We start from the raw sequence: 57,671 nt of genomic DNA on the forward strand, positions 1-57,671 counted from the left end.
GCTATCGTTGATACTAACTCAACTCCAGCTGGCGTAGATTTCGTTATCCCAGGTAACGATGATGCGACTCGTGCTATCCAACTTTACGTTTCTGCAGCTGCAGCAGCGGTTAAAGAAGGTCGTAGTAACGAAGCTCAAGTTGCTGAAGAATTAGCAGCTGACGCAGAATAATTTAAGTTATTGCAATAAGGCGAAGCCCTTAATAATCAAACGATTAATTGGCATAGGGGCTAAAATTTAGCCCCTATATTTTTATTTAAAAGTGCGGTCAAGATAAACCGCATTTTCGACAGAGGATTTTAAAAATGGCTGAAATCACAGCATCATTAGTAAAAGAACTTCGTGAACGTACCGGTGCCGGTATGATGGAATGTAAAAAAGCATTAGTTGAAGCAAACGGTGATATCGAGTTAGCAATCGACAACATGCGTAAATCTGGTCAAGCTAAAGCAGCTAAAAAAGCAGGCCGTGTTGCAGCTGAAGGTGTTATCCTTGCTCGTGTAGAAAATGGTTTCGGTGTATTAGTTGAAATGAACTGTGAAACTGACTTTGTAGCAAAAGATGCTGGTTTCTTAGGTTTAGCAAACGAAGTAGCTGATTTCGCAGCAGCAAACAAAGGTACAACTATCGAAGCATTACAAGCACAATTCGAAGAAAAACGTGCTGCATTAGTAGCTAAAATCGGTGAGAACATGAACATCCGTCGTGTTGCTTACTTAGATGGTCAAGTAATTGCTCAATACTTACACGGCGCGAAAATCGGTGTATTAGTTTCAGGTCAAGGTTCAGCTGACGAACTTAAAAAAGTAGCAATGCACGTAGCTGCATCTAAACCAGAATTCGTAAATCCAGAAGATGTACCAGCAGAAGTAGTTGAACACGAACGCCAAATCCAAATCGACATCGCTGTTAACTCTGGCAAACCAAAAGAAATTGCAGAGAAAATGGTTGAAGGTCGTATGAAGAAATTCACTGGTGAAGTTTCATTAACAGGACAACCATTTGTAATGGATCCTTCTGTATCTGTAGGCGACTTCTTAAAATCAGTAAACACTTCTGTTTCTAACTTCATTCGTTTAGAAGTTGGTGAAGGTATCGAGAAAAAAGAAGAAGATTTTGCTGCTGAAGTAGCGAAAATCACTGGCGGTAACGCATAATTCTTCAAAGATAACTATATATCAATAAGCCCAACTTAAGTTGGGCTTATTTGTTTTATAGGATAATTTAATTAATGGACTTAATCTTTTTAATTTACGTTTAGTAAAATAAAAAATCCACACTTTAATAGTAAGCTTTTAAAGTGTGGATTTTGTAATAAAACTTCAGAAGAAATTAAGAAATTTTCTTTTCTAACGCTTTTAAACGTTTATTTATTCCATCAATACCTAACGTCAGTGCTGCTGTTTTACGCCATTCTTTATTCGTTTGCAATGGAATACCTGAAGAATATACACCAGGCTCTGTAATTGGGCGCATAACCATTCCCATTCCAGTAATCGTAACTTTATCACAAATTTCCATATGGCCATTAATCACACTTGCACCGCCAATTAAGCAATAACGTCCAACAGTCAAACTACCCGCCATGATAACGCCACCAGCAACCGCTGTACCTGTGCCGATATGAACATTATGTGCAATTTGACAAAGGTTATCGATAATCACGTTATCTTCAATAATTGTTGCGTCTAATGCGCCTCTATCGATACAGGTATTCGCACCAATCTCAACGTTATTACCAATTATTACTTGGCCTACTTGTGGAATTTTAACCCAACGACCACGATCATTTGCGTAACCAAAACCATCACCACCGATGACTGTTCCTGATTGAATTAAGCAATTAGTGCCAATCTCAACGTTATGGTAAACAGTTACATTAGCCCAAAGTTGAGTGCCTGAACCTATCTTGGTATTTTTACCAACAAAGCAGTTTGCACCAATGATCACGTTATCACCAAGTACAACACCTTCTTCAATAACAGCATTAGCGCCAATTGAAACATTCTTTCCTAAAAATGCGCCATCAAAAATTACCGCACTTTTTGCAATGCCTTGCGCAGCCTTTGGTGTGCTATCCATATATTGAGCCAAAATTGCGTAAGCTACATAAGGATCTTTAACAATAAGCAAATTGCTTTCTGGAGAACAGTGTTCGACATCTTCTTCAGAAACAACTAAAATTCCTGCTTTAGAATCTTTCAATAATGCACGAAATTTTGCGTTAGAAATAAAAGTAAGTTGATTTGATTGGGCTTTATCGAGTGGGGCAATATTCTCAACAACAACATCGGCGTTACCGCGAACGGTAGCGCCGATTTGAGTTGCCAATTCTTGTAAAGAATAGGATTTTTGCATTATGAGAACCTATTATTTTTTCTCTTCTGCTTTAGCAGGTTCTGCTTTTTCACTAGCAGGAATAGATTTTAATACTTCTTCTGTGATGTCTTTACCTTCTACCGCAAATACAACTGAATTTGCATCAAGCACATAGGTATAACCTTTCGCTTTTGCTAAATTATTTGTAGCAGTTTGAATGCTATCTAATAATTTACCACGCTCTTCTGCTTGACGTTTTTCATTTTGCGCTTGGAATTCTTGAACTTTTTTATCTTGTTCTTGCATCAATTTTTGTAATTCAGCATCTTCAGCCGCGCCTAATTTATTAATTTCCTCTTGGCGCTTTTGAATATCTGCTTGACGTAAACGAGGTGCATCTTTTTCTAAAGCTGTAACTTTTGCTTCTACTTTTTTACGAGCAGCTGCAATTTTATCATCCACTTCTTTTTTGCTTGCCGCTAATTTCTCAGCTACAGGTTTAAATTCAGCATCAAGTTTATCCGCTACCGCTTGGCGATCCGGGTGATTTTGGAAAATATAACCTGCATTAATGAAAGCAATTTTTTCTTCCGCTGCAGCATAGCCTGAAGCAAGTGCGATACCTAAAGCAAGTGCGGTTACTTTTGCGATGTTTTTCATTTGATAAAGATCCTTAATTAAATTGTGGTTAGTTTAGTATTTTCTCTGCCTAACAAAATTAGGCAGAGAATGTTATCTTTGACATTCGAATGATGAAAAAAGTTCAATCTAATTAGAAAGAACCACCGATACTAAATTGGAATTGTTCTACATCATCATTTTCATATTTTTTAATCGGTTTGGCATAAGAGAATACCAATGGTCCAATAGGTGATTGCCATTGGAAACCTACCCCCGCAGATGCACGGATACGACTTGGTGAACTATAATCAGGTAACTTATTAAAAATAGCCTTATCTTTTGCTGACCATTTTGTATTCCATACACTTGCGGCATCAACAAATAATGATGTTCTTACAGAGTTTTGGCCTTTATCCCCGACAAATGGAGTTGGCACAATTAACTCTGCACTAGCTGTTGCTATAGCATTACCACCAACAACATCTGTGCTTGGTACCCATTTATTTTGGGTTGGATTTAAATAAATAGCATTAGGTCCAACAGCACCATACGCAAAACCACGTAAAGAGCCAATACCGCCCGCAGTATAATACTGATAGAATGGCAAGCGTTTGTTACCAAATCCATTTGCATAGCCAACAGATGCTTTTGCCGACATTACCCAGCGATGATCTCGATCTAATGGATAGAATCCTTGAACATCTGCACTTAATTTATAATATTTATTGTCTGAGCCAGGAATAGTAACTCGTCCACCAAGACTTGCTTTGACCCCTTTAGTTGGGAAATATCCTCTATTGAGACTGTTATAGTTCCAACCGAATGAGAAATCAAAGTCATTTGTTTTAATGGCATTTCCATTAAAATTCATCGATTGCATATATAAATCACGACTATATTCTCTCGCAAAGTTACTAATTTTATTATAGGTGTAACCTAATCCTACATAGTAGGAGTTATTTTCATTTACAGGGAAACCTAAAGTAACGTTACCACCATAAGTCGTACGTTTATAATTAGAAGAGGTATCATTTCTAGAGTTGTCATAGTTTTCAAAGAAAACATTACCACCTAAGCTGACTCCATCTTTCGTAAAATACGGCTCAACATAACCTAAATTTACGCTAGTACCGTAGTCATTACGTGTTCCACCAAGGCTAACTGAAGCACCAGTTCCCAAGAAATTATCTTGTTTAACACTAGCTTGATAACTAATACCGCTCTCTGTACCGTAACCAATACCAAAGTTGATACTACCTGTATTACGCTCTTTAACTTTATACACGACATCTACTTCGTCATCCGTACCTTTTACAGGATCAATTCGGTTTTCTACGGTTTCGAAGAATCCTGTACGATCTAAACGGATTTTACCTAACTCAACTAATTGCGAGTTATACCACGCCCCTTCTTGTTGACGCATTTCTTGACGTAAAGTACTATCTGCTGAAACAGTATTTCCTTCAAAGCGTAGTTGACGAACAGTTAAACGTCGACCAGCATCAACAACAAAAGTAATTGCTAAAGTTTTATTCGCATCATCAAAATCAGGTACAGAATTCACCGTTGCACTACCGTAACCACGTTCACCTAATTTTGCTTTAATCGCATTTTCAACATCGGCAATGTCACTGCGACGGAAAGTGTCATTTAAATGTAATGAAGAAAGCAACGGTTCAAGTTCAGAAGCCATACCACCCACATTACCAACAATACGAGCACTTCGAAGGTCATACTGTAAACCTTCATTCACATCAATAGTTACATTTACTTTCGTTTTCTCATCATTTAACTGAACATCAGTTTTAGTGATTTGTGCTTTGGCATAACCATTATTTAAATAATAATCACGAATTGACTGTAAATCTTTCTCGAACTGAGCGCCTTCAAATTTATTACCCCATAATTTCCACCAAGAATCAGGTTGTAATTCCATTTGCTCTTGCAACGTACTACTACTAATAGATTCATTACCATTGAAAGTTAATGATGCTAATTTTGCAGTATCATCTTCATTGATCTGAATTAAAATTTCAGCACGATTATTTGGTAACGTATTTACAATCGGTTCAACTGTTGCGTTATAGCGACCTACACTTGCATAGTGCTCTTTTACACTTTTTGCAAATTCATTTAATTTTTCTCGAATTAAAACATCACCAACTTTAAAACCGTTAGCATCTAAGTTTTGTTTAAGTGCTTCAGTTGGAATAACAGAGTTACCTTTAATTTTAACATCTGAAATGATCGATTTAGCCACAACGCTAACAACAAGTACATCGCCTTCTTGATGTGCATTCACATCATCGAATCGACCACTTACGAATAAAGAGCGAACAATATTCGCCACATCATTGTCAGTCACACGCTGACCAGCACGAACAGGTAGACTTGCTCGGATTTGTTGTTCTAAGTCACCTTGAACACCATCCACACGAATATCTTTTGCCACAAAAGGTGCGGCAAACGCAGTCGTTGTCGTACCGAATAATAAACTTGCGATTAGAAGTTTTTTCATCGATTGTATCCTATATAAATTATAGACGTAAAAAATCATTAAATAATGCAAACACCGTTAAACTTAATAACAGTGCTGCGCCAATTCGATAACAGATGCTTTGCACCCGCTCAGAAATAGGTTTTCCTTTAATAGCTTCCATGGCTAAAAAAACTAAATGGCCGCCATCTAATACAGGCAATGGGAATAAATTCATAATGCCTAAATTCACACTAATCAATGCCATAAAACTTAAAAAATACACCAATCCAATATTAGCAGATGCACCAGCACCTTTAGCAATAGAAATCGGGCCACTTAAATTGTTTAATGACAAATCACCCGTGATTAATTTTCCTAACACTTTCAAGGTTAACACAGAAAGTTGGCCAGTTTTTTCAATGCCTTTTTGCAAAGCGTCAAGAATATCATATTTTAATTCTGTACGATATTCATCAGATAATTTTACGAAAGTTGGGCTTAAACCCACAAACCATTTTCCACTCTGATTACGCACTGGAGTGATAATTTTGTCAAGCGTTTCCCCATTACGTTCAACTTTAATAGAAAAAGATTCGCCTTGTTCGACCTGTTTTATAAAATCTTGCCAAGGAAGTGCGGTTAAATTTTCTTTTAAAATTTTATCACCGATTTGTAAACCTGCTTTCTCAGCCGGAGAACCTTGAACAACTTTAGAAAGCACCATTTCAACTTTAGGACGCATAGGCATAATCCCTAATGCCTCAAACGCACTTTCTTTTTCAGGATCAAAAGTCCAATTTGCAAGATTTAAAGTCCGTTGTTGTTCAATATTGGAACCAAAAGAAGAAAGGGTAATCTCAACATTAGGCTCTCCCATTTTTGTGGCAAGTAGCATATTGATGGTTTCCCAATCTTGAGTTTCTTCGCCATCAACCGCTAGAATTTGTGTATTGGGTTCAATGTGCGCTTGTGCCGCGATTGAACTTGGCGTTATCGATTCAATCACAGGTTTAACACTTGGCATTCCATAAAGGTAGATGACCCAATAGGCAAAAATCGCAAAAATAAAATTTGCCAAAGGACCGGCGATAATCACAAATGCGCGTTGTAATACGCTTTTACTGTCAAATGCTTGTGACTTTTGTTCAACTGGAACCGCTTCATTACGTCCATCAAGCATTTTTACATAGCCACCTAAAGGAATCATTGAAACCGCAAATTCTGTACCATGCTTATCGACACATTTCCAAATTACCTTACCAAAGCCAATTGAAAAACGATGGACTTTTATACCGCACTTTCTAGCAGCCCAAAAGTGACCATATTCGTGAACGGATACTAATACTGCAATAGCAATGATAAAAGAACCTAGCGACCACAAAAATGACATTCAAAATCCTTATAACACAAAGAAATAGAAGTAGCTGAAAAAAGGTACCGCGGCAGTCAAGCTATCAATGCGATCTAATACACCACCATGCCCCGGAATTAATTGGCTACTGTCTTTCACACCAGACTCACGTTTAAACATACTTTCAGTTAAATCACCCAATACCGAAATTGCAACTGTTGCAACGGAAAGAATAACGAATCCAGTGATATTTCGCTCACCAACTAAAGCATCTCCAGAGAAATGAATAAACACAAAAGCAAGCACTAACGCAGTAATTAAGCCACCAACAACGCCTTCCCAGCTTTTACCAGGTGAAACTTTTGGCGCAAGTTTACGTTTACCAAATGCGCGTCCGCTAAAATAAGCACCAGAATCAGCCGCCCAAACAAGCACAAATACATAAAGTAATAAAAATAAGCCGTGATAAGGATCATGGGTATAGTGTTCTAAACGTAAACGTAATACCCCCGCGATAAATGGGATTAAAGTAGAAAAGGCAAATAAAAGCTGTAAAAGAGGATTTTTAGACCAAAATTTAGCTGATTTAGGATAACTCACCACAAGTAATAAAGCTAAAATCCACCAACCAACAGCGTTCATCAATAAGAGCTGAAGGTGCTGTTCAAACACACGACCGGCATCTAAATAGTTTCCCTCAGTATAGAGCCATAAAAAGATAAATGCGCCTAAAAAAGCGGCAACACAAAAACGCGCTAAAGGCTGTTTAAGGCGAGCAAACTGGGTCCATTCCCAAACGCCTAAAGTCGCCACAGCCCCTAGAGCGAGGGCAAAATAAAAAGGCGTGAATAAAAATAGCGCACATAACACCGCTGCGATTAACACAATGGCAGATAAAACTCGTTGTTTAAGCATAATTTTAATCCATTTGTTGAATTATTCTGTCCCACCAAAACGGCGATGACGTTGTTGATAACAGACGATGGCGCGGTTAAATTCCGCCTCATCAAAATCTGGCCACAGCACATCAGAAAAATAAAGTTCCGCATATGCAATTTGCCATAATAAAAAATTACTAATTCGTTGTTCACCACTGGTACGAATCAATAGATCTACTGGTGGTTCATCTTGTGTCACCAAATGACGCTGAAAAGCAATTTCATCAATCTCTTCAACGCTCATTTCATTATTTTTTACTTTTTCTGCAAGTTGTTTTGCTGCTTGGACAATATCCCAACAACCGCCGTAATTTGCAGCAATATTAAGGGTAAGTGCGGTATTTTTTTCTGTTAAATTTTCCGCTTTTGCAATTTTTTCTTGCAAAGATTCACTAAAACGAGATACATCGCCAATAATTTTCAAGCGAATATTATTTTTATGTAATTTTTTCACTTCACGATCTAAAGCTTGCATAAAAAGCGTCATTAACGCGCTGACTTCTTGCTCTGGTCGATTCCAGTTTTCGCTACTAAAGGCATAAAGTGTAAGAAAATTTACCCCAGTTTGGTGGGCATAACTTACTGCACGGCGAACGGCAGATACGCCATTAGTATGGCCAAAAATACGCATTTTATTTTTCTGTTTTGCCCACCGCCCGTTACCATCCATAATAATGGCAACGTGTTTTGGAATATTGTTTTGATCGAGTTCTATCATTATTTTTATTATAAAAAGATCCCTATAAATTCGGCTGTGAACTATATCATAAGTTGTATTTGCTTGCTATGGATTAGCGCTCCCTAATCCACACTTTATTTTTTACATAATTCATTTTTATAATAAAGAAAAATAAACAAAACGAAGAATTTATGTCTGCGATTGAACAAAATAAAGACGGCATTAGATTAAAAATATTCTTACAGCCAAAAGCCAGTAAAGATCATATTGCGGGTATTCACGATGATGAATTAAAAATTACCATTACTGCGCCACCTGTTGATGGTCAAGCAAATGCGCATTTATTGAAATTTTTAAGTAAATCCTTCAAAGTGCCCAAAAGCAGTATTATTTTAGAAAAAGGAGAATTGAGCCGACACAAACAAGTTTGGATTCCTTACCCCAAATTAATTCCAAAAGAAATTCAAAATCTATTGTAAAAACAAAGAAAAAAATCACCGCACTTTAGCCTCCTACCCTATTAATTTATGCCGTTTTACGGTATTCTATGCCACATTTTCTATTGTCAAAATGCTGCAAAAGTGCGGTTAAAATTTAAGGTGATTTTATGCAAGAACAATATCGCCCCGATATGATCGAACCAAAGGTTCAACAATATTGGGCAGAAAATAAAGTTTTCAAAGCAATCAAAGACGAATCTAAAGAAAAATATTACTGTCTTTCTATGTTCCCATATCCATCGGGTCGCCTGCATATGGGGCATGTGCGTAACTACACTATTGGTGATGTAATTTCTCGTTATCAACGTATGCTAGGTAAAAACGTATTGCAACCATTTGGTTGGGATGCTTTCGGCTTACCGGCAGAAGGTGCGGCGATCAAAAATAAAACTGCGCCTGCTAAATGGACGTACGAAAACATTGCCTACATGAAAAAACAACTTCAACTTTTAGGCTTTAGTTTCGACTGGGATCGTGAAATCGCAACCTGTAAACCAGAATACTACAAATGGGAACAATGGTTCTTCACAGAGCTTTACAAAAAAGGCTTGGTGTACAAAAAAACCTCAACAGTAAACTGGTGCCCAAATGATGAAACCGTACTCGCAAACGAGCAAGTACACGAAGGTTGTTGCTGGCGTTGTGATACACCTGTGGAACAAAAAGAAATCCCACAATGGTTTATCAAAATTACTGATTATGCAGAGCAATTATTAGGTGGTTTAGATACCCTTCCACAATGGCCTGACATGGTAAAAACCATGCAGCGTAACTGGATTGGCCGTTCTGAAGGGGTAGAAATTACCTTTGATGTTGCAAATACCAACGAAAAAGTAGCAGTTTACACCACGCGTCCAGATACCTTTTATGGCGTAAGTTATTTAGGCATTGCGGCAGCACATCCATTAGCAAGTTTAGCGGCTCAAAATAATCCTGAATTAGCAGCCTTTATCCAAGAAGCAAAAAATGCCAAAGTAGCAGAGGCTGATTTAGCGACAATGGAGAAAAAAGGAATGGCAACGGGCTTATTTGCCATTCATCCATTGACGGGTGAAAAATTACCAATTTGGGTCGCTAATTTCGTGTTAATACACTACGGTACTGGCGCGGTAATGGCTGTTCCAGCTCACGACCAACGTGACTTTGAATTTGCTCAAAAATACAGTTTGCCAATTAAACAAGTGATCGCACCGCTTGCAGATGAAGAAATTGATTTAACCAAACAAGCTTTCGTTGAGCACGGTAAATTAGTGAACTCTGCTGAGTTTGATGGTTTAGATTTTGATGGCGCTTTCAATGGCATTGCAGATAAATTAGAAAAATTAGGTGTAGGCAAACGCCAAGTTAACTATCGTTTACGTGACTGGGGCGTTTCTCGCCAACGTTATTGGGGAGCGCCAATTCCGATGCTAACCCTTGAAAATGGCGATGTAGTACCTGTACCAATGGAAGATTTACCAATTATTCTTCCTGAAGATGTGGTAATGGATGGCGTAAAAAGTCCAATTAAAGCAGATCCTAACTGGGCAAAAACAACCTTTAATGGCGCACCAGCGTTAAAAGAAACGGATACCTTTGATACCTTTATGGAATCCTCTTGGTATTACGCGCGCTACACTTGTCCACAATATCAAAATGGCATGCTTGATACGGAAGAAGCAAACTATTGGTTACCTGTGGATCAATATATCGGTGGTATTGAACATGCTACGATGCATTTACTCTACTTCCGTTTCTTCCACAAATTATTGCGCGATGCAGGATTTGTAACTAGTGACGAACCAGCCGATAAATTATTGTGTCAAGGTATGGTGCTTGCAGATGCCTTCTACTACACCAGTCCAACCAATGAGCGTATTTGGGTGAGTCCAACTCAGGTGACTCTTGAACGTGATGAAAAAGGCAGAATTATTAAAGCCACCGATCCTGAAGGGCGTGAACTAGTCCACAGTGGCATGACCAAAATGTCGAAATCCAAAAATAACGGTATTGACCCACAAGAAATGGTAGAAAAATATGGTGCCGATACTGTTCGTCTATTTATGATGTTTGCCTCTCCAGCAGAAATGACCTTGGAATGGCAAGAATCTGGCGTAGAAGGTGCGAAACGTTTCTTAGGACGTGTTTGGAATTTGGTATATCAATATCAACAAAATCCAGCAAAAACTAGCCTAGATCTCACCGCTCTTTCAGCAGCGCAAAAAACACTTCGTCGTGAAGTACATAAAACGATTGCGAAAGTGAGCGATGATATTGGTCGCCGTCAAACATTTAATACTGCAATTGCAGCAGTAATGGAGTTAATGAATAAACTGACTAAGGCTTCCTTAGAAAGCGATCAAGATCGTGCTGTCATGGCGGAAGCATTAAGTGCAGTTGTTCGTATGCTTTATCCAATTACGCCACATATCTGCTTTGAATTATGGCAAGCGCTAGGAAATGAAAGCAACATCGATACCGCTGAATGGGTGAAAGCTGATGAAGCCGCAATGGTAGAAGATGAAAAACTCATTGTTGTGCAAGTAAATGGCAAAGTTCGTGGAAAAGTAACTGTTCCTGCAACATCTTCAGAAGAAGAAATTAAAACGGCAGCCAAAGCAGATCCTAATGTTGCAAAATTCCTTGATGGAAACGAAATTCTTAAAGAAATCTATATTCCATTAAAAATGTTGAATTTTGTGGTTAAACCATAATCCGTAGAATCTGTGGAATATTGATATTTCACAGATTCTATCTTTATTCGTGTATGGATTTTAAATTCATACACTCCACAATAAAGGTAATTTTTATGATTAAATCAATCAAAGCGTTCTTTATTGTAGCAAGCATTACCGCGCTTTCTGCTTGCGGCTGGCATTTTCAAAACGGTACATTAATTCCACAAGAATTACGTACTCTTACATTTGAAACCACCGATCCATACAGCGAAATGTCTGTAGCGATGCGTAATCAGTTACAAGCGAACAATGTTCAACTCGTCAATTCGACTCAAGGCATTCCTGTTTTACGCATCAATAAATTCCGCACAAATGATGAAGTCGCCTCTGTCTTTAAACGCGGACGTGAAGCTGAAAAAGTATTGATGTTAGAAGTGGAAGCAAGCATTCGTTTAGTAAATGGTGAAAGCCATCCAATCACGGCAAAAGTCAACCGCACTTTCTTTGATAACTCTCGCGCAGCATTAGCTAAATCCGCCGAACGAGAAGTAATTTGGAATGATATGCGGGAACAAGCTGCCCGTCAGCTCATTACTAAAATGCTTGCATTAGAAAAACAAGTGAAAAACAAATAATGAATCGCATCTTCCCTGAGCAACTTAATCAACATCTTTCCCAACGTTTAGCCAAACTTTACTTTTTGGTAGGACAAGATCCCTTGTTACTGAGTGAAAGTGAAGATGCCATTTATAAAACAGCCAGCCAACAAGGATTCGATGAGAAAAATAACATCCAGATTGATAGCCAAACTGATTGGGCACAACTCATAGAATCCTGTCAGGACATGGGATTGTTTTTTAATAAACAAGTCATGGTATTAAATTTACCTGAAAATTTCACCGCACTTTTACAAAAAAATCTGCAAGAATTTATTTCGGTTCTACATGAAGATATCTTGCTAATTTTACAAATTGCAAAACTAACAAAAGCAAATGAAAACCAAGCATGGTTTGTTGAACTAAACCAATATGAAACCAGTGCGATTCTTGTAAATTGCCAAACACCTACGGCTGAAAATCTCCCTCGTTGGGTAAAAAATCGTACCAAAGCGATGGGATTAGACGCTGATGATGAAGCAATTCAACAACTTTGTTACAGTTATGAGAATAACCTGCTTGCGCTCAAACAATCTCTGCAGCTTTTAGATTTGCTCTATCCTGACCATAAACTTAACTATAATCGTGTCATTAGCGTCGTCGAACAATCCTCAATTTTTACACCATTTCAATGGATTGATGCTTTGCTAATGGGAAAAGCAAATCGCGCTAAACGTATTTTAAAAGGGTTACAAGCTGAAGATGTGCAACCTGTTATTTTATTACGCACACTACAGCGAGAATTATTTACGTTGCTTGATCTCACAAAACCACAGCAACGAATTATGATAACGGAAAAACTTCCAACTCAACAAATTAAGACTGAATTTGACCATCTAAAAATCTGGCAAAATCGCCGACCGCTCTTTTTAAGTGCGATTCAACGTTTAACCTACCAAAAACTCTACGAAATTATCCAAGAGTTTGCCAATATTGAACGTCTTGCTAAACAAGAATTTAGTGATGAAGTTTGGATTAAACTCGCTGATTTATCTGTAAAAATTTGTTTGTAATTGCTATTGTTTTTTTTTTACACTAAAGCGGTATAATAAAACGCCACATCGGCAATGACTTATTAATTAACTTTCGTGAGGATATCATGATGAAAAAAACACTAGCTACACTTATTTTAATGGGATTTGGTTTTTCAGCTTCTGCAGCTGATTTGTCTGCAAGTTGTAAAACTTATTTCGCTGAAATTGATTCTTTCTTAGCATCAATGCCAGCTGCGCAAGCAAATACAATGAAAGCGCAATATGAATCAAGCAAACAACAATTTGCATCAATGCCCGTAGCGGCACAGGATCAGGCTTGTAATCAAGCGGCAGAGCAACTTAAACAAATGAAAGCCGCAATGCCAAAATAATTTGAAAAAATCAATAGATGTTATATAAACCCTAGTCTGACTAGGGTTTTATTTTATGGGATGGAGAGCTTCATTCAATAAGCGATGAATTAATTTAGCATTAGCTGGCGGGAACTGTCCTGCATCTAATGCGCGTTGCTCAACCCAAAAACCTTCTTGCCCTTCTCGCCCAAAAGGCTCACCAATCCATTCATCTACGACATAAAAGAAAAAAGAAATAATCTTTGTTGGATATTCAAATTGGAAGCGTTCGTAAAGTTCAGCGTTTAATACAACAATGCCAATTTCCTCTTCCAGTTCACGTTTTAAAGCCTGTTCTGGAGTTTCTCCCGCATCCACTTTTCCACCGGGAAATTCCAACGATTGCGCAAAATCCTGTCCTTCTAAACGCTGCGTTAAATAGATCTGACCAAACTCATTACGAATAATACCCGCAGCAACTTGTATAATTTTTTTATCCATTTCTTCTATCCAATAGCAGCCATGAAAAAAGTGCGGTAAAAAATCACCGCACTTTGGCTAATCATTAATGGCGAGCAGCACGACTGCCATGACAATGCTTGTATTTTTTACCCGAACCACAAGGACAAGGCTCATTGCGTCCAATACGACGATCTGAATAATCTTCAGAATCTGAATTTTGGATTGCCTGACCATTTTCATCCACAGGTAAATTATTTTGATTAATACGAGCAGCCATCTCCTGACGAGCACGTTCAGCTTCTTCCATTTCTTCTTGAGTACGCACGCGTACACGCGTTAAAGTCGTAATAACATGGTGTTTTAAAGAATCCAACATTTCCGTAAACATACGGAAAGATTCTTTTTTATACTCTTGTTTTGGATCTTTTTGCGCATAGCCGCGTAAATGAATACCTTGGCGTAAATAATCCATCGCAGCTAAGTGTTCTTTCCAAAGCTCATCTAAGGTTTGTAACATGACACCTTTTTCAAAGTTGCGCATGGTTTCTTCACCAGCTAGCGCTTCTTTTTCTTTATATTCTTTTTCGGCAACTTCTACGATGCGTTCACGCAAGTTTTCTTCGTGAAGATTATTGTCTTCTTCCAGCCAATGAGAAATTGGTAATTCCATACCAAACTCTTGAGCTAAACGCTCTTCAAGCCCTTTAATATCCCATTGTTCTTCCAAAGATTGCGGTGGAATATATTGATCAATCACGCTATTAAATACATCGTGGCGAATAGCGTTGATAGTTTCAGAAATATCATCATTATCAAGCAAATAATTACGTTGCTCATAAATGGCATGACGTTGGTCATTTGCCACATCATCATATTCAAGTAGGTTTTTACGACCATCGAAATGGAAAGCCTCAACTTTTGCTTGAGCAGATGCAATCACTTTCGCCAACATTTTCGATTCCATAGCCTCACCAGGCACGGTGAACGCTTTACGCATTAAATTAAGTTTACCTTCATTTAAATAAATGCGCATTAAGCCATCTTCCAAAGAAAGATAGAAACGAGAAGATCCAGGGTCACCTTGACGACCAGAACGACCACGCAACTGGTTATCGATACGGCGAGATTCATGACGCTCTGTACCAATAATATGCAAACCACCCGCCTTCATTACAATCTCATGATTCTTTTCCCACTCAGCTTTAAGCGCTTCAATTTGTTCTTGAGTTGGATTTTCTAATTTGGCAGCCTGCGCTTTCCAGTTACCACCAAGAATAATATCCGTACCGCGACCCGCCATATTCGTTGCGATAGTCACCGCACCAGGATAACCAGCTTCTGCCACGATTTCCGCTTCTTGTTGGTGGAATTTCGCATTCAACACATTGTGTTTGATGCCCGCTTTATCTAAAGCCTTAGATAACTCTTCCGATTTTTCTACTGAAATCGTTCCCACTAATACTGGTTGTTGGCGTTCTACACAATCTTTGATGTCTTCAATAATCGCATTAAATTTATATTGTTCATTTTCAAACATCACATCGGTACGATCATCACGAATCATTGGACGATTTGTTGGAATCACAACAGTTTCCAAGCCATAAATTTGTTGGAACTCAAACGCTTCGGTATCCGCAGTCCCCGTCATACCCGCAAGACGCTCATATAAACGGAAGTAGTTTTGGTAAGAGATTGACGCAACAGTTTGGTTTTCACTCTTAATTTCAACCCCTTCTTTTGCTTCAATGGCTTGATGTAAGCCATCTGACCAACGACGCCCTGCCATCGTACGACCAGTGTGTTCATCAACAATCACGATTTCACCATCTTTCACAATGTAATCGACATCTTTTTCAAATAATGTGTGCGCACGCAAGGCAGCCATAACATGGTGAAGTAATACAATTCGGCCAGGAGAATACAAAGAGTCGCCTTCTGGCATTAAACCTTGCGCAATCAACCAATCTTCCACTTTTTCTTGGCCACGTTCCGTTAAATGTGCCTGTTTAGATTTAAGATCTAAAGTAAAGTCCCCTTCACCTTGGTATTCTTCTGTATCTTCTTTTTCCTGTTTAATTAAGTTTGGAATCAGTTTATTAACCGCAATATAAAGCGCAGAACTGTCTTCCGCTTGACCAGAAATAATCAATGGTGTACGAGCTTCATCGATTAAGATGGAGTCCACTTCATCCACCAGCGCATAGCCTAAAGTTCGTTGGAAACGCTCTTCTTTTGAGTGAGCCAAGTTATCACGTAAGTAATCAAAACCAAGTTCACTATTGGTTGCATAAGTAATATCTGCTGCATAAGCTGCACGTTTTTCTTCAGGTGGTAAACCAGGAATATTCACGCCTACACTCATGCCTAAAAATTCAAATAACGGACGGTTTGTTTCTGCATCTCGGCGAGCAAGATAATCATTCACCGTGACAACATGAACGCCTTTACCTTCAAGTGCGATTAAATAACAAGGCAAAGTCGCAGTTAATGTTTTACCTTCACCGGTACGCATTTCTGCGATACAGCGGTTAGTCAATACCATCCCACCGATAAGCTGAACATCAAAATGTCTCATACCAAGCACGCGCTTACTTGCTTCACGTACCGTTGCGAATGCTTCTGGTAAAATTTGTTGCAAAGTTTCGCCCGCACTTAAACGTTGACGGAATTCATCTGTTTTTGCACGAAGTTGTTCATCTGTGAGAGCTTCAAACTCAGGTTCTAATTTATTGATTTTTGCAACTTGTTTTCTTAATTTACGTAAAATACGGTCGTTACGGCTGCCAAAAATTTTCGTTAAAATGCTCATAATTTCTCTTTTTAAATATATAAGTTAAATAGTTAAATGCGTATGAAATACTTTATTTCATGTACAATAATTTTTTAAAAATATCGCTATTTCAATAGCAATATTCTTTACAGAAAACAGAAAATTAAATAAGCAAGGGGCCAGCTCGAATTGGCGCACTAAGATTCAACGCATCATCTGAAAAGTGCGGTTGAATTTTAAATTGTTTTTCAGTTTGACGGGAAATTGAAGGTTGGGGAATGGCTTGTCGTTGCACTTCACGTGAAACTTTTACCGTTTCCAACGCTTGTTGAATGGAAACACTCGAGGGATAATTTTCCGCATTATTTTGATTTTCAAAACTTTGTGCGTTAGGCAAAGCAAAAATCGCGATGATACTTAAAAGTAATCGCGACCAAAAATTCGGTTTGACAGTGCCTGAAATCATCATCTCGTTGTTTATTATGGAAATTACATGTATTGTAACGGAAATCTAAACTAATGTCATTTACTGGGGGCAGACTTTATGGAAAACAAGGCTGAGCGTTATCAAAAAGCAGTCAATATTATGGACGTACTTGAGCAATCGCCCTTTGCCAAAATAATGAAAAAAGGCCTTGCCATCAATGACCTTAATCAAAAATTTAACCGCATTTTTCCACAGGAATTTCACGGCAAATTTCGTATTGGTCATATGATAGATAATTCAATTTTTATTGAGACAGCAAATGCGATCGTTCGCCAAGGTATTTTATTCAGACAGACAGAATTATTGAAACTTATTCAAGAAGAATTTCCGCATGTAAAACGACTTGAGATAACAATAAACCCTGGTTTTTAAAAGTTAAGAATAGGAGAGAAGGGAGATTTAATATCAATCAGACTTTTTTAATAATGCTTTCTCTATTTTTTTCTCTTCGCGTCTCTTCTGAAAAAATGCGCTTAATTTCTGACTACACTCTTCTGCCAATACACCAGATGTAATCTCCAGAGTGTGATTCATTTTATAATCATCAAAAAAATGGAAACGTGATCCAACCGCACCGGTTTTATAATCAGAAGCGCCGAACACAAGGCGTTTAATTCGGCTATGCAAAATCGCCCCAGCACACATTGTGCAAGGCTCTAATGTCACATAAAGCGTTGTATTCAGTAGGCGATAATTTTGAATATTTTTCGCGCCATTACGCAAAGCGATAATTTCAGCATGTGCGGTAGGATCACTTTGAACAATGGAGAGATTCCAACCTTCGCCAATAATATTTCCAGCGTCATCAACCAAAACCGCCCCCACAGGAATCTCACCTAACGCTTTCGCTTTATCGGCAAGTTCAAGGGCATAGCGCATCATTTTCTCGTCAAATTCTGACCGCACTTTTGTTGCATCCATTAGACGGAAAAAGGATATTTAATTGGATCGTGGGATTGATAGCCAATGACTTTGAAATCATCCATCGTGACCCAAGTTTCTAAATCTTCAAGCGTTTTTATATCTGGATTAATTTCTAATTTTGGCAATGGGAAAGGCTCGCGTTTAAGTTGCACATCACGCATTAATTCAAGCTGATCTTCATAAATATGCGCATTCACAATTTTATGATATGCCTTGCCTGTTTTTTTGCCCGTAATCTGAGCCATAAGCGACAAGAAAGTAAACACTTGAATTTGATTGAAATTCAATCCAAGTGGAACATCACAGGAACGTTGATAACTAGTAAGATGTAAAGTATCGCCCACAAGAGAAAAAGTATGCGTATGCATACAAGGACGAAGACAACCAAGATCAAACTCACCAGGGTTAAAGAAGGTTAAAATTTCCCCTCTATCATCAATGCCATTGGTCAAATTATTAACAATTTTGCGTAACTGATCGATGGTTTCTCCATTAGGCTTACGCCATGCTCTGCCTTGCACACCATATACACGCCCCATATCATCAACGCCTCTACGGTGCGGATTCGCAAGCCATGCGGCATTTTCATTCGCATTAGCATCCCAAGTTTTAGTACCAAGTGCACGGAAATCAGCGGCATTGTCATATCCACGAATATAACCTAAAAATTCGGCAATTGCAGCTTTCCAATAACTTTTACGCGTGGTTATCAACGGAAATTGATTATTCGCCACATCATATTCTAAATCTGCATTAATAACCGTCAGACAACGCTTACCTGTACGCTCATTGGCAACCCATTCACCTTCATTAACAATGCGACGACAAAGATCAAGATATTGCTTCATAAAAAATCTCCTATTTTATTACCGCACTTTTTCGTGAATACGCCCAAGCCATAATTAAGGCACCACCAATAATCATTGGTAAACAAAGCGCTTGTCCTCGCGTAATGACTCCAAAGAAATTTTCAACTTCAGGTTCACGTACATATTCCACAATAAAACGAAAGACGCCATAACCAATTAAGAATAAGCCTGCAACAGAGCCCATTGGACGTGGCTTTTTAATAAAAATATTCAGAATCGTAAACAACACTACGCCTTCTAAAAAGGCTTCATAAAGTTGTGATGGATGACGAGGCAGTAATAGCGGATCATTCGGGAAAATCATTGCCCAAGGCACATCCGTTTCGCGTCCCCATAGCTCGAGATTAATGAAATTACCAATTCTACCTAAACCTAAACCAAACGGAATCAAAGGCGCAACAAAATCAGCCGTTTGCCAAAAATTACGTTTTTGTGAATAAGACGTCCAAATCATGGCAACAATGACGCCTATTAAGCCGCCATGGAAAGACATTCCACCTTCCCAAACACGGAATAAATAAAGCGGCTCTTGTAAGAAACGATCCAAATTATAAAGAAATACATCGCCAACACGTCCGCCAATAAATACGCCCATAAAACCGTTGAAAAGCAAGGTATCAACTTGATCCACTGTCCAACCGCTATTTGGGCGATTAGCACGGCGAACCGCAAGCCAGCGTGCAAAAATAAAACCTAAAAGGTACATCAAACCATACCAACGTAAGCCGATATTGCTATCACCAAGAGTAAAAATGGTTGGATCAAAATGAGGCAGAAGCAAGTAATTTGAATTCATAATTTTCTCTATCTAATAAACATATCAACAGCAATGGTAATTAATAAAAGTGCAAACCCTTTCTTTAAAGTTGGCACTGGTAGTTTTGAGGTGGCTGTCGCACCAAGTTTTGACGTGAAAAATGATGTGGCAGTAATACATAACACGGCAGGGAAATAAATATAACCTAAAGAATATTCCGGCATTGCCGCATTCCCCCAGCCACTTAACATAAAACTGAACATTCCAGAAGTTCCAAGTAACATGCCACAGAAAGCCGAGGAACCAATAGCCTTTTTCATATCGATACCGCGAGAATTTAAAAACGGCACAATAAATCCGCCACCACCGATCCCTGCAGAGCTAGATGCCATACCAATTAAAATGCCACCAATAATAGACGATTGAGTCGTCAAAGGTTTAACTGTTTTATTTATCTTAGGTTTAATAGATAAGACCATTTTAACTGCGAGGTAAACCACTAAACAGGCAAATAATTTACTAGAAATATCGCGATCAAGTTTTCCGATAAAGAAACCGCAAATAAACACGCTAACCATGATGCTCGGAGCAAGGATCTTCACCGCACTCCACACAACATTACCTAACTTATGATGTCGTTGAGCTGAAGAAAAGCCAGTAATAACAATCGTTGCGAAAGAGGTTCCAAGTGCGGTAGACATCAATAAAGGTTCTGGCACGCCCACCATTGGCAATAAGTACACTAACACAGGAACAATCAGCAATCCGCCACCAATACCAAAAAGCCCCGCAAAAAAGCCAGCAACCGCCCCCACAAGCAAACAAAGTAAAATAAAGCTAAGCATTATGAATTCCTTGTTTTATTAAAAGAACGTTTTGGAAATTTTGAACCATTATATTTTTTAGGATGAGTATAAGATTTTTGCTCCAATTCTCGGGCAGGTTGATATACAGGAGGATTTTCTGAGAACAACACTCCCGAAAACTCTTTCATCGCTTTGCGATACACTTCTTTTTTGAAAGATACGACCTGACGAACAGGATACCAAAAACTTACCCAACGCCATCCATCAAATTCTGGCGATTTGGTCGTTTGCATATTGATATTTTTTTCATCACCAACAAGCTGTAACAAAAACCAGCGTTGCTTTTGTCCTATACACATCGGTTTGCTGTCATAACGCAACAAACGTTTTGGTAATTTATAACGCAACCAATGCTTAGATACATATAAAATGCGTACATCTTTAGGCTGTAGCCCAACTTCTTCGTACAGTTCACGGTACATCGCTTGCTCAGCACTTTCATTATCATTAATGCCACCTTGCGGAAACTGCCACGAATTTTGCCCACAGCGCTTCGCCCAAAGCACCTGCCCGTTGCGATTACAAATCACAATACCCACATTTGGACGGTAGCCATCAAAATCGATCACTATCGTTTTACCTTAAATTTTTCATATAAAAATAGTCTGCAGATTGTTTCATAAATCAGTGTTTTTATCAACCAAAGGGCTAGTTACACAATAAAATACACAGATTGTGGATAACATTGTGAATAACGAATTTCTGATTGTGAATTGATTGAGTAAAAACAGGAAAGGATCCTTATCACATCGAACTTAAAATAAATTGAGTTATTTTCGATCTAAAAATCTAAAGAAAAAATAAACCGCACTTTTTACATACAAAAATAGAAGAAAGTGCGGTAAAAAAATACAATTTTTAAAGAGACTCCATTCACCAAAGATCTTTTAGCTATCTCTTTGAGTTATTCAATATTTCTGTGGATAAAATTGTGGTTGAGAAAATCCATAATGTTGTATAACTCAAACAAACCTTTCCAAGATAATTCCAAAAGAAAATTTATTCATTTAAATTCAAGTATTTAGACTAAAAACATAATAATATTTGTAATACACAAAAGTCTCTAAATTTTAATGTCTAATTTTTAAACAAATTATTTTAGGCTGGCAAAATAACGTTCCCAATTGAAATATTGACCTGGATCGATCTTACGCCCTGGCGAAATATCACAATGCCCAACAATTCGATCTTTCGTAATCTTAGGATAACTTTTCATGATTAGGTTAGTGAGTTCTTGCAATGTCAAATACTGCGAATTAGTAAAAGGTTGTTCATTACTACCTTCTAACTCAATTCCAATGGCAAAATCATTACATTTTTCTCGCCCTTGAAAGCTAGATAATCCAGCATGCCAAGCCCTCTGGTTAAAATTAACATATTGCGTGATTCGCCCATCTCGTTCAATCAAACAATGAGCAGAAACACGCATTTGATGAATTTCTTCAAAATAAGGATGAATCTTAGGATCTAATTTCCCTTGAAAAAAATCATCCACATATCCGCCACCAAATTGTTCTGGCGGTAAGCTAATGTAATGGATCACAAGAAGTGAAATATCTTGTAAATCTGGGCGTTCATCAAAATGCGGAGATGGAATTTGTCGACAATTAGTCAGAAATCCTTTCTCAATATCTTTTATTTTTCGCATACATTTTTCCTATTTTTACGATCAGGATCGCAGAAAAAGTGCGGTTTGTTTTACAAAACAATTTTCCCTTTTCACAATATTTCAGCCAATAAAGGCTTAACTAAAGGAAAATAAATGAAACTAACTACACAAACTACCTTGAAGAAAGGGTTTACCTTAATTGAATTGATGATAGTCATCGCCATTATCGCGATTTTAGCCACTATCGCTATTCCTTCTTATCAAAATTATACCAAAAAAGCCGCAGTATCCGAATTACTGCAAGCTTCCGCACCTTATAAGTCAGATGTGGAATTATGCGTTTATAGCACTGGCAAGCCTTCCAGTTGCTCGGGAGGAAGCAATGGAATTGCAGCTGATATTACAACAGCAAAAGGCTATGTAAAATCAGTGACAACAAGCAACGGTGCAATAACAGTAGCGGGTAATGGTACATTAGACGGAATGAGTTACACACTTACTGCTGAAGGCAATAGTGCAAACGGCGTTACATGGAAAACTACCTGTGGCACAACGAATGCCGATATTTTCCCTGCTGGATTCTGTTCAAAATGATCGACTTAACTAGTGCAAAACCTCGTGTAAAAGCACAAAATGGCGAGATATTTACGATCTCGCCAGATTTATGGGGGCGTAATCAGCAACAACAGTCGCTACTCTTACGTTATTTTGCGTTACCACTCAAAGAAGAAAATAATCGTCTTTGGTTAGGTGTCGATTCCCTTTCTAATCTTTCCGCCTGTGAAACTATTGCGTTTATAACCGGTAAACTTGTTGAGCCTGTTTTATTAGAAAGCACTCAACTTAAAGAACTATTACAACAACTTGCCCCTAATCAACTTCAAGTGGAAGAGCAAGTTAAATATTACCAACATCAAGAACAGTCTCATCTTGAACAACAAGATGACGAGCCAGTCATTCGCTTGCTTAATCAAATTTTTGAATCCGCTTTACAAAACAATGCCTCAGATATCCATTTGGAGACCTTATCGGATCATTTCCAAGTGCGGTTTAGAATTGACGGTGTTTTACAAGCTCAGCCTCCACTTAGCAAAAATTTAGCGAATCGAATTATTTCTCGCCTAAAACTGCTCGCTAAATTAGATATCAGCGAAACCCGCCTTCCACAAGATGGACGATTTCAATTTAAAACAACGTTTTCCGATATTCTTGATTTCCGTCTTTCAACGTTACCAACTCATTGGGGAGAGAAAGTTGTCCTGAGAGCACAGCAAAATAAACCAGTAGAACTCAGCTTTTCTGAACTAGGCATGACTGAAAGTCAACAGAAAGAATTTCAATACGCGCTTAGCCAACCACAAGGATTAATTTTAGTAACTGGCCCAACAGGAAGTGGGAAAAGTATCTCGCTTTACACCGCACTTCAGTGGCTAAATACGCCTGATAAACATATTATGACCGCTGAGGATCCCATTGAAATTGAGCTTGATGGCATTATTCAAAGCCAAATTAATCCACAGATTGGATTAGATTTTAGCCGTCTATTGCGCGCTTTTTTACGTCAAGATCCCGACATCATAATGCTAGGTGAAATTCGCGATGAAGAAAGTGCAATGATTGCACTACGTGCCGCCCAAACGGGGCATTTGGTGCTTTCAACTTTACATACCAATGATGCAATATCTACCATTTCTCGCTTACAACAACTCGGTATTCAACAACATGAAATTGAAAACAGTTTACTGCTCGTCATTGCTCAGCGTCTTGTACGAAAAATCTGTCCAAAGTGCGGGGGAAATTTAATAAATTCTTGTGATTGCCATCAAGGTTATCGAGGGCGAATCGGCGTGTATCAATTTCTACATTGGCAGCAGAATGGCTATCAAACGGATTTTAAAAATTTACATGCGAGTGGTTTAGAAAAAGTTAGCCAAGGCATAACAGATGAGAAAGAAATTGAACGTGTGTTAGGTAAAAACTCATGACTAAAAAACTCTTTTATTATCAAGGTAGTAACGCATTAAATCAGAAACAAAAAGGCTCAATTATTGCGGATACAAAACAACAAGCACACTTTCAATTAATAAGCCGCGGGCTTACTCACATCAAATTACAACAAAACTGGCAATTTGGGGCAAAGCCCAAAAATTCAGAAATCAGTGAATTACTCAATCAATTAGCGACGTTGCTACAGTCCGCTATTCCGTTAAAAAACAGCCTGCAAATCTTGCAACAAAATTGTACTCAAATTATGCTCAACGAATGGCTTGAACGACTGATTCAATCTATTGAATCTGGTTTAGCATTCTCACAAGCCATTGAACAACAAGGAAAATATCTCACTCAACAAGAAATTCAACTGATTCAAGTGGGAGAAATGACGGGAAAACTTTCCGTTGTTTGTAAAAAAATAGCCACGCATCGTAGCCAATCTTTAGCATTACAACGTAAATTACAGAAAATCATGCTGTATCCATCAATAGTATTGGGAATTTCTCTATTATTGACACTCGCATTACTGCTTTTTATCGTGCCTCAATTTGCTGAAATGTACAGTGGCAATAATGCCGAATTACCGACAATCACCGCAATATTGCTCTCTATATCCAATTTTCTTAAGCAAAATATCGGCGTTTTGCTATTTTTCGCTTTTAGTTTTTTTCTATTTTATTACTTCTATCTAAAACGCCAGACTTGGTTTCATCAAAAGAAAAATCAACTCCTCTCTGTTACGCCTATTTTTGGCACAATTCAAAAGCTTTCGCGTTTAGTGAACTTTAGTCAAAGTTTACAAATTATGCTGCAGGCCGGCGTACCGCTTAATCAAGCACTAGACAGCTTTCTCCCTCGCACACAAACGTGGCAAACCAAGAAAACTCTCGTAAATGACATCGTATTAGATAAAGAAGTGCGGTCAATTTTACAATGGGTTTCTCAAGGTTATGCGTTTTCCAATAGTGTAAGTAGCGATCTGTTCCCGATGGAAGCACAACAAATGCTCCAAATTGGTGAACAAAGCGGAAAACTCACTTTGATGCTAGAACACATCGCGGATAATTACCAAGAAAAACTTAATCATCAAATTGATTTACTCTCGCAAATGCTAGAACCATTAATGATGGTGATCATCGGCAGTCTGATTGGGATTATTATGATGGGTATGTATTTACCTATCTTTAATATGGGCTCTGTTATTCAATGATTTACTTCGCAATGTTTTTATTAGGTGGCCTCTTAGGGATCGCATTGTGGTTCTACCTATCTGGTTTTATTACGCGTTTGCAGCAAGAGATTTATGCGACTTACGTTGAATTATTTCCACAAAACCGTTCTCCATTTCAACCGCACTTTGCCTCTATTCAACAAAAAAAGTGCAGTCATATTTTGAGGTATTTTTTAAGTGTTGGAGTAGGATTTATATTTTTACAAATTATCTTCAAGGACTCTATTTTTGCTGTATGGTTGGGACTCGCTCTTCTTATCCTTTGGGCAATCAGTTATCTTGATTGGCACTATCAACTTATTTCTACTACACTCTGTTTATGTTTACTTTCTCTCGGTTTATTTGGCGCAGATAATAACTTTTCATTACTTACGTTATCTGAAAGTATAAAAAGTGCGGCAAGTTTTTTTATTGTTTTCTACTCAATCTATTGGCTTGCAAAATTCTATTATGGAAAAGAAGCCTTTGGACGGGGAGATTATTGGCTATCAATGGCATTAGGAAGTTTTATTCATTTAGAAACCTTACCGCACTTTTTATTATTATCCTCAGTTCTTGGAATATGTTTTTCGCTTATTCATAGGAAGAAAAAAGAATTTTTACCTTTTGCCCCTTTTATGAACTTATCAGCTATCATGATTTATTTCGTCAAATATTACGGATATTAAAAAGGGGAAAACATAATATTTTCCCCTTATTCTTCATAGAAGTACGGTTACTTTTACGAACGTTTCATCACTTCAAAAAACTCTTCGTTGGTTTTCGCCATCATTAGCTTATCAATCAAGAATTCCATTGCATCCACTTCATCCATTGGATTAAGTATCTTGCGAAGAATCCACATTTTTTGTAATTCATCAGATGTTGTGAGTAAGTCTTCTTTACGAGTACCAGAGCGTTTAAAGTCAATGGCTGGGAATACGCGTCTTTCTGCGATTTTACGAGAAAGGTGTAATTCCATATTACCTGTACCTTTAAATTCTTCAAAAATAACTTCATCCATTTTCGAACCGGTATCAACTAGCGCAGTCGCAATAATCGTTAAACTACCGCCTTCTTCCACATTACGTGCAGCACCAAAGAAACGTTTTGGACGATGCAACGCGTTAGCATCCACACCACCAGATAAGATTTTACCTGAAGCTGGAGTGACTGTATTGTAAGCCCGTGCTAAACGTGTAATAGAATCAAGCAGAATTACCACATCTTTTTTATGCTCGACTGAACGTTTCGCTTTTTCGATTACCATTTCTGCCACTTGAACGTGACGAGTTGCAGGCTCATCAAAAGTAGAAGCAATTACCTCGCCTTTTACTGAACGTTGCATTTCTGTCACTTCTTCTGGGCGTTCATCAATCAATAATACGATAAGCTCTACATCAGGATAATTATGCGTGATACTTTGCGCAATATTTTGCAGCAACATGGTTTTACCTGCTTTTGGCGGAGCAACAATCAAACCACGTTGACCTTTACCAATTGGTGATGCTAAATCCAAAATACGTGCGGTTAAATCTTCTGTTGATCCATTGCCTCGCTCCATTCTTAAACGAGAGTTAGCATGTAATGGCGTTAAGTTTTCAAATAAGATTTTGCTACGAGAAACTTCAGGCTTGTCATCATTAACTTGATCAACTTTTAAAAGTGCAAAATAGCGTTCGCCTTCTTTTGGTGGACGGATTTTACCTTCGATTTTATCACCAGTTTGAAGGTTAAAACGACGAATTTGACTTGGGGAAACATAGATATCATCAGGGCCTGCAAGGTAGGAACTGTCAGCAGAACGAAGGAAACCAAAACCATCCGGTAAGATTTCTAACACGCCGCCGCCGAAAATATCTTCACCGCTTTTGGCGTGCTGTTTTAAAATTGCAAAGACAATATCTTGTTTACGCAAACGAGCTAAATTCTCTAAGCCCATTTGTTCTTCGCCAAGTTTCACAAGATCAGAAACAAGCGTATTTTTAAGTTCAGTTAAATGCATAATGAATAAATATTGGAATTAATAAGAATTGATGATTCGAATGGTGAGCCAATGCTCTTTGAATGGCGCGTAAATTACCACTAAAACCCTGTACTGTCTAGCGTTTCTTTATATTTAATCTAAAAAATTACCGCACTTTTCTTTCTCTTTTTAACATAGAAGTTTAGCCGTCTAGATTGTTATTTATTTGATTTTTCATTAGAATACGGACAATTTGTAAGGTTATCAATAAGCACTAAGGTAAATTATGGCGAATTGGGACGGAAAATATATCAGCCCTTATGCAGAACATGGCAAAAAAAGCGAGCAAGTAAAAAAAATTACTGTGTCTATTCCAATCAAAGTATTGGAGATTTTGACAAATGAACGCACTCGCCGCCAATTAAAAAGTTTACGTCATGCAACTAACAGTGAATTACTTTGCGAAGCATTTTTGCATGCATTCACCGGTCAACCTTTGCCCACCGATGCGGATTTAATGAAAGAGCGTAATGATGAAATTCCCGAAGATGCCAAAGTGCTTATGCGCGAATTAGGTGTCGATCCAGAAAGTTGGGAATATTAACCGCACTTTTCATTTATCCGTTCAAGCCATTCAAAATTGAACATTCAGGGCTGTCATTGCCCTGACAATTATCATGCCAACGCTGCAATTCTTGTACCATTTTTTGTAACTGCTCTATTTGTTGATTCAACATCGCAATATGTTGAGCCGTTAGCACTTTCACTTCTCGGCAGCTACGCTTAGGATTATCTTGTAGTGCTAATAATTGTGCGATTTGATGTAACGAAAACCCAACATTGCGTGAGTGACGAATAAAATGCAACCTTTCTAAATCACTTTCTCCATAATTTCGATAGCCTGACAAACTGCGAACAGCGGGTTTAATTAAACCCATTTTTTCATAATCACGGATTTGTTTTGTAGATAAATCTACTAATTTTGCGACTTCACTAATATTCATAAAAAACTTCTTGACCTTAACCTTACGTAAAGGTTTATAGTGTAGCCCTCAATAAAACAACTCACAAGGAGTAAAAATGAAAACTATCACATTAAACATAAAAGGCATACATTGCGGCTGTTGCGTAAAAAGTCTTACTCAAGTTTTAACTGAATTAGATGGCGTACAATCTGCTGATGTGCAACTAGAAGGGAAAGCAAATATTACTTTTGATGAAAATCGAGTCAATCTTGCACAGTTGATTGAGGTCATTGAAGATGCTGGATTTGACGCCACAGAGTAAAAAAATTTCGATTCAGATTGGTGGGATGACCTGCCAATCTTGTGCCAATCGCATTGAAAAAGTTTTAAATAAAAAACCATTTGTGCAACAAGCGGGAGTGAATTTTGCCGCCGAAGAAGCACAAGTGGTATTTGACTCTACGCAAGCAAGCGAAACTGAAATTATAGAGATTATTCATAAAACAGGTTTCACTGCGCATATCAAACAAGCCGATGAATTGCCACTAGGAGAAAAAAATACATCAATCCCTTGGCGATTAATCATACTTTGGATAATCAATATTCCATTTCTGATTGGAATGCTTGGTATGATAGGTGGCTCCCATCACTTGATGCTGCCCCCTATTTGGCAATTTGCATTAGCGAGCATTGTGCAACTTTGGTTAGCTATTCCATTTTATCGCGGAGCAATCGGCAGTATTCGTGGTGGACTTGCCAATATGGATGTCCTTGTCAGTACAGGAACACTCACCATTTATCTTTATTCTGCTTTCATGTTGTTTTACCACGCCAATCATGCAATGGGACATGTGTACTTTGAAGCTTCTGTTATGGTAATTGGTTTTGTTAGTCTTGGAAAATTTCTTGAAGATCGCACCAAAAAGCATAGCCTAAATAGCTTAAGTATGCTTTTGCAACTGACACCGAAAAAAGTCACAGCTCTACGTAATGACAAATGGACTGAAATTGCTCTTGACCAAGTCAATATCGGCGAAATCATTCGTGCGAATCAAGGCGAGCGTATTGCGGCAGACGGCATAATTGAAAGTGGAAATGGGTGGTGTGATGAAAGTCATTTAACGGGTGAATCTCGTCCAGAAGAAAAACAGAAAGGTGGAAAAGTATTAGCGGGGGCGATGGTAACTGAAGGTTCTATCATCTATCAAGCGAATCAGCTTGGTAGCCAAACCTTACTTGGCGATATGATGAATGCATTATCAGATGCGCAAGGTTCAAAAGCACCAATTGCACGATTTGCTGACAAAGTTGCGTCACTGTTTGTACCTGCTGTATTACTGATTTCACTTGTTACTTTCGCACTCACCTACGTTCTGACGAATGATAGTGTGTCTTCACTTATTCACGCAGTATCCGTGCTTGTAATTGCTTGCCCTTGTGCCTTGGGATTAGCCACACCAGCATCCATCATGGTTGGTTTAGGTAAAGCGGTTAATGCTGGCGTATGGTTTAAAGATGCAGCAGCAATGGAGGGAACGGCCCACGTGGATACCGTTGTGCTTGATAAAACTGGCACACTAACAAAGGGAGAGCTTGAAATCTCTGCTTTATGGCAGCCACAAAGTGCGGTGTATTCTGAAGAAGATTTGTATCGTTTTGCCGCAGCCGTTGAGCAACAAGCTAACCACCCAATTGCAAAAGCTATTGTGCAAGCAGCAGAACAAAAAATGTTAGACATTCCTACCGCACTTTTTGCAAAGATGGAAGTGGGTCAGGGCATTCAAGCCGAATTAGAACAAGTGGGAACAATAAAAGTAGGCAAACCAGATTATTGCGGTTTAATCTTGCCTAAAAATTTAGAGGACATCTGGCAAATTGCGAGCATTGTTGCGGTATCTATAAATGATGAACCTATTGGCGCATTTGCACTGACAGACACCTTAAAAAACGATAGTTTGCACGCCATTCAACGCTTACAACAGCAAAATATTGATGTAGTAATTATGAGTGGCGATCAACAATCTGTCGTGGATTACATAGCAAAACAGCTCGGCATTAAGAAAGCCTTTGGGAAACTAACTCCAAGAGATAAGGCGGAACAAATTCAAAAGCTGAAAGCTCTAGGTCATGTTGTAGCAATGGTAGGTGATGGAATAAATGATGCGCCTGCTTTAGCCGCTGCAAACGTCAGTTTTGCGATGAAATCAGGTTCAGATATTGCAGAACAAACGGCTTCCGCAACACTTATGCAACATTCAGTGAATCAACTTGTGGATGCGCTTTTTATTGCAAGGGCGACCTTGAAAAATATCAAACAAAATCTATTTTTTGCTTTGATTTACAATATTCTCGGCATCCCCCTTGCCGCTTTCGGTTTTCTAAATCCAGTGATTGCAGGCGCCGCGATGGCGATGAGTTCAATTTCTGTATTGATGAATGCCTTAAGATTGAAAAAAGTGCGGATCTAATTTCATTTATTTTTATACGCAATCGGTGTCGTGATCGCACCGATTTTTTTGTCGCTGAAAATTACCGCACTTTTGATAAAAAAATTTTAACTTGATCACAATTTTAGAATTTGCTCTTTGAGATTCTCTATTTATCGGCATAACATAATACTCAAATTTTGTTAGGGCATATTTTGCTCTGCAAATTGACCAATTTAAGTAATTTATGCTTTGGAGCAAACTATGAAACCAACAGAAAAACTCAAATGGAACAAATTTGATGCAACATGGATGTTAAACCTTTTCGGTACGGCAGTTGGCGCTGGTGTCTTATTCCTACCGATTAACGCAGGGATGGGTGGGTTTTGGCCGTTAGTTTTAATGGCAATTATCGTCGGACCAATGACCTATTTTGCTCACCGTGGCTTAGCTTACTTTGTACTTTCATCAAAAAATCCTGGCAGCGATATTACTGAAGTAGTGGAAGAACACTTTGGTAAAACAGCGGGTAAACTTATCACCCTACTTTATTTCTTTGCGATTTTCCCTATTCTTTTAATTTACGGTAACGGTATTACTAACACTGTCGATTCTTTCATTGTGAATCAACTTGGCATGGCATCGCCAAACCGAGCCGTTCTCTCTTTTGTATTAATTGCAGTATTGATTTCCGTCATGCTATTTAATGAAAAAGTGATGTTAAAAATCACAGAATGGCTTGTTTACCCGTTAGTATTAATTTTATTCGCACTTTCTATTTACTTAATTCCAGAATGGAATGGTGCGATGTTACATGAATTCCCAACAGCAGGCGGTTTTGTCACAACATTGTGGCTTACGATTCCTGTATTGGTATTCTCATTTAACCATTCACCAGCAATTTCATCCTTCACTTGCTCACAATTCCGTGAATACAAAACGTTCGATGGTGCAGAACGTCATATCGGCCATACAGAAAAAGGCACCTCAACGATTTTGTTATTCTTCGTAATGTTCTTCGTATTTAGCTGTGTACTAACATTAACTCCTGAAGAATTAGTAGCAGCAAAAGCACAAAATATCAGTATCTTGTCTTTCTTAGCGAATAAATTTGATAATCCATATATCTCTTATTTTGGCCCGCTTGTCGCATTCTTAGCGATTACTAGCTCATTCTTCGGTCACTATATGGGCGCACGCGAAGGCTTAGAAGGCTTATATTTGAAAATGAAAGGCGAATCTGTAAATCGTAAAAAACTCAATTATGCGACCGCACTTTTCTTCTTATTAACCTTATGGGGCGTTGCGATTATTAACCCAAGTATCTTAGGTTTAATTGAATCTCTCGGCGGCCCAATCATTGCGATGATTTTGTTTATCATGCCAATGTACGCAATTCGCAAAATCCCAGCGATGAAACGCTACAGCGGACGTTTCAGTAATGTTTTTGTAACTATTATGGGATTAATCGCTATCTCTGCGGTTGTTTATGGATTATTATAAGCGCCCTTTAAAGTTTAGCGAATTTTGAGAAATTTATGATTAGCGTATTTGATATGTTTAAAGTGGGAATTGGGCCATCCAGTTCCCACACTGTCGGTCCAATGAAAGCCGGCAAACAATTTATAGATGACTTAATTGAACGAAATCAGTTTGAACAAACCGCTGAAATTCATGTTGATGTTTATGGTTCTCTTTCGATGACAGGGAGAGGTCACAGTACAGATATCGCCATCATTATGGGGTTAGCGGGTTATTTACCACATAATGTGGATATCGATATGATTTCAGGTTTCATCGAGAAAGTGAAACAAACTGCGCTTTTACCCATTAATGTTGGTCAAAAGACGGTAAAATTTGATTTTGAAAATAATCTCATTTTCCACCGCACTTTTTTAAAATTGCACGAAAATGGCATGACAATTACCGCTCTTGATGAAAATCGCACAGAGCTTTATCACCAAACCTATTATTCGATCGGTGGTGGTTTTATTGTCGATGAAGCCCATTTTGGTCAAGAAGAAAAAAACACAGTCCAAGTGCCTTATCCTTACAAAAATGCAGAAGATATTTTGAAACATTGCAGTGATAATGGCTTAATGTTTTCCACTGTGATGCTAGAAAATGAAGTTGCCTTGCATGGCAAAGAAGCTGTGAGTGCTCATTTAGAGAATGTCTGGAAGACGATGCAAGCTTGTATCGAACACGGTATTCACACTGAAGGAATTTTACCTGGGCCATTACGTGTGCCACGTCGTGCGGCATCTCTTTATCGTATGTTGCAAGCAAATACTAATTTATCTAACGATCCAATGCGTGTGATCGACTGGGTTAATATGTTTGCGCTTGCTGTCAATGAGGAAAATGCAGCGGGTGGACGCGTAGTCACAGCGCCAACCAACGGTGCATGTGGGATTATTCCAGCGGTATTGGCTTACTATGAGAAATTCATCTCGCCATTAACATCTGAAATCATTGAACGTTATTTATTAGCAGCAGGAATGATTGGTTCACTTTATAAAATGAATGCTTCGATTTCTGGCGCAGAAGTGGGTTGTCAAGGTGAAGTGGGTGTAGCCTGTTCAATGGCTGCTGCGGGACTAGCTGAAATTTTGGGTGGTAATCCACTGCAAGTATGCATCGCAGCTGAAATTGCGATGGAGCATAACTTAGGCTTAACTTGCGACCCTGTCGGCGGTCAAGTTCAAGTACCTTGTATCGAACGCAATGCGATTGCTTCAGTTAAAGCAATCAATGCATCACGTATGGCTTTACGCCGTACCACTAATCCAAGAGTAACCTTGGATAAAGTGATTGAAACAATGTATGAAACAGGCAAAGACATGAACGCCAAGTATCGCGAAACATCTCAAGGCGGACTTGCAGTTAAGATTGTTTGTACTTAAATATAAAAATCTCAATTCAATTTATCGTATATAAAACTAAAGCCTTGGTTTGATCTGCACCCAAAAGTTGGATAAAACAACCAACTGATTAAGGTGTAGATTTTTTGTGACTAAATATAACTAATCCTTCAAACAACAAGTGATAGATTTTTATATTTAAAACGGTATAAGTAGTTTACTTATAAAAATATTTTAAACATTAAGAGACTGGATTAAACAATCTAATCATAGTGGAGCCAATGGATTGTCAGTAGTCTGTAGTGAGTGATATTCTCAGAATTTAAACTCACAGTTATTCAAGCGGTTAAATACGGAATTTGCCAATCTGCATTGCCAATTCAAGTATAATCACTCATGGTTATCCCCCTTTGAAAGGCAAGATATAAACGGTTTAATGTCGAAATCTAAAGGGCTCCGAGTATGAAACCTAACTACGCCAAAATGCCACCTAAGCCCCAAATATGAGAGAATATGTTGGAATTAGAGAACCCAAACTCCGTGCGGAGAGTACGATTCTAAAAAGTTGTAGGCTCTCAACCAACAAAAAATACAGAAAAAGCCTCTGTCGTAAAGGCATTAAGGTGGAACTTTCCGCTTCAGATATTGGGTTTAGCATGCGATGTTTTCTTTTATCATTTGAAAAAATCAATAAAGATACAACGATATAACAACAAATTATGCGGATTTATCGTGATAATCATGAATGTTATGGTTATCTTGTGTTACTTTACACTAAAAACTCAATATCAATCATAAGAAAGTCCAACGTATGATGAATATATTGGACATTAAGAGAAATATAAGAGAGAAAATTGCTACAAGCTGACAGAATGAAAAATGGGTAACAAACCTCAGTGAATTTAAAGGTATCGAAGGTAAGCTTTATTTATTGACAATTAATGATTTATTAATGAGCCTTAATTCTGAGCAAATTATCTGAATGATATAGAAAGCGTTATCAAGACTTTAGGGAACAATACCTATTTTACATTTTGCTCAAGTGTGGCAATGTCAAATGAGAAGTTATCAAGAAATCCTGTTGAAAATTGTATTCGACAAAGTATGTCGATAAAAGGAAATTGTTCAGATAATGTGGCCATAGAGAACTTTTGGGGCTGTTAAAAACAGCGTGCTGCGATGTAAAATAATTTGATACTTTTGAGCCGGTCGAAAAACGATTCATGATTACAATCATAAGCGTATTCAGTGTAAACTAAAAGAACTAAGCTCATTAATTAGAGAGCTTAGTTCTTCTTGATTTAATAGTTTAACTTTTTGGGCTGAGCGATAATTTACAACCCTTTTTTGTTTGCTCTAAAGATTAACGCATGGTCACGAATTCTTCTGAACCCGTTGGGTGAATAGCCACGGTGTTATCAAAATCAGCTTTTGTTGCGCCCATTTTGATTGCTACGGCAAATCCTTGAATCATTTCATCTACACCGAAACCAATACCGTGTAAACCTACAACTTTTTCATCCTTGCCCACACAAACTAATTTCATTTTGCACGGTTGGCGATGTTGAGTGACCGCAGTGTACATTGCTGTGAAAAAAGATTTATATACCTTAACATTTTCAGCTCCATATTGTTCAATAGCTTGAGGTTCAGTTAAACCTACAGTGCCGATTGGTGGATGGCTGAATACAACGGTTGGAACTAAATTGTAATCTAAATGTTCAGTCGGTTTATTATTGAATAAACGCTCAGAAAGGCGACGACCCGCTGCAACTGCAACTGGTGTTAATTCAATGCCGTTTTCGATAATATCGCCTACCGCATAAATGCCTTTCACATTGGTATTTTGATATTTATCTACTTTGACATAGCCGCGTTCATTAGTTTCTACGCCAGCATTTTCTAAGCCAATTTTATCTGTCGCTGGAACACGACCTGCAGCCCAAATAACACAGTCCACAGTAACATCAGATTGACCATCACATTTTACTGTAAGTGAACCATCTGCATTTTTAACAATCTCAGATGGTGTGAAATTGGTATGTAATTGAATTCCATCCTGCGCAAGCACTTCCACTAGTGTTTCTACGATTAATGGATCTTGATTACGCATTGGCGCATGGCGACGCACTAATAAATGGGTTTCCACGCCTAGGCTGTTTAATACACCAGAAAGTTCAACGGCAATATAGCCGGCACCGATAACAGCAGCGCGTTTTGGTAATTCGGTTAATGCAAAGAAACCATCTGAATCAATGCCGTATTCTTGTCCTTTAATATTTGGACGATATGGACGACCACCAGTTGCGATTAAAATATGATCTGCGGTTACTTGTTCTTTTGTACCATCAGCAAGAGTTACTTCAATAGTATGAGCATCTACAAATTTTCCGAAACCGTTAATTACATCAATGTTATTTTTCGCTAATACATTGTTATAAGATGTATGAATGCGACCAATATAGGCTTGGCGACTTTCAATTAGTTTTGAAAAATCAAATTTTTTCACTTCAACATCAAAACCATAATCTGGCGCATAATTGTTAATTGCTTCTGCAATGTGTGCACCATAAAACATTACTTTTTTAGGTACGCAACCTACATTTACACAAGTGCCACCAAGATGTTTGGCTTCAATGATTGCGCATTTTTTTCCATAGCTTGCAGCACGATTTAGAGATGCAATACCGCCACTGCCACCGCCAATAGCGATGTAATCATAATGTTTAGTCATAGTTTGATCCTTTTTTGAACTCAGAAATTTTCCGTATTTTGCCTAATTTTTATGAAGAATGCTATAAATTGATGTAATTGGTTATTATTAATAATCGTTCTATCCCCTTTTCTTTTTTAACTTTGATGTGTTATTCTTTTTCCGTTACGAATCATTCTCATTTTAATGATGTTTAAACGGCGATACTTAGTTTTTCTATTAGTTTTACTTTCCGCTATTTCTCTTTTTCTTGGCATAAGTACGGTTAATTTACAGGGCTTGCTCCATTTTAAAGGCAATCAATGGCAGATTTTTCTTGATAGTCGCGTGCCGCGTTTGGTGAGTATTTTGATTGCTGGCGCGTCGTTGAGTATTTGTGGCTTGGTGATGCAGCAACTGAGCCGAAATCGTTTTGTATCGCCAACAACCGCTGGCACAATGGATAGCGCGCGTCTTGGGATTTTGCTGGCGATTCTATTTTTTCCAGGTGCCTCGATGCTGCTGAAAACCACTATCGCGGTACTGGTGTCTTTCCTTGGCTCGCTGTTATTTATGACGCTCCTATCCCGCCTGAAATTCAAAGATACGATTTTTGTACCTTTAGTAGGGATGATGTTCGGCAATATCATTAGTTCGATTACTGCTTTTATCGCTTATCAACAAGATTTGTTGCAGAACCTTTCTGGCTGGTTACAAGGAGATTTTTCTCTTATCATGAGCGGCCGCTACGAGCTGCTTTATTTCAGCATCCCTATGTTGATTGTGTCTTATCTATTTGCGCATCGTTTTTCTATCGTCGGAATGGGTAAAGATTTCGCTACCAATCTCGGCTTAAATTATAACCAAGTACTTTATGTTGGTCTGATGATTGTGGCAACGGTGTCGTCGATTATTATTGTATCTGTTGGCGTAATTCCTTTTTTAGGCTTGATTGTGCCGAATCTCGTCACATTGTATTTGGGCGATAACTTGAAAAAAAACCTTTCTCACACCGCACTTTTAGGGGCTGTTTTTGTGTTGTTCTGCGATATTTTGGGGCGCAGCCTAATTTACCCTTACGAGATTTCTATTAATGCTGTTGTTGGTGTGATTGGCAGCGGAATTTTCTTGTATTTCTTACTGAAACGGGAGCGTTATGCGTAAATCATCGTTCCTTCATTTAGTGACTTTAGGGATTCTGGTGCTCGTGAGCATTTCCTTATATCTTGGCTATCATTTACCAAACCGCTGGCAATATGCTTTAACCAATCGCGCTTTATCGGTAACAGCGATTATTGTGACAGGCATTGCGATTGCGTTAGCTACGATGCTTTTCCAAACAGTGGTAAATAATCGCATTCTCACGCCGAGCATTTTAGGGGTGGACTCACTGTATTTATTAATCCAAACAGGCATTTTGTTTTTATTCGGTTCGAACACGCTACTTTCCCTCAATCCGATTACGCTTTTTCTCTGCAGTACTAGCGTGATGATTTGCTTTATGCTTGCGCTCTATTATTTTCTGTTCAAAAAGGAATCACAGAATATTTTCTTTTTATTGCTCGTCGGGATTGTGTTTGGCACGTTTTTTGGCAGTCTAACGACCTTTATGGAAGTATTAATTGACCCCAATGAATTCCAAATCTCGCAAGATATTGGCTTTGCCAGTTTCAACCGAATCAATACTCATATTCTTTGGTTAGCGTTGGTGATTTTGATTGTTGTCATACTGTTTAGCTTGCGTTATTGGAAATACTTGGATGTGCTGGCACTGGGGCGTGAACAGGCGATTAATTTGGGCGTGGATTATCAAGTGATTATTAAAAAACTGCTGATTATTGTGGCAATTTTAATGTCTGTTTCCACCGCGCTTGTGGGGTCATTGACTTTTTTAGGCTTGCTGGTGATGAATGTGACCTTTGAATTTATGCGTGATTATCGTCATAAATTCCTTATTCCGGCAGCCATGTTACTTTCTGTTTTTACCTTAGTAAGCGGACAATTTTTATTGGCGCAAGTGTTTACTTTCAGCACACCACTGAGCGTGATCATTAATTTTGTGGGCGGCATATATTTCCTTTCTCTGTTATTGAGAGCAAATAAAAAATGGCAATAGAAATCAAACATATTCATAAATCTTACGGCTCAAAAAAAGTGGTAGATGATGTATCACTCACCATTCCCACCGGGAAAATTACATCTTTTATCGGCCCGAATGGTGCAGGAAAAAGCACCCTTCTAGGCATTATCAGCCGATTGTTAGCAGCCGATAGCGGCGAAGTGTATCTGAATAATCAGTTACTGAATGAACAAAAAAGTACTGACATTGCGCGCCAATTAGCCATCTTAAAACAATCCAATCACATTAATTTGCGCATTACCGTGGAAGAATTGGTGGCATTCGGTCGTTTTCCTTATTCTAAAGGAAATCTCACCGAAAATGACCGCACTTTTATCAGCAACGCTATTGCTTATATGAATTTAGATGAAATTCGCCATCAATACATTGAAAACCTAAGTGGTGGACAACGCCAGCGCGCCTATATTGCGATGACTTTAGCGCAGGATACAGATTATATTTTGCTCGATGAACCGCTCAATAATTTGGATATGAAACATTCCGTGCAAATTATGCAGGTGCTGCATAAACTCGTCACAGAGCTGAATAAAACCGTCGTAATTGTGATTCATGATATCAATTTTGCGTCCTGTTATTCTGATTACATTATCGCCATGAAACAAGGCAAGCTCGTTGCACAAGGTTCTGTGGAAGAAATGATGCAATCACCAGTACTGCAGGATATTTACGAAATGACGATTCCGATTCAAGAAATTGATGGAAGAAGGATTGCGGTTTATTTTCGTCAGGAATGATCTTTTATTAAATAAAAAGTATCTTGCCCTCCCACTGCTTGTGGGGGACAAAATACATAGCATTTTGAGCGTTGGCTTTGCCAATGAACCCTATGGGGTAAGCGTAGCGAATAACGTGCCCAAAGAGCGAAAGGGGGCGATATTGGGTTCCTCTCTCAACTTGCGCCCCTCCTCTGTAAACAGGGTGAGCGGAGCATTTTTTACCTTAATAACATTACACAGGAAACACTATGAAAACATTGAAAAAACTCACCGCACTTAGCATTGCAGTTTTCGCAGCGGCAACGGCAAATGCACAAGACATCACCATAAAAAATGCAGCCGGTGAACAAATCGTGCCACAAAATCCTCAAAAAGTGGTGGTGCTGGATTTTGGCGTAGCGGATACCATCCGTGCCTTAGGCGATGCTGGTAAAATCGTGGGCTTCCCGAAAGCAGGGCATATTCCATCGTATTTGGCTGAGTTCAACCAAGACAAATTCAAAGACGTCGGCACCCTACCTGAACCAGCATTTGAAGCCATCAACGAACTCAATCCGGATTTAATTATCGCCGCGCCACGCCAACAAAAATTATTGGATAAATTGAAAGAAATCGCGCCGGTGTTCTATGTACAAAACGACTACGCCAATTACTACCCAAGTTTCCAAGAAAATGTAACCGCGCTTGGTAAAATTTTCAATAAAGACGCCGTGGCAAAAGAAAAATTGGATGCTTTAGAAAGCAAAGTAGCGCAAGTAGCAAAAGATGCGAAAGGCAAAACGGCGTTGCTCGTGTTAGTAAATGAAAGCAAAATCAGCGCATTTGGCGACAACTCGCGTTACAGCATGGTGTATCAAAAATTTGGCTTTAAACCGGCGGATCCGAACATTAAATCTTCCACTCACGGAATGAGCGTTGGTTTTGAATATATTTTAGAAAAAAATCCGGATTATTTACTTGTAGTGGATCGTACAGCGGCAGTCACCGACAAAGTAAACAACGCACAAAAAGTGCTTGATAATTCCCTCATCCAACAAACAAACGCCTTTAAAAACAACCACATCGTATATTTAGATGCCGCAAATTGGTATTTGGCTTTTGGAGGATTGGAATCCATGGAGATTATTGCTGCGGAGCTTGAAAAAGCGGTGAAATAAACGAAATATTTTTCTTTTTTGATAAGTCGGCGGTTCTTTTGGCTCGCCGATTTTCTTTTTCACTCAAAAACCTAAATTTACACTTTACTAAAATAATGTAAATCATTATCGTTGGCATAGCTTTGGGGTATTCTCTATTCTTTCTTTTTTATAATTATTCAGTGACGTAAGCAAATGGAGAAATGTATGGAACACAAGAAACTAATAGGAATAGTTGAAAGTAAGGGCTTTGAACTCGAAGCTGCAGGGAATCTCACTGAAAACTGGCAACTCTTTTTAGGTTACACTTACAATAAGAGCAAATATAAAAATGCTCAAGAAGTGAATGCTGAACGTCTAGAGAAAAACACACAAGCGGATCCTTATAACTTCAGTAACTTCACACCGGTTCAAATGTTCCGCTTGGCGACTTCTTATCATATCCCAAATACAAAATTAACCATCGGTGGTGGTGTTTCTGCACAAAGCCCAACAAGCAGTTTATATGGCATCAATCAAGCCGGTTACGCTCTTTGGGATGCGAATATTCAATATGAATTTAATCCGCACGCTAAGTTAAGCCTAATTGGGACGAACTTAACGGATAAAATCTATTTCGAGAACAATTACAACCGCACTCGTGGGATGAACAATTTCTATGGTCGCCCACGCACAGTTATGATGAAATTCGATTGGACATTCTAGGTAAAATCGGTCGCAAAAGTGCGGTCGATTTTCCCATTATTTTTGAACATTAATCATCACAAATTTAAGGACAAACTATGAACCCATTCAAAATAAAACTTTCACTTTTAAGTCTGTCAATTCTTGCTGCCTTTGCAACCAATGCAGCAGCTACGGAGAAAAATACTGAAACCCTTGATGCGATTGTGGTTACGGCCTCTGGTACGGCGCAAGAATTACGTGATGCGCCGGCAAGTATTAGCGTGGTGAATCAAGCGCAATTAAGATCGCATCCTTCTAATCGCTTAGAGAACGCGTTGCAAGATATTCCCGGAGTGAATGTAAGTGGGAGTAATGCAAACCGAACCGATATTTCTATTCGCGGCTTACCGCCGGACTACACTTTAATTATGGTGGATGGTCGTCGTCAAAATACGCGTGAATCCCGCCCAAATGGTAATGGTGGATTTGAAGGAGGATTTATTCCGCCTGTTAGTGCAATTGAACGAATTGAGGTTGTTCGTGGACCAATGTCATCGCTCTACGGCTCAGATGCGATGGGGGGCGTGGTAAATATCATCACGAAAAATGCAACAAAAGAATGGACAGGATCGGTTTCGACAGGATTTACCGTACATGATAAGTCAGACTTTGGTGATGGTTATCATGGTGATTTCTTTGTGTCAGGTCCACTTGTTAAGGATGTATTAGGTCTTCAGGTTTATGGTGGAGGTAACTATCGTCAAGAAGATAGCTTGATTGGCGCATCGAATAAAAATAAAGATCAAAATTTGAATGCGAAATTGACTTTTACGCCGGTTGATAAACAAACCTTTATTTTTGAGGCGGGGCACCATCGTTTAGAAAAAGATGAAACACCGGGGAAAACCATTGATTTGACCACAACACGTGGCACAACAGTCACGCCTAATAATCCAAGTTCTACTCGTGCAAGCCGTAATCATTGGTCTATCACACATCAAGCTGATTGGGATGTGATGACATCAGAATTAAGTTTTTCACAAGAAATTGCAAAACGCGAAGTCAGTGTTAATGGCGTGATGAATACCCGTAAACCAGAAATCAAAAATAATGTCTTTGATGCAAAATTTATGCTGCCTTTATCCAATCATTTCTTTGTATTTGGCGGGCAGGTTCAACAAGCTAAATTACAAGATGACTCGGTAACACGTGTTTTAACAAAAACTTTACCAAATGGTCATAAAACCTCAAGAGCCGTATTTGAAAATAGTAAAAATAGCGTAAAACAATCCGCACTTTTCTTAGAAGATCGCATTGATATTGGCAAAGACATTTTATTAACGCTGGGATCTCGTCTTGATCATCATGAAAAATATGGTTCACATTGGAGCCCAAGAGTTTATGCTGTTTATCATATCAATGATAATTTCTCGTTAAAAGGTGGTGTAAGTAAAGCTTTTAAAGCACCAAGTATTCGTGAAATCAGTGAAAGTTATGTGACATCCACAGAGGCTGGCGCAGGGGTTATTTATGGTAATAAAAATTTAAAACCAGAAACTAGTGTGAACGAAGAAATTGCGTTAGTTTATACCAATAATAATGGTTATAACGCGAGCATTACCTTATTTAATACGGATTTTAAAAATAAATTAACGAGCCATTATACCGGTTTAACTGATCCAGTTATGAAGGCAAAACTTTATGAGTATGCTAATGTTGGACGTGCGAATATTAAAGGCACTGAAATTGCCACTCATATTCCATTCAATGAACATTGGAATGTTGATATGAGTTACACATATCAACACTCTAAACGCCAATCTGATGAAGATATTTCTGCATCCAAAATGAGCCTACGTGGCTTACCGCTTGATAATACACCAAAACATGCAGCGAGTGCTAAATTAAACTGGCAAATGAATGATGCCTTGAGTGCTTATACACGTATTGCTTATAAAGGCAAACAAATATGGGCGAACCCTCGTAATGGCGATAGCAAAAATCACTATCGAACCCGCGCAGCTTACACCACAGTGGATTTAGGGACAACTTACAAATTTAACCCTAATGTATCCTTAAGCTTAGCAGTGCTTAATATTGGCAATCAAATTGGTGAACGCGTGAATACGAATGGGGGAAGCTGGACGGTTGAAGAAGGCCGACGTTTTTGGACGAACCTGAATGTTACATTCTAATTAACACGAAAATAAGCTACATTTAGCACCGCCTAAATGTAGCTTTCTTTTTCTTATGAGTACTTTATTTAAAATTCTTTTTTTCTATTTAGGGGCGATCAATATAGCTATGGCTGCACCTGATTTTTCTATTTCTAAAATAAATCCGAAAATAACCGCACTTTATCACATTCATCAACAAGATTTAGTGTTTGAGAATAAACGTTATCGTTTATTTATCGCCGAACCGAAAAGACGACAGCACAATTTATCGGTGTTTTATACACTTGATGGCAATGCGCAATTTCCTTTAGCGGTAAATGCAGTGAATGCTAATTTACCGTTACCGTTGATTGTAGGCATTGGTTATGTTTCAGAAAAAGCCTATGTCATTGAAGAGCGTCAAAGAGATTACACGTTTCCAGCACAAGGTGATAAGTTTAAGCAAGGTGGTGGCGCGGGAGATTTTTTACGTTTTATCCAAACTAAAATTAAACCGAGTATTGAGAAAAATTACAACATTAATCCTGAAAAGCAATATTTCTTTGGGCATTCCTTTGGGGGATTGTTTGGTCTTTACGTGCTGTTTCATCAGCCGGATTTATTCCAATATTACACCTTGGCGAGTCCATCACTTTGGTGGGGAAACGGTGCGTTTTTGTCTAAAAATGAATCTTGGATTACATTTCATCCTAAGCATATTTTAATCACTTTAGGCGAATATGAAGAATATCCGGAACAAGATCCTAAAATGACAGAGGAGCAGCAACAACGCATTGAGCAACGAAAGAAGATGCGACCATTTAATGCTCAACAATTAGCGGAAAAATTACAAGCTCAAGGCAATCATACAACATTTAAATGGATCCCGAACAAAAATCACGGGGATTCAATTATTGACGCAATAAAGTATTCTTTAGATTTTATGCAAAATGATAGGTAAAAAATAAGACCTATTTTGATAATATCTCCTACGGCATAAATGTCTGTCACATTGGTATTTTGATATTTATCTACTTTAACATAGCCGCGTTCATTTGTTTCTACGCCTGCATTTTTTAAGCCAATTTTATTTGTAGCCAGAACACGACCGACCGCCCAAATAACACAGTCCATGATAATATCAGATTGACCATTACATTTTACTGTAAGAGAGCCATCTACATTTTTAAAAATTTCAGATGGCGTGGAATTGGTATGTAATTGAATTCCATCTTGCGCAAGTACTTCCACTAATGTTTCTACGATTAATGGATCTTGATTACGCATTGGCGCATGGCGACGCACTAATAAATGCGTTCGCCTAGGCTGTTTAATACACCAGAAATTTCAACAGTAATATAGCCTGCGCCGATAACAGCTGCGTGCTTTGGTAATTCTGTTAATGCGAAGAACCTATCTGAATTAATACCGTATTCTTGTTCTTAATGTTTGGATGATATGGGAGACCACCTGTTGCGATTAAAATATGATCTGCAGTTACTTGTTCTTTTGTGCAATCAGCAAGTGTTACTTCAATGGTATGGGAATCTACAAATTTTCCGAAACCGTTAATTACATCAATGTTATTTTTCGCTAATACAAAAATGAGGAAGATTATATTAACCTTCCTCACTTAAGATATATCTAATTAGCTATGCGATTAATTAGAATATTGGTTAATAGCCGCGGATACTTCTTGATCTTGATAAATGTTATTCACAATATCGTTAAATGTTTGAGATAGAACTTTTTGAATTTCGTCATTATCCGCGTTTAATGCGCCTTCTTGTGAACGAGTAGCATTAAATGCTTTATTGTATGAGCCTTTCGCGCCTTGAACATAAACAGTCGCTTGAATTTTGGTATTAAGTTTATAACGAAGATTACCTTGTTCTACTTGCGTACCAAATTCACGTACATCTACAGTTACCCACGCATTTGAACCATTGGATTGCCCAATTCGGAAACCTTTACTAATAAGATTTTGTTGCATCACTTGTTGGAATAATTGTGTAACACTCGGTGATGAATTTAATTTAATGAGTTCTCCACGTTTGGTATAGCTAGCGATATCTTGCGTTGTGCGGCTATCTTTTGTTGTTACATACACAATCGCATTTTGATTAATGTTCATTGTGGCATTCGGTGCTGGTGGTGTGAACGTTAATGTATTTGATTGTGCTTGGCAGCCAGCAAGGAACAGCGTAGCTGCTGCAATACTTACTGCTGATAATGTTTTGATTTTGTTTGATAATGTCATAATTTCCCCAATGAGCCAGTTAAAACTGTGTTATTCTTGCAAACTTCATTGCTAATGTATAGCGTTTCATTGTGATTTTGTGGAGATTTATGATGTCTGTTCAACAAACTATCGAACAAAAAATTCAACTAGAATTTCAACCGCACTTTTTTAGTGTAGAAAATGAAAGCCACTTACATAGTTCTGGTCGTGGCGAGGAATCTCATTTTAAATGTGTGATTGTGAGTAATGTTTTTGAAGAAATGCGTAAAGTGCAGCGTCATCAACGTGTTTATCAATTGTTTGCAGATGAGCTTAATGGCGGTGTTCATGCGTTAGCATTGCACTTGTTTACCGTAGAGGAATGGGGCGAGTTAAATGAGAAAATTCCCGCTTCAACTAAATGCGCAGGCGTTGGACATTAATTTTTTATGTTATGAAGATGTAACATTTTTTTGATATATCGCAAAAGGTTTTTACAAAAAAGTAGGCGTTTAAGTAGCGAAAAAAGCAGATTTTCGCTAGAATAAGGCGCTTAGTTTTATCCAAATTCAATTTCTCGATAAGGATGTTTATCGTGAAGTTAACCGATTTGAGTTTTTTATTTTTGTGGCATTAATGTCTTTTTAAAGGCATTTTGCCACGCTCAAACACGAGATTGCATTTAACTTGCTTATTTGCAATTGTATTTTTAACCTTGAAAAGTAGTGCAAACAGTATGATTACAATTAAGAAAGGCTTGGATCTCCCAATTGCGGGAAAACCGGCACAAGTAATCCACAACGGAAATGTTGTGAATCAAGTTGCGATTCTAGGTGAGGAGTATGTGGGGATGCGCCCTTCGATGAAGGTGCGCGAAGGCGATGTTGTAAAGAAAGGCCAAGTGCTTTTTGAAGACAAGAAAAATCCAGGTGTGATTTTTACAGCCCCAGCAAGTGGTACTATCACTGTAATCAATCGTGGTGAGAAGCGTGTATTACAATCTGTCGTAATTAATGTGGAAGGAAATGAGCAAATCACTTTCTCAAAATATAGTGCAGAACAATTGAATACGCTTTCTTCTGAACAAGTAAAACAAAACCTTGTTGAATCAGGTTTATGGACTGCATTACGTACTCGTCCATTTAGCAAAGTGCCTGCGATTGATAGTGAACCAGCCTCAATTTTCGTGAATGCAATGGATACCAATCCATTAGCCGCAGATCCTGCAATCGTGCTAAAAGAATTTTGGCAAGATTTCACGAATGGTTTGACAGTATTAAGTCGTTTATTCCCTTCAAAACCGTTACACTTGTGTAAAGCAGGTGATACCAATATCCCAACTGTTGATCTTGAAAATTTACAGATTCATGATTTTGGTGGCGTCCACCCTGCAGGTCTTGTTGGTACTCATATTCATTTTATTGATCCTGTTGGTGTAAATAAAACTGTATGGCACATCAACTATCAAGATGTGATTGCGGTAGGCAAATTATTTACAACAGGTGAGCTTTATGTTGAACGTGTTATTTCTCTTGCTGGTCCGCAAGTGAAAGAACCTCGTTTAATTCGCACTGTAATTGGCGCTAATCTCTCTCAATTAACCCAAAATGAATTAAGTGCGGGTGAAAATCGCGTAATTTCTGGTTCAGTGCTTTGTGGACAAACTGCAAAAGGTGCTCATGACTATTTAAGTCGTTATGCATTGCAAGTATCGGTAATCGCTGAAGGTAATGAGAAAGAATTCCTCGGCTGGATTACACCGCAATCAAATAAATATTCAATTACTCGTACAGTGTTAGGTCACTTCGGTAAGAAATTATTCAATTTTACTACCGCAGAAAACGGTGGTGAGCGTGCAATGGTACCAATTGGTAGCTATGAGCGTGTTATGCCGTTGGATATTTTACCGACATTATTATTACGTGATTTAATCGTGGGCGATACCGATGGCGCGCAAGCGTTAGGTTGTCTTGAATTAGACGAAGAAGACTTAGCATTATGCTCTTTCGTTTGCCCAGGCAAATATGAATACGGTTCAATCTTGCGTCAAGTACTAGATAAGATTGAGAAGGAAGGTTAAAAATGGGTTTGAAAAATCTTTTTGAAAAAATGGAACCCGCGTTTTTACCAGGTGGTAAATACAGCAAGCTTTATCCGATCTTTGAATCGATTTATACCTTGCTTTATACACCAGGTACAGTAACGCACAAAAACACTCACGTTCGTGATGCGTTAGACTCAAAACGTATGATGATTACGGTTTTCCTTGCGTTGTTCCCTGCGATTTTCTATGGGATGTACAATGTGGGTAACCAAGCGATTCCAGCCTTAAATCAATTAGGCAATTTAGATCAACTAATTGCTAATGATTGGCACTATGCCCTTGCAAGTTCATTAGGTTTAGATTTAACTGCCAATGCAACTTGGGGCTCAAAAATGGCGCTGGGTGCAATTTTCTTTTTACCTATTTACTTAGTGGTGTTCACCGTTTGTACAATTTGGGAATTATTGTTCTCAGTCGTGCGTGGTCATGAAGTAAATGAAGGGATGTTCGTTTCAACCATTTTATTTGCATTAATCGTTCCACCAACATTGCCATTATGGCAAGCTGCATTAGGTATTACTTTTGGTATCGTTGTTGCAAAAGAAATTTTTGGTGGCGTTGGTCGTAACTTTATGAACCCTGCACTTGCTGGTCGAGCTTTCTTATTCTTTGCCTATCCAGCTCAAATTTCAGGCGATACTGTTTGGACTGCTGCAGATGGTTTCTCTGGCGCAACCGCACTTTCACAGTGGTCACAAGGTGGTCAGGGAGCATTACAACACACAGTAAGTGGTGCTCCAATCACTTGGATGGATGCTTTTGTTGGTAACTTACCTGGTTCAATGGGCGAAGTTTCTACGCTTGCAATTTTAATCGGTGGTGCAGTGATTGTGTTCACTCGTATTGCAGCGTGGCGCATTATTGCTGGTGTGATGATTGGTATGATTGCAACTTCAACTCTATTCAATTTAGTTGGTTCTGATACTAACCCAATGTTCTCAATGCCTTGGCATTGGCACCTTGTTTTAGGTGGATTTGCATTAGGTATGGTATTTATGGCAACAGACCCTGTTTCAGCATCCTTTACCAATGCAGGTAAGTGGTGGTACGGTGCATTAATTGGTGTAATGGCTGTATTAATTCGTACTGTAAACCCAGCTTATCCGGAAGGCATGATGTTAGCGATTTTATTTGCAAACTTATTTGCACCGATTTTCGACTACATCGTTGTTCAAGCAAATATCAAACGTCGGAGAGCAAGAACAAATGGCTAAGTTTAATAAAGACAGCGTAGGCGGTACAATTCTTGTCGTATTGCTACTGAGTTTAGTTTGTTCCATTATTGTTGCTGGTTCCGCAGTAATGTTAAAGCCTGCACAAGAAGAACAAAAGTTACTCGATAAACAAAAAAATATCTTAAATGTAGCTGGTCTTTTACAAGAAAATACTAATGTAAAAGAAACTTATGCAAAATTTATTGAGCCCCGTTTCGTTGATTTAGCAACGGGTGAATACACACAACAAGCAGATGATAGCCAACAAGCAATTCCTGCTGATGCCGATAAAGCACGTATTCGTTCTCGTAGCAAAACGACTGAAGTTTATCTTGTAAAAGATGAACAAGGTAAAACTCAACAAGTTATTTTACCAATTTATGGAACTGGCTTATGGTCAGTGATGTATGGTCTAGTATCTGTTCAACCAGATGGTAATACTATTAATGGAATCACTTACTACCAACATGGTGAAACACCAGGATTGGGTGGTGAGATTGAAAATCCAAACTGGGCAAGTTTATTTAAAGGTAAAAAATTATTTGATGAACAACATCAACCTGCAATTCACATCGTGAAAGGGCAAGCTCCACAAGATGAGCATAGTATTGATGGTTTATCTGGCGCGACTTTAACTGGTAATGGCGTACAGGGTACGTTTGATTATTGGTTTAGTGCGAACGGTTTTGGTCCATATCTTGAAAAACTTCATGCGGGAGCAAACTAATGTCTGAAAAAGCAAATTATAAAGATCTGTTGTTAGCTCCAGTTGTTAAGAACAACCCGATTGCATTACAAATTTTGGGTATTTGTTCTGCATTAGCGGTAACAACAAAATTAGAAACTGCTGTTGTAATGGCGATTGCAGTGAGTTTGGTAACAGGGTTATCAAGTTTCTTTGTTTCTCTGATTCGCAACTACATCCCAAACAGTATTCGTATTATTGTGCAACTTGCAATTATTGCATCACTTGTAATCGTTGTTGACCAAATATTAAAAGCATATGCTTATGGTTTGTCTAAACAACTTTCGGTATTCGTTGGATTGATTATCACTAACTGTATCGTAATGGGACGTGCTGAAGCATTTGCGATGAAGTCGCCTCCCGTTGAAAGTTTTGTAGATGGTATCGGTAATGGTTTAGGTTATGGTGCGATGTTAATTATCGTAGCATTTTTCCGTGAACTTATCGGTTCAGGTAAATTATTTGGTATGACTATTTTTGAAACCATTCAGAATGGTGGTTGGTACCAAGCAAATGGTTTATTCCTACTTGCACCAAGTGCATTCTTTATCATCGGATTTGTTATCTGGGGATTAAGAACTTGGAAACCAGAGCAACAGGAGAAGTAATCAATGGAACATTATATTAGCCTATTCGTTAAGGCAGTCTTCATTGAAAATATGGCACTTTCCTTCTTCTTGGGAATGTGTACTTTCTTAGCGGTATCTAAAAAGGTATCAACTGCGTTTGGTCTTGGTATTGCGGTAACTTTCGTTCTTGGTATCGCAGTGCCGGTAAACCAATTAATTTATGCAAATGTATTAAAAGAAAATGCTTTAATTGAAGGTGTAGATTTATCATTCTTGAACTTCATTACTTTCATTGGGGTTATTGCTGGTTTAGTACAGATTCTTGAAATGGTATTAGACAAATTTATGCCATCTCTTTATAACGCATTAGGGATTTTCTTACCGTTAATCGCAGTAAACTGTGCGATCTTTGGTGGGGTATCTTTCATGGTTCAACGTGATTACAATTTCCCTGAATCTATCGTGTATGGTTTCGGCTCAGGTTTAGGTTGGATGTTAGCGATTGTGGCGCTTGCTGGCTTAACTGAGAAAATGAAATATGCGGATATTCCTGCAGGGTTAAAAGGTTTAGGTATTACCTTTATTTCTGTTGGTTTAATGGCGTTAGGCTTTATGTCTTTCTCTGGTATTCAATTATAAGGAGTGTAATCAATGAGCGATTCAGTAATTCTTACACTCGGTATTGCCGCATTTACAGTTATTGTATTAGTGTTAGTGGCGATCATCTTATTTGCGAAATCAAAATTAGTCGATTCTGGTGATATTACTATCGGCATTAATGACGATCCTGAAAAAGCGATCACATTACCTGCAGGTGGCAAATTATTAGGTGCTTTAGCAAGTAAAGGTATTTTCGTGTCTTCTGCTTGCGGCGGCGGTGGCTCTTGTGGTCAATGTATTGTTAAAGTGAAAAATGGTGGTGGAGAAATTCTTCCAACCGAACTTTCTCACATTAACAAACGTGAAGCAAAAGAAGGTTATCGTCTAGCTTGTCAAGTTAACGTGAAAGGTAATATGGAAGTTGAACTTCCAGAAGAAATCTTCGGCGTGAAAAAATGGGAATGTACTGTTATTTCTAACGATAACAAAGCAACCTTTATCAAAGAGCTTAAATTGGCTATTCCTGAAGGCGAGGAAGTACCATTCCGCGCGGGTGGTTATATTCAAATCGAAGCTGATCCACATGTGGTGAACTATAAGGATTTCGATATTCCTGAAGAATACCATGAAGACTGGGATAAATATGATTTATGGCGTTATGTCTCTAAAGTGGACGAGCATATTATTCGTGCTTACTCAATGGCTTCATACCCTGAAGAGAAAGGCATCATTATGCTTAACGTACGTATTGCAACGCCTCCGCCACGCCAACCAGATGCACCTCCAGGTCAAATGTCTTCATACATTTGGTCATTAAAAGCTGGTGATAAAGTGACTATTTCTGGCCCATTTGGTGAATTCTTTGCGAAAGAAACTGATGCCGAAATGGTATTTATCGGTGGTGGTGCGGGTATGGCTCCAATGCGTTCTCATATTTTTGACCAATTAAAACGTCTTCACTCTAAACGTAAAATGTCATTCTGGTATGGTGCACGTTCTAAACGTGAAATTTTCTATCAAGAAGACTTTGATCAATTACAAGCTGAAAATCCAAACTTTGTATGGCATGTTGCATTATCAGACGCATTGCCTGAAGATAATTGGACTGGCTATACAGGCTTTATTCACAATGTACTTTATGAAAACTACTTGAAAAATCATGAAGCACCAGAAGATTGTGAATACTATATGTGTGGACCTCCGGTGATGAATGCAGCTGTAATTAAAATGTTGAAGGATCTTGGTGTTGAAGATGAAAACATTTTATTAGATGACTTTGGTGGCTGATTTTAGTTAATCAATTCATCATAAACACTGACCGCACTTTGTGATGAAGTGCGGTCAAAATTTAAGATGTTTTTAGAAAATTTTCTATGATTACAGGTAAGTTTTGTTGAGTTTGCCAGTAATTCACAAATTTAGGAAATCCAGATGAAAAAATTAATAAGTGGTATCATGGCGGTAGCAATGGCGTTAAGTCTTGCAGCCTGTCAAAAAGAAACAAAAGTTATCTCATTAAGTGGTAAAACAATGGGAACGACTTATCATGTTAAATACCTTGATGAAGGCTCAATGAATGCAACATCTGAAAAAACGCATGAAGAAATTGAAGCAATTTTAAAAGATGTGAACGCGAAAATGTCCACTTACAAAAAAGATTCGGAACTGAGCCGTTTCAATCAAAATACTCAAGTGAATACACCGATTGAGATTTCAGCAGATTTTGCCAAAGTATTGGCCGAAGCGATTCGTTTAAATAAAGTGACTGAAGGTGCATTGGATGTAACTGTTGGCCCTGTCGTTAATTTATGGGGATTTGGCCCAGAAAAACGTCCAGAAAAACAACCTACACCAGAACAATTAGCTGAACGCCAAGCATGGGTTGGTATTGATAAAATTGCCCTCGATATGAGTGCTGCCAAACCGACATTAAGCAAAGCACTTCCTCAAGTTTATGTCGATTTGTCCTCGATTGCTAAAGGCTTTGGCGTTGATCAGGTCGCTGAAAAGTTAGAACAACTAAATGCTCAGAATTACATGGTTGAAATCGGCGGTGAAATTCGTGCGAAAGGAAAAAATATTGAAGGTAAACCTTGGCAGATCGCAATTGAAAAACCAACCACAACAGGTGAAAGAGCGGTTGAAGCTGTCATTGGATTAGACAATATGGGAATGGCAAGTTCTGGCGATTATCGTATTTACTTTGAAGAAAATGGTAAACGCTTTGCTCATGAAATTGATCCGAAAACAGGTTATCCAATTCAGCATCATTTAGCCTCAATTACGGTCCTTGCTCCAACCTCAATGACTGCAGATGGCTTATCAACAGGGTTATTTGTGCTGGGTGAAGACAAGGCGTTAGAAGTGGCTGAGAAAAATAATCTTGCCGTTTACTTAATCATTAAAACAGATAATGGTTTTATCACAAAATCCTCTTCTGCTTTCAAAAAATTAACACAAACAAAAGAATAGTTATGCAAACTTTATTTTTTACTTTAATCGCTTTCGTCGCAATTATATTGTTAATGTCTATCGGATTTATTATCAAAAAACAAAGTTTAAAAGGTAGCTGCGGTGGTTTATCTACCCTTGGTATTGCCAAAGCTTGCGATTGTGATAAACCTTGCGACACGCTTCAATCAAAATTAGATGCGGGCGATGAACAAGCGAAAGCTAAATATGAGCAAAAATTCGCGAAAAAAGATGATGACTCGCAATTTTATGAAGTGAAATAACTTGCTCAAAAATGACCGCACTTTATGTGCAAAATAAACTTAACGGCAAAATTATTTTGCCGTTTTCTCATTCAATTACCAATGTGCTTCGCCTTAACCGAAGTTACGGGAGAAATATGTTAATTTCAAATACTTATAATCAACACTTTCCTCAAATGACACAAGAACAACTTGCGAGAAATGCTACAAAAAAAGTGATTTGTGGTATGTCTGGCGGCGTGGATTCTTCTGTGTCAGCTTTTATTCTTCAACAGCAAGGCTATCAGGTGGAAGGCCTGTTTATGAAAAACTGGGAAGAAGATGATGATACGGATTACTGTACTGCAGCAGCAGATCTTTCAGACGCTCAGGCTGTATGTGATAAGTTGGGGATTAAACTACATAAAATTAATTTTGCTGCAGAATATTGGGATAATGTATTTGAGCATTTTTTAACTGAATATAAAGCAGGGCGCACACCGAACCCTGATATTTTGTGTAATAAAGAAATTAAATTTAAAGCATTTTTAGAATATGCAGCTGAAGATCTTGGTGCTCATTACATTGCAACAGGGCATTATGTACGTAGAGCTGGTGATGATGAAAATGCAAAATTATTACGTGGCCTAGATGCCAATAAAGATCAAAGTTATTTTCTTTATACCTTAAGTCATAAACAAGTGGGACAAAGTTTATTCCCCGTTGGTGAAATTGAGAAGCCCATTGTTCGCACTATTGCTGAAGATCTAGGCTTAATTACGGCAAAGAAAAAAGACTCTACTGGTATTTGTTTTATTGGAGAGCGTAAATTTAAGGATTTCTTAGCTCGTTACTTACCGGCTCAACCGGGTAATATTCGCACTGTAGATGATGAAATTATTGGCCGCCATGATGGATTAATGTATCACACATTGGGACAACGCAAAGGATTAGGCATTGGCGGTTTAAAAAATGCGGGAGATGAAGCTTGGTATGTGGTAGATAAGGATGTGGAAAATAATGAACTTATTGTCGCTCAGGGGCATGACCATCCTCGTTTATTTTCAAAAGGTTTGATTGCTAGCCAATTACATTGGGTTGATCGCCAACCAATTCGAGAGTTATTACGTTGCACGGTAAAAACACGCTATCGCCAACAAGATATTCCTTGTGTGGTTGAACCAATTGATGATGAAACCATTCGAGTGATTTTCGATGAACCTCAATCAGCAGTAACCCCAGGACAATCTGCCGTATTTTACCTTGGTGAGGTTTGTTTGGGTGGGGGGATTATTGAAGAAAGAATATAAAATAAAGATACTAGAAGCGCATTTTATGCGCTTTTAGACTATTTATTCAAACCAAATGACACTTGCCATTCGGCCCGTTTGGTTGTCACGGCGATAAGAAAAGAACAATTCTTTTTCATTGAATGTACAGTGATTTCCACCATAAATTTGCGTAATGCCTAGATTGTTTAATCGCTGAGTCGCGATTTGATAAAGATTACCTAGGTATTTACCTTCTTCTATTGCATCAGGTTGAAAGGCGAGTTTGGCTTTTTCATCTACCGCAACAAACTGTTTTACAACATCAATTCCAACTTGAAATGCTGTTGGGCCAATTGCAGGGCCAAACCACGCGATAATATCTTTAGGTTTTGCCTGAAAGCATTTGACAGTTTCTTCCAATACGCCATCGCATAAACCACGCCAGCCAGCATGTGCGGCAGCTACTTCATTGCCAGATGTTGTGGCGAATAGAACCGGCAAACAGTCTGCAGTCATAACCGCACAAACTTGATGAGGAACATTTGTATAAACGGCATCCGCTTCAAGGTTTTGTCCTGAATAAGGTAATTGAATGACTCGAGTGCTGTGTGTTTGAGTTAGAAATATAGGTGTTTGTGGCAAACCAAATTTTTCGACTAATAAAGTGCGGTTGGTTTTTACCGCACTTTTGTTATCACCGACATGATCGCCTAAGTTAAAACTAAAATAAGGCGTCAAGCTCACGCCGCCTTCACGAATAGTGGTAAAGGCATGAATATTCTTTGGTACGTTCCAATTTGGGTTAATCACTTGCATATTAATAGTCTAACTCATCTTGGTGTTCGAGATAGTCGGCTTTGAGTGCATTAAGCAATTCAACAAAGTCATCTGGTAATGGTGCATACCATTCCATCATTTCACCTGTAATTGGATGAGCTAAGCGTAGCATGACCGCATGTAAAGCTTGACGTTTGAAATTACGCAATACTTCCATAAAGTCTTCACTCGCATTTTTTGGTGGACGAGGGCGTCCGCCATAGGTTTGATCGCCTAGCAATGGATGGGCAATATGTGCCATATGAACACGGATTTGATGCGTACGCCCCGTTTCTAAACGTAAACGTAAACGGGTGTAGTTACGGTAATTCTCCATAATACGATAATGGGTGACAGCGGGTTTTCCCATTGGATGAACCGCCATTAAAGTACGTTTGGTTGCATGACGAGCCATAGGTTGATCTACCGTGCCACCTTTAGTCATAATTCCTGAAGCAACTGCTTCATATTCACGCGTAATTTTGCGTTTTTGTAGGTCTCGTACTAATTTAGTTTGAGCGGGAATAGTTTTCGCAACAACCATTAGACCTGTGGTATCTTTATCTAATCGATGCACAATTCCTGCTCGCGGTACTTCTGCAATAGGCGGGTAATGATAGAGTAGCGCATTGAGCACTGTTCCATTTGGATTGCCAGCACCGGGGTGTACCACAAGATCTTTGGGTTTGTTAATCACAATAATATCATCATCTTCATACACGATATTCAATGGAATATTTTCTGGTTCAAAACGTGTCTCATCTTCCACTTCTACGGTGATTTCTATTTTTTCTCCTCCGAGCACTTTCTCACGCGGAATATTGGTAATACGATCATTAAGTTTTACGAGATCGGCTTCAATCCATGTTTTTAATCGGGAGCGAGAATATTCAGGGAACAACTCTGCAAGTGTTTGGTCTAAACGATGTCCCATTTGTTCTGGCTGTACTTCAGCGGAAAGGGTAATTTGTGGCATAAATAGCTCTCAAAAATTTTAAAAGTTGGCTTATTGATTAATGTTCTATACAATAGAGGACAATTGTATCTTATTTATTGGTTTTCGTAAAAATTAAGGAAAAAACAATGCGTAAAATAAAATCTTTGGCATTGCTTGCCGTGGCAGCATTGGTTGTTGGATGTTCAAGTGGTTCAAAAGATGTTGAGCAAGCATCAGTAAATGAGTTGTACACCAAAGGTGTCACATCATTACAAGAAGGCGGCTATTCTGAAGCTATTCGTTATTTAAAAGCAGCGACTGAACGTTTCCCTGGTAGTATTTATCAAGAACAGGCGATGCTAGATTTAATTTATGCAAACTATAAAGCGCAAGATTATACGCAAGTATTATTGACGGTAGATAGCTTTTTACATCAATTCCCACAAAGCCCGAATCAAGACTATGCAGTATATATGGCGGGGTTAACCAACGCTGCAACAGGTGATAATTTCATTCAAGATTTCTTTGGAATTGATCGTGCGACACGTGAAACCACTTCTATGCGTACCGCTTTTTCTAATTTCCAAAATTTAGTTCGTGTATTCCCTAACAGCCCTTATGCTCAAGATGCTTTAGCGCGTATGGCTTATATTAAAGACGCGCTTGCTCGTCATGAGTTAGATATTGCAAAATTCTATGCAAAACGTGATGCTTGGGTTGCAGTGTCAAACCGTGTAGTTGGAATGTTGAAACAATATCCTGATGCTAAAGCAACTTATGAAGGTTTATCTTTGATGAAAGAAGCGTATGAAAAAATGGGTTTAACAGCATTAGCCAATGATACCCAGAAAATTATTGATGCAAATAAAGATAAAACCTTTGCACCAATTGAAAAACCAGATGAGCCAGAATTAAAAGTTCCGACTGTTAAATAGTCATAAGATATGAATAAAAAGCCCGAATAATTTCGGGCTTTTTGCTATATATTATCCTCGATGTGCATTTTTCATAATGCGATCTTTTGTTACTTTCCATTCACGCTCTTTAATATCATCGCGTTTATCATGTTGTTTTTTACCTTTAGCTAAACCAATTTTGACTTTTGCCCATGCACTTTTCCAGTAAAGAGAAAGCGCTACGATGGTAAAACCGTCTCGGTTTGCTTTGCCAAATAGGGATGCTAATTCACGTTTATTTAATAATAACTTACGAGTGCGAGTTGGATCACAAACAATATGCGTTGATGCAACATTTAATGGCTGAATGCTTGAACCGAATAAAAAGGCTTCGCCATTTTTAAA

57 protein-coding genes and 2 pseudogenes (1 of these 59 running past the window's edge) are annotated in these 57,671 nt (G+C 38.4%); 36 read left to right on the plus strand and 23 right to left on the minus strand.

The window, feature by feature from the left end:
* The coding region (locus tag AAX15_RS00945; protein WP_046938683.1) for a 30S ribosomal protein S2 at positions 1-171 on the plus strand (171 nt) is incomplete at its 5' end.
* Positions 172-305: 134 nt separating this feature from the next.
* Positions 306-1,157, plus strand: coding sequence for a translation elongation factor Ts (tsf, locus tag AAX15_RS00950; RefSeq protein WP_046938684.1), 852 nt, complete (start codon positions 306-308; stop codon positions 1,155-1,157).
* A 175-nt stretch (positions 1,158-1,332) separates the two neighbouring features.
* Here the strand turns inward: tsf and lpxD are convergent, their stop codons facing one another.
* The 6 genes from lpxD to uppS form a co-directional block, all read right to left on the minus strand.
* The gene (lpxD, locus tag AAX15_RS00955) at positions 1,333-2,358 is read right to left on the minus strand and encodes a UDP-3-O-(3-hydroxymyristoyl)glucosamine N-acyltransferase (RefSeq protein WP_046938685.1); all 1,026 of its coding nucleotides are present in this window, start codon (positions 2,356-2,358) and stop codon (positions 1,333-1,335) included.
* 12 nt (positions 2,359-2,370) lie between these two features.
* Positions 2,371-2,979: an OmpH/Skp family outer membrane protein gene (locus AAX15_RS00960; RefSeq protein WP_046938686.1), complete on the minus strand. Its 609-nt coding sequence runs from the start codon at positions 2,977-2,979 to the stop codon at positions 2,371-2,373.
* 112 nt (positions 2,980-3,091) lie between these two features.
* Positions 3,092-5,458 carry an outer membrane protein assembly factor BamA gene (gene bamA / locus AAX15_RS00965; RefSeq protein ID WP_046938687.1) on the minus strand — a complete coding sequence of 789 codons (2,367 nt, stop codon included), beginning with the start codon at positions 5,456-5,458 and terminating at the stop codon, positions 3,092-3,094.
* Positions 5,459-5,477: 19 nt separating this feature from the next.
* Positions 5,478-6,809 carry a sigma E protease regulator RseP gene (gene rseP / locus AAX15_RS00970; RefSeq protein WP_046938688.1) on the minus strand — a complete coding sequence of 444 codons (1,332 nt, stop codon included), beginning with the start codon at positions 6,807-6,809 and terminating at the stop codon, positions 5,478-5,480.
* A gap of 9 nt (positions 6,810-6,818) precedes the next feature.
* Positions 6,819-7,685: a phosphatidate cytidylyltransferase gene (locus AAX15_RS00975; RefSeq protein ID WP_005634242.1), complete on the minus strand. Its 867-nt coding sequence runs from the start codon at positions 7,683-7,685 to the stop codon at positions 6,819-6,821.
* Positions 7,686-7,706: 21 nt separating this feature from the next.
* Positions 7,707-8,426 carry a polyprenyl diphosphate synthase gene (gene uppS / locus AAX15_RS00980; protein ID WP_046938689.1) on the minus strand — a complete coding sequence of 240 codons (720 nt, stop codon included), beginning with the start codon at positions 8,424-8,426 and terminating at the stop codon, positions 7,707-7,709.
* Between the two features lie 152 nt (positions 8,427-8,578).
* On the opposite strand from uppS, the gene yggU reads away from it, so the two are divergent.
* The 5 genes from yggU to AAX15_RS01005 all read left to right on the plus strand — a co-directional run bounded on the left by yggU (position 8,579) and on the right by AAX15_RS01005 (position 13,566).
* The gene (gene yggU, locus AAX15_RS00985; RefSeq protein WP_046938690.1) at positions 8,579-8,866 is read left to right on the plus strand and encodes a DUF167 family protein YggU; all 288 of its coding nucleotides are present in this window, start codon (positions 8,579-8,581) and stop codon (positions 8,864-8,866) included.
* A gap of 128 nt (positions 8,867-8,994) precedes the next feature.
* Positions 8,995-11,580, plus strand: coding sequence for a leucine--tRNA ligase (leuS, locus tag AAX15_RS00990; RefSeq protein WP_046938691.1), 2,586 nt, complete (start codon positions 8,995-8,997; stop codon positions 11,578-11,580).
* 95 nt (positions 11,581-11,675) lie between these two features.
* Entirely contained in the window at positions 11,676-12,179 is a 504-nt protein-coding gene (locus AAX15_RS00995; RefSeq protein WP_046938692.1) for an LPS-assembly lipoprotein LptE, read from the plus strand.
* Positions 12,179-13,213 (plus strand): DNA polymerase III subunit delta, encoded by a 1,035-nt coding sequence (holA, locus tag AAX15_RS01000; protein ID WP_046938693.1) that lies wholly within the window; start codon positions 12,179-12,181, stop codon positions 13,211-13,213. The genes AAX15_RS00995 and holA overlap by 1 nt, the downstream gene beginning before the upstream one ends.
* 89 nt (positions 13,214-13,302) lie before the next feature.
* Positions 13,303-13,566, plus strand: coding sequence for a DUF5339 domain-containing protein (locus AAX15_RS01005; protein WP_046938694.1), 264 nt, complete (start codon positions 13,303-13,305; stop codon positions 13,564-13,566).
* 48 nt (positions 13,567-13,614) lie between these two features.
* On the opposite strand, the gene mutT is transcribed toward AAX15_RS01005, so the two are convergent.
* From mutT to secM, 3 genes are all read right to left on the minus strand, one after another.
* Positions 13,615-14,028, minus strand: coding sequence for an 8-oxo-dGTP diphosphatase MutT (gene mutT / locus AAX15_RS01010; protein WP_005627484.1), 414 nt, complete (start codon positions 14,026-14,028; stop codon positions 13,615-13,617).
* A gap of 64 nt (positions 14,029-14,092) precedes the next feature.
* Positions 14,093-16,798 (minus strand): preprotein translocase subunit SecA, encoded by a 2,706-nt coding sequence (secA, locus tag AAX15_RS01015; RefSeq protein ID WP_046938695.1) that lies wholly within the window; start codon positions 16,796-16,798, stop codon positions 14,093-14,095.
* Between the two features lie 124 nt (positions 16,799-16,922).
* Positions 16,923-17,225 (minus strand): secA translation cis-regulator SecM, encoded by a 303-nt coding sequence (gene secM / locus AAX15_RS01020; protein WP_046938696.1) that lies wholly within the window; start codon positions 17,223-17,225, stop codon positions 16,923-16,925.
* 78 nt (positions 17,226-17,303) lie between these two features.
* Between secM and AAX15_RS01025 the strand changes: the two genes are divergently transcribed.
* Complete coding sequence (locus AAX15_RS01025) at positions 17,304-17,618, plus strand: DUF721 domain-containing protein (RefSeq protein ID WP_046938697.1); 315 nt, start codon at positions 17,304-17,306, stop codon at positions 17,616-17,618.
* Positions 17,619-17,651: 33 nt separating this feature from the next.
* Here the strand turns inward: AAX15_RS01025 and tadA are convergent, their stop codons facing one another.
* The 6 genes from tadA to ampD form a co-directional block, all read right to left on the minus strand.
* Positions 17,652-18,167 carry a tRNA adenosine(34) deaminase TadA gene (tadA, locus tag AAX15_RS01030; RefSeq protein WP_046938699.1) on the minus strand — a complete coding sequence of 172 codons (516 nt, stop codon included), beginning with the start codon at positions 18,165-18,167 and terminating at the stop codon, positions 17,652-17,654.
* Positions 18,167-19,018, minus strand: coding sequence for a thymidylate synthase (locus AAX15_RS01035; RefSeq protein WP_046938700.1), 852 nt, complete (start codon positions 19,016-19,018; stop codon positions 18,167-18,169). Before AAX15_RS01035 ends, tadA begins: the two co-directional genes overlap by 1 nt.
* Positions 19,019-19,028: 10 nt before the next feature.
* On the minus strand, positions 19,029-19,835 hold the full coding sequence (lgt, locus tag AAX15_RS01040) for a prolipoprotein diacylglyceryl transferase (RefSeq protein WP_046938701.1): 807 nt from the start codon (positions 19,833-19,835) through the stop codon (positions 19,029-19,031).
* A gap of 8 nt (positions 19,836-19,843) precedes the next feature.
* Positions 19,844-20,641, minus strand: a complete 798-nt coding sequence (locus AAX15_RS01045) for a sulfite exporter TauE/SafE family protein (RefSeq protein ID WP_046938702.1) — start codon at positions 20,639-20,641, stop codon at positions 19,844-19,846.
* On the minus strand, positions 20,641-21,231 hold the full coding sequence (gene rppH, locus AAX15_RS01050) for an RNA pyrophosphohydrolase (protein WP_005631202.1): 591 nt from the start codon (positions 21,229-21,231) through the stop codon (positions 20,641-20,643). The genes AAX15_RS01045 and rppH overlap by 1 nt, the downstream gene beginning before the upstream one ends.
* Positions 21,232-21,755: 524 nt before the next feature.
* A complete protein-coding gene (ampD, locus tag AAX15_RS01055; protein ID WP_046938704.1) occupies positions 21,756-22,310 on the minus strand; it encodes a 1,6-anhydro-N-acetylmuramyl-L-alanine amidase AmpD in 555 nt (184 codons plus the stop codon).
* A 114-nt stretch (positions 22,311-22,424) separates the two neighbouring features.
* On the opposite strand from ampD, the gene ppdD reads away from it, so the two are divergent.
* From ppdD to AAX15_RS01075, 4 genes are read left to right on the plus strand one after another with little or no spacing between them, the layout of a single operon-like run.
* A complete protein-coding gene (gene ppdD, locus AAX15_RS01060; protein WP_046938705.1) occupies positions 22,425-22,865 on the plus strand; it encodes a prepilin peptidase-dependent pilin in 441 nt (146 codons plus the stop codon).
* On the plus strand, positions 22,862-24,256 hold the full coding sequence (locus AAX15_RS01065) for a GspE/PulE family protein (protein ID WP_046938707.1): 1,395 nt from the start codon (positions 22,862-22,864) through the stop codon (positions 24,254-24,256). The genes ppdD and AAX15_RS01065 overlap by 4 nt, the downstream gene beginning before the upstream one ends.
* Complete coding sequence (locus AAX15_RS01070; RefSeq protein WP_046938709.1) at positions 24,253-25,473, plus strand: type II secretion system F family protein; 1,221 nt, start codon at positions 24,253-24,255, stop codon at positions 25,471-25,473. The genes AAX15_RS01065 and AAX15_RS01070 overlap by 4 nt, the downstream gene beginning before the upstream one ends.
* Complete coding sequence (locus tag AAX15_RS01075) at positions 25,470-26,162, plus strand: prepilin peptidase (protein WP_046938710.1); 693 nt, start codon at positions 25,470-25,472, stop codon at positions 26,160-26,162. The genes AAX15_RS01070 and AAX15_RS01075 overlap by 4 nt, the downstream gene beginning before the upstream one ends.
* 53 nt (positions 26,163-26,215) lie before the next feature.
* Here AAX15_RS01075 and rho read toward each other — a convergent pair whose 3' ends face one another.
* Positions 26,216-27,478, minus strand: a complete 1,263-nt coding sequence (rho, locus tag AAX15_RS01080; protein ID WP_046938711.1) for a transcription termination factor Rho — start codon at positions 27,476-27,478, stop codon at positions 26,216-26,218.
* A 247-nt stretch (positions 27,479-27,725) separates the two neighbouring features.
* Here rho and metJ point away from each other — a divergent pair, with 247 nt between their 5' ends.
* Positions 27,726-28,043, plus strand: coding sequence for a met regulon transcriptional regulator MetJ (metJ, locus tag AAX15_RS01085; RefSeq protein ID WP_005631186.1), 318 nt, complete (start codon positions 27,726-27,728; stop codon positions 28,041-28,043).
* A gap of 13 nt (positions 28,044-28,056) precedes the next feature.
* Here metJ and AAX15_RS01090 read toward each other — a convergent pair whose 3' ends face one another.
* Entirely contained in the window at positions 28,057-28,443 is a 387-nt protein-coding gene (locus AAX15_RS01090) for a Cu(I)-responsive transcriptional regulator (protein ID WP_046938712.1), read from the minus strand.
* 76 nt (positions 28,444-28,519) lie between these two features.
* On the opposite strand from AAX15_RS01090, the gene AAX15_RS01095 reads away from it, so the two are divergent.
* The 5 genes and pseudogenes from AAX15_RS01095 to AAX15_RS09695 all read left to right on the plus strand — a co-directional run.
* Positions 28,520-28,726: a heavy-metal-associated domain-containing protein gene (locus AAX15_RS01095; protein WP_005640109.1), complete on the plus strand. Its 207-nt coding sequence runs from the start codon at positions 28,520-28,522 to the stop codon at positions 28,724-28,726.
* Positions 28,701-30,872 carry a heavy metal translocating P-type ATPase gene (locus AAX15_RS01100; RefSeq protein ID WP_046938713.1) on the plus strand — a complete coding sequence of 724 codons (2,172 nt, stop codon included), beginning with the start codon at positions 28,701-28,703 and terminating at the stop codon, positions 30,870-30,872. Before AAX15_RS01095 ends, AAX15_RS01100 begins: the two co-directional genes overlap by 26 nt.
* Before the next feature lie 222 nt (positions 30,873-31,094).
* Entirely contained in the window at positions 31,095-32,333 is a 1,239-nt protein-coding gene (locus AAX15_RS01105) for an HAAAP family serine/threonine permease (RefSeq protein WP_046938714.1), read from the plus strand.
* Between the two features lie 35 nt (positions 32,334-32,368).
* On the plus strand, positions 32,369-33,736 hold the full coding sequence (locus AAX15_RS01110) for an L-serine ammonia-lyase (RefSeq protein WP_046938715.1): 1,368 nt from the start codon (positions 32,369-32,371) through the stop codon (positions 33,734-33,736).
* Positions 33,737-34,706: 970 nt separating this feature from the next.
* A pseudogene (locus AAX15_RS09695) lies at positions 34,707-34,869 on the plus strand (IS3 family transposase); the annotation flags it as partial.
* A 188-nt stretch (positions 34,870-35,057) separates the two neighbouring features.
* On the opposite strand, the gene gorA reads toward AAX15_RS09695, so the two are convergent.
* Complete coding sequence (gorA, locus tag AAX15_RS01115) at positions 35,058-36,428, minus strand: glutathione-disulfide reductase (RefSeq protein ID WP_046938716.1); 1,371 nt, start codon at positions 36,426-36,428, stop codon at positions 35,058-35,060.
* A 168-nt stretch (positions 36,429-36,596) separates the two neighbouring features.
* Between gorA and AAX15_RS01120 the strand changes: the two genes are divergently transcribed.
* The 7 genes from AAX15_RS01120 to AAX15_RS01150 all read left to right on the plus strand — a co-directional run bounded on the left by AAX15_RS01120 (position 36,597) and on the right by AAX15_RS01150 (position 44,161).
* Entirely contained in the window at positions 36,597-37,550 is a 954-nt protein-coding gene (locus tag AAX15_RS01120; protein ID WP_196296037.1) for an ABC transporter permease, read from the plus strand.
* Positions 37,543-38,502, plus strand: a complete 960-nt coding sequence (locus AAX15_RS01125; RefSeq protein WP_046938718.1) for an iron chelate uptake ABC transporter family permease subunit — start codon at positions 37,543-37,545, stop codon at positions 38,500-38,502. Before AAX15_RS01120 ends, AAX15_RS01125 begins: the two co-directional genes overlap by 8 nt.
* Entirely contained in the window at positions 38,493-39,260 is a 768-nt protein-coding gene (locus tag AAX15_RS01130) for an iron ABC transporter ATP-binding protein (RefSeq protein ID WP_046938719.1), read from the plus strand. The genes AAX15_RS01125 and AAX15_RS01130 overlap by 10 nt, the downstream gene beginning before the upstream one ends.
* Positions 39,261-39,490: 230 nt before the next feature.
* Positions 39,491-40,399, plus strand: a complete 909-nt coding sequence (locus AAX15_RS01135; protein ID WP_046938721.1) for a siderophore ABC transporter substrate-binding protein — start codon at positions 39,491-39,493, stop codon at positions 40,397-40,399.
* A 186-nt stretch (positions 40,400-40,585) separates the two neighbouring features.
* Entirely contained in the window at positions 40,586-41,083 is a 498-nt protein-coding gene (locus tag AAX15_RS01140; protein WP_046938722.1) for a TonB-dependent receptor domain-containing protein, read from the plus strand.
* Between the two features lie 77 nt (positions 41,084-41,160).
* Positions 41,161-43,239 carry a TonB-dependent receptor domain-containing protein gene (locus AAX15_RS01145; protein ID WP_046938723.1) on the plus strand — a complete coding sequence of 693 codons (2,079 nt, stop codon included), beginning with the start codon at positions 41,161-41,163 and terminating at the stop codon, positions 43,237-43,239.
* Positions 43,240-43,294: 55 nt separating this feature from the next.
* Complete coding sequence (locus AAX15_RS01150; RefSeq protein WP_046938724.1) at positions 43,295-44,161, plus strand: alpha/beta hydrolase; 867 nt, start codon at positions 43,295-43,297, stop codon at positions 44,159-44,161.
* A 5-nt stretch (positions 44,162-44,166) separates the two neighbouring features.
* Here the strand turns inward: AAX15_RS01150 and AAX15_RS09580 are convergent.
* Both AAX15_RS09580 and AAX15_RS01160 read right to left on the minus strand, forming a co-directional pair.
* Positions 44,167-44,800: pseudogene (locus AAX15_RS09580) on the minus strand (FAD-dependent oxidoreductase); the annotation flags it as partial.
* A gap of 60 nt (positions 44,801-44,860) precedes the next feature.
* Positions 44,861-45,460: a YajG family lipoprotein gene (locus tag AAX15_RS01160; RefSeq protein ID WP_046938725.1), complete on the minus strand. Its 600-nt coding sequence runs from the start codon at positions 45,458-45,460 to the stop codon at positions 44,861-44,863.
* A 92-nt stretch (positions 45,461-45,552) separates the two neighbouring features.
* Between AAX15_RS01160 and AAX15_RS01165 the strand changes: the two genes are divergently transcribed.
* The 10 genes from AAX15_RS01165 to mnmA all read left to right on the plus strand — a co-directional run bounded on the left by AAX15_RS01165 (position 45,553) and on the right by mnmA (position 54,656).
* Entirely contained in the window at positions 45,553-45,864 is a 312-nt protein-coding gene (locus AAX15_RS01165) for a BolA family protein (RefSeq protein WP_046938726.1), read from the plus strand.
* 293 nt (positions 45,865-46,157) lie between these two features.
* Entirely contained in the window at positions 46,158-47,501 is a 1,344-nt protein-coding gene (locus AAX15_RS01170) for a Na(+)-translocating NADH-quinone reductase subunit A (protein WP_046938763.1), read from the plus strand.
* 2 nt (positions 47,502-47,503) lie between these two features.
* Positions 47,504-48,739 (plus strand): NADH:ubiquinone reductase (Na(+)-transporting) subunit B, encoded by a 1,236-nt coding sequence (locus AAX15_RS01175; RefSeq protein WP_046938727.1) that lies wholly within the window; start codon positions 47,504-47,506, stop codon positions 48,737-48,739.
* Complete coding sequence (locus tag AAX15_RS01180; protein WP_005629176.1) at positions 48,732-49,466, plus strand: Na(+)-translocating NADH-quinone reductase subunit C; 735 nt, start codon at positions 48,732-48,734, stop codon at positions 49,464-49,466. Before AAX15_RS01175 ends, AAX15_RS01180 begins: the two co-directional genes overlap by 8 nt.
* Positions 49,466-50,092, plus strand: coding sequence for an NADH:ubiquinone reductase (Na(+)-transporting) subunit D (gene nqrD, locus AAX15_RS01185; RefSeq protein WP_005629349.1), 627 nt, complete (start codon positions 49,466-49,468; stop codon positions 50,090-50,092). Before AAX15_RS01180 ends, nqrD begins: the two co-directional genes overlap by 1 nt.
* A 3-nt stretch (positions 50,093-50,095) precedes the next feature.
* Positions 50,096-50,692 carry an NADH:ubiquinone reductase (Na(+)-transporting) subunit E gene (gene nqrE / locus AAX15_RS01190; RefSeq protein ID WP_005631374.1) on the plus strand — a complete coding sequence of 199 codons (597 nt, stop codon included), beginning with the start codon at positions 50,096-50,098 and terminating at the stop codon, positions 50,690-50,692.
* A gap of 12 nt (positions 50,693-50,704) precedes the next feature.
* Positions 50,705-51,940 (plus strand): NADH:ubiquinone reductase (Na(+)-transporting) subunit F, encoded by a 1,236-nt coding sequence (gene nqrF / locus AAX15_RS01195; RefSeq protein WP_046938729.1) that lies wholly within the window; start codon positions 50,705-50,707, stop codon positions 51,938-51,940.
* A gap of 144 nt (positions 51,941-52,084) precedes the next feature.
* Positions 52,085-53,125, plus strand: coding sequence for an FAD:protein FMN transferase (locus AAX15_RS01200; RefSeq protein WP_046938731.1), 1,041 nt, complete (start codon positions 52,085-52,087; stop codon positions 53,123-53,125).
* A gap of 2 nt (positions 53,126-53,127) precedes the next feature.
* Complete coding sequence (nqrM, locus tag AAX15_RS01205; protein ID WP_046938732.1) at positions 53,128-53,388, plus strand: (Na+)-NQR maturation NqrM; 261 nt, start codon at positions 53,128-53,130, stop codon at positions 53,386-53,388.
* A 116-nt stretch (positions 53,389-53,504) separates the two neighbouring features.
* Positions 53,505-54,656 (plus strand): tRNA 2-thiouridine(34) synthase MnmA, encoded by a 1,152-nt coding sequence (gene mnmA, locus AAX15_RS01210; RefSeq protein WP_155397796.1) that lies wholly within the window; start codon positions 53,505-53,507, stop codon positions 54,654-54,656.
* A gap of 42 nt (positions 54,657-54,698) precedes the next feature.
* Here the strand turns inward: mnmA and pgeF are convergent, their stop codons facing one another.
* Together pgeF and rluD are read right to left on the minus strand one after the other, a co-directional pair.
* Complete coding sequence (gene pgeF, locus AAX15_RS01215; RefSeq protein WP_046938734.1) at positions 54,699-55,433, minus strand: peptidoglycan editing factor PgeF; 735 nt, start codon at positions 55,431-55,433, stop codon at positions 54,699-54,701.
* 1 nt (position 55,434) lies between these two features.
* Positions 55,435-56,409: a 23S rRNA pseudouridine(1911/1915/1917) synthase RluD gene (rluD, locus tag AAX15_RS01220; protein WP_046938736.1), complete on the minus strand. Its 975-nt coding sequence runs from the start codon at positions 56,407-56,409 to the stop codon at positions 55,435-55,437.
* A gap of 107 nt (positions 56,410-56,516) precedes the next feature.
* Here rluD and AAX15_RS01225 point away from each other — a divergent pair, with 107 nt between their 5' ends.
* Positions 56,517-57,305 carry an outer membrane protein assembly factor BamD gene (locus AAX15_RS01225; protein ID WP_046938737.1) on the plus strand — a complete coding sequence of 263 codons (789 nt, stop codon included), beginning with the start codon at positions 56,517-56,519 and terminating at the stop codon, positions 57,303-57,305.
* Positions 57,306-57,356: 51 nt separating this feature from the next.
* On the opposite strand, the gene smpB is transcribed toward AAX15_RS01225, so the two are convergent.
* A protein-coding gene (gene smpB, locus AAX15_RS01230; RefSeq protein WP_046938738.1) for an SsrA-binding protein SmpB crosses the window boundary here: on the minus strand, positions 57,357-57,671 show its 3' portion. The gene runs 168 nt beyond the window's last position; the window shows 315 of its 483 coding nt (coding positions 169-483); the start codon falls outside the window, past its right edge; its stop codon occupies positions 57,357-57,359.

This window comes from Haemophilus haemolyticus (assembly GCF_001008275.1).
In the GTDB taxonomy this organism is placed as follows: Bacteria; Pseudomonadota; Gammaproteobacteria; order Enterobacterales; family Pasteurellaceae; genus Haemophilus; species Haemophilus haemolyticus_P.

Coding starts and splice junctions, on each gene's coding strand:
- AAX15_RS01130 (WP_046938719.1), top strand. CDS start 38,493: ATGGCAATAGAAATCAAACATATTCATAAATCTTACGGCTCAAAAAAA.
- yggU (WP_046938690.1), top strand. CDS start 8,579: ATGTCTGCGATTGAACAAAATAAAGACGGCATTAGATTAAAAATATTC.
- AAX15_RS00995 (WP_046938692.1), top strand. CDS start 11,676: ATGATTAAATCAATCAAAGCGTTCTTTATTGTAGCAAGCATTACCGCG.
- secM (WP_046938696.1), bottom strand. CDS start 17,225: ATGATTTCAGGCACTGTCAAACCGAATTTTTGGTCGCGATTACTTTTA.
- leuS (WP_046938691.1), top strand. CDS start 8,995: ATGCAAGAACAATATCGCCCCGATATGATCGAACCAAAGGTTCAACAA.
- AAX15_RS01120 (WP_196296037.1), top strand. CDS start 36,597: ATGTTTAAACGGCGATACTTAGTTTTTCTATTAGTTTTACTTTCCGCT.
- mnmA (WP_155397796.1), top strand. CDS start 53,505: ATGTTAATTTCAAATACTTATAATCAACACTTTCCTCAAATGACACAA.
- holA (WP_046938693.1), top strand. CDS start 12,179: ATGAATCGCATCTTCCCTGAGCAACTTAATCAACATCTTTCCCAACGT.
- AAX15_RS01025 (WP_046938697.1), top strand. CDS start 17,304: ATGGAAAACAAGGCTGAGCGTTATCAAAAAGCAGTCAATATTATGGAC.
- AAX15_RS01135 (WP_046938721.1), top strand. CDS start 39,491: ATGAAAACATTGAAAAAACTCACCGCACTTAGCATTGCAGTTTTCGCA.
- AAX15_RS01200 (WP_046938731.1), top strand. CDS start 52,085: ATGAAAAAATTAATAAGTGGTATCATGGCGGTAGCAATGGCGTTAAGT.
- AAX15_RS01065 (WP_046938707.1), top strand. CDS start 22,862: ATGATCGACTTAACTAGTGCAAAACCTCGTGTAAAAGCACAAAATGGC.
- AAX15_RS00975 (WP_005634242.1), bottom strand. CDS start 7,685: ATGCTTAAACAACGAGTTTTATCTGCCATTGTGTTAATCGCAGCGGTG.
- AAX15_RS01165 (WP_046938726.1), top strand. CDS start 45,553: ATGTCTGTTCAACAAACTATCGAACAAAAAATTCAACTAGAATTTCAA.
- nqrM (WP_046938732.1), top strand. CDS start 53,128: ATGCAAACTTTATTTTTTACTTTAATCGCTTTCGTCGCAATTATATTG.
- AAX15_RS01150 (WP_046938724.1), top strand. CDS start 43,295: ATGAGTACTTTATTTAAAATTCTTTTTTTCTATTTAGGGGCGATCAAT.
- nqrD (WP_005629349.1), top strand. CDS start 49,466: ATGTCTGAAAAAGCAAATTATAAAGATCTGTTGTTAGCTCCAGTTGTT.
- lpxD (WP_046938685.1), bottom strand. CDS start 2,358: ATGCAAAAATCCTATTCTTTACAAGAATTGGCAACTCAAATCGGCGCT.
- AAX15_RS01095 (WP_005640109.1), top strand. CDS start 28,520: ATGAAAACTATCACATTAAACATAAAAGGCATACATTGCGGCTGTTGC.
- AAX15_RS01005 (WP_046938694.1), top strand. CDS start 13,303: ATGAAAAAAACACTAGCTACACTTATTTTAATGGGATTTGGTTTTTCA.
- AAX15_RS01140 (WP_046938722.1), top strand. CDS start 40,586: ATGGAACACAAGAAACTAATAGGAATAGTTGAAAGTAAGGGCTTTGAA.
- uppS (WP_046938689.1), bottom strand. CDS start 8,426: ATGATAGAACTCGATCAAAACAATATTCCAAAACACGTTGCCATTATT.
- metJ (WP_005631186.1), top strand. CDS start 27,726: ATGGCGAATTGGGACGGAAAATATATCAGCCCTTATGCAGAACATGGC.
- tadA (WP_046938699.1), bottom strand. CDS start 18,167: ATGGATGCAACAAAAGTGCGGTCAGAATTTGACGAGAAAATGATGCGC.
- AAX15_RS01075 (WP_046938710.1), top strand. CDS start 25,470: ATGATTTACTTCGCAATGTTTTTATTAGGTGGCCTCTTAGGGATCGCA.
- AAX15_RS01160 (WP_046938725.1), bottom strand. CDS start 45,460: ATGACATTATCAAACAAAATCAAAACATTATCAGCAGTAAGTATTGCA.
- rho (WP_046938711.1), bottom strand. CDS start 27,478: ATGCATTTAACTGAACTTAAAAATACGCTTGTTTCTGATCTTGTGAAA.
- AAX15_RS01225 (WP_046938737.1), top strand. CDS start 56,517: ATGCGTAAAATAAAATCTTTGGCATTGCTTGCCGTGGCAGCATTGGTT.
- mutT (WP_005627484.1), bottom strand. CDS start 14,028: ATGGATAAAAAAATTATACAAGTTGCTGCGGGTATTATTCGTAATGAG.
- ppdD (WP_046938705.1), top strand. CDS start 22,425: ATGAAACTAACTACACAAACTACCTTGAAGAAAGGGTTTACCTTAATT.
- AAX15_RS01145 (WP_046938723.1), top strand. CDS start 41,161: ATGAACCCATTCAAAATAAAACTTTCACTTTTAAGTCTGTCAATTCTT.
- AAX15_RS01105 (WP_046938714.1), top strand. CDS start 31,095: ATGAAACCAACAGAAAAACTCAAATGGAACAAATTTGATGCAACATGG.
- tsf (WP_046938684.1), top strand. CDS start 306: ATGGCTGAAATCACAGCATCATTAGTAAAAGAACTTCGTGAACGTACC.
- lgt (WP_046938701.1), bottom strand. CDS start 19,835: ATGAATTCAAATTACTTGCTTCTGCCTCATTTTGATCCAACCATTTTT.
- AAX15_RS01175 (WP_046938727.1), top strand. CDS start 47,504: ATGGGTTTGAAAAATCTTTTTGAAAAAATGGAACCCGCGTTTTTACCA.
- gorA (WP_046938716.1), bottom strand. CDS start 36,428: ATGACTAAACATTATGATTACATCGCTATTGGCGGTGGCAGTGGCGGT.
- AAX15_RS01180 (WP_005629176.1), top strand. CDS start 48,732: ATGGCTAAGTTTAATAAAGACAGCGTAGGCGGTACAATTCTTGTCGTA.
- bamA (WP_046938687.1), bottom strand. CDS start 5,458: ATGAAAAAACTTCTAATCGCAAGTTTATTATTCGGTACGACAACGACT.
- nqrF (WP_046938729.1), top strand. CDS start 50,705: ATGAGCGATTCAGTAATTCTTACACTCGGTATTGCCGCATTTACAGTT.
- nqrE (WP_005631374.1), top strand. CDS start 50,096: ATGGAACATTATATTAGCCTATTCGTTAAGGCAGTCTTCATTGAAAAT.
- AAX15_RS01090 (WP_046938712.1), bottom strand. CDS start 28,443: ATGAATATTAGTGAAGTCGCAAAATTAGTAGATTTATCTACAAAACAA.
- pgeF (WP_046938734.1), bottom strand. CDS start 55,433: ATGCAAGTGATTAACCCAAATTGGAACGTACCAAAGAATATTCATGCC.
- AAX15_RS01045 (WP_046938702.1), bottom strand. CDS start 20,641: ATGCTTAGCTTTATTTTACTTTGTTTGCTTGTGGGGGCGGTTGCTGGC.
- rluD (WP_046938736.1), bottom strand. CDS start 56,409: ATGCCACAAATTACCCTTTCCGCTGAAGTACAGCCAGAACAAATGGGA.
- AAX15_RS01100 (WP_046938713.1), top strand. CDS start 28,701: ATGCTGGATTTGACGCCACAGAGTAAAAAAATTTCGATTCAGATTGGT.
- ampD (WP_046938704.1), bottom strand. CDS start 22,310: ATGCGAAAAATAAAAGATATTGAGAAAGGATTTCTGACTAATTGTCGA.
- AAX15_RS01070 (WP_046938709.1), top strand. CDS start 24,253: ATGACTAAAAAACTCTTTTATTATCAAGGTAGTAACGCATTAAATCAG.
- AAX15_RS00960 (WP_046938686.1), bottom strand. CDS start 2,979: ATGAAAAACATCGCAAAAGTAACCGCACTTGCTTTAGGTATCGCACTT.
- AAX15_RS01170 (WP_046938763.1), top strand. CDS start 46,158: ATGATTACAATTAAGAAAGGCTTGGATCTCCCAATTGCGGGAAAACCG.
- AAX15_RS01110 (WP_046938715.1), top strand. CDS start 32,369: ATGATTAGCGTATTTGATATGTTTAAAGTGGGAATTGGGCCATCCAGT.
- AAX15_RS01125 (WP_046938718.1), top strand. CDS start 37,543: ATGCGTAAATCATCGTTCCTTCATTTAGTGACTTTAGGGATTCTGGTG.
- rseP (WP_046938688.1), bottom strand. CDS start 6,809: ATGTCATTTTTGTGGTCGCTAGGTTCTTTTATCATTGCTATTGCAGTA.
- AAX15_RS01035 (WP_046938700.1), bottom strand. CDS start 19,018: ATGAAGCAATATCTTGATCTTTGTCGTCGCATTGTTAATGAAGGTGAA.
- secA (WP_046938695.1), bottom strand. CDS start 16,798: ATGAGCATTTTAACGAAAATTTTTGGCAGCCGTAACGACCGTATTTTA.